Annotated in this window: 50 protein-coding genes (2 of these 50 cut by a window edge); 19 read left to right on the forward strand and 31 right to left on the reverse strand. The window is 72.0% G+C overall.

All coding sequences use genetic code 11. From position 1 onward, the window contains the following. Positions 1-854, forward strand: partial view of an FGGY family carbohydrate kinase gene (locus HG542_RS16825; RefSeq protein ID WP_171082216.1) — the 3' portion only. The gene continues 568 nt to the left of window position 1, outside the view; the window shows 854 of its 1,422 coding nt (coding positions 569-1,422); its start codon lies off the left edge, out of view; its stop codon occupies positions 852-854. 16 nt (positions 855-870) lie between these two features. On the opposite strand, the gene HG542_RS16830 is transcribed toward HG542_RS16825, so the two are convergent. The 5 genes from HG542_RS16830 to HG542_RS16850 all read right to left on the reverse strand — a co-directional run bounded on the left by HG542_RS16830 (position 871) and on the right by HG542_RS16850 (position 7,326). After that, a complete protein-coding gene (locus HG542_RS16830; RefSeq protein ID WP_171082217.1) occupies positions 871-1,968 on the reverse strand; it encodes an RNA polymerase sigma factor in 1,098 nt (365 codons plus the stop codon). A gap of 233 nt (positions 1,969-2,201) precedes the next feature. Continuing rightward, positions 2,202-4,103: a DNA primase gene (dnaG, locus tag HG542_RS16835; RefSeq protein WP_171082219.1), complete on the reverse strand. Its 1,902-nt coding sequence runs from the start codon at positions 4,101-4,103 to the stop codon at positions 2,202-2,204. A gap of 9 nt (positions 4,104-4,112) precedes the next feature. After that, entirely contained in the window at positions 4,113-4,577 is a 465-nt protein-coding gene (locus HG542_RS16840) for a GNAT family N-acetyltransferase (RefSeq protein ID WP_171082220.1), read from the reverse strand. Beyond that, on the reverse strand, positions 4,574-5,839 hold the full coding sequence (locus tag HG542_RS16845; protein WP_171082222.1) for an NAD(P)/FAD-dependent oxidoreductase: 1,266 nt from the start codon (positions 5,837-5,839) through the stop codon (positions 4,574-4,576). The genes HG542_RS16840 and HG542_RS16845 overlap by 4 nt, the downstream gene beginning before the upstream one ends. Before the next feature lie 149 nt (positions 5,840-5,988). After that, a complete protein-coding gene (locus tag HG542_RS16850; RefSeq protein WP_171082224.1) occupies positions 5,989-7,326 on the reverse strand; it encodes a deoxyguanosinetriphosphate triphosphohydrolase in 1,338 nt (445 codons plus the stop codon). Between the two features lie 134 nt (positions 7,327-7,460). Here HG542_RS16850 and HG542_RS16855 point away from each other — a divergent pair, with 134 nt between their 5' ends. Next, positions 7,461-8,075 (forward strand): SanA/YdcF family protein, encoded by a 615-nt coding sequence (locus HG542_RS16855; RefSeq protein WP_171082343.1) that lies wholly within the window; start codon positions 7,461-7,463, stop codon positions 8,073-8,075. A 278-nt stretch (positions 8,076-8,353) separates the two neighbouring features. On the opposite strand, the gene HG542_RS16860 is transcribed toward HG542_RS16855, so the two are convergent. Further along, entirely contained in the window at positions 8,354-9,307 is a 954-nt protein-coding gene (locus HG542_RS16860; RefSeq protein ID WP_176606630.1) for a trypsin-like serine peptidase, read from the reverse strand. Between the two features lie 283 nt (positions 9,308-9,590). Here HG542_RS16860 and HG542_RS16865 point away from each other — a divergent pair, with 283 nt between their 5' ends. Further along, on the forward strand, positions 9,591-10,508 hold the full coding sequence (locus HG542_RS16865) for an oxidoreductase (protein WP_171082226.1): 918 nt from the start codon (positions 9,591-9,593) through the stop codon (positions 10,506-10,508). Positions 10,509-10,546: 38 nt separating this feature from the next. On the opposite strand, the gene HG542_RS16870 is transcribed toward HG542_RS16865, so the two are convergent. After that, positions 10,547-11,113, reverse strand: coding sequence for a hypothetical protein (locus HG542_RS16870; RefSeq protein ID WP_227723533.1), 567 nt, complete (start codon positions 11,111-11,113; stop codon positions 10,547-10,549). 223 nt (positions 11,114-11,336) lie between these two features. Between HG542_RS16870 and HG542_RS16875 the strand changes: the two genes are divergently transcribed. Then, a complete protein-coding gene (locus HG542_RS16875; protein WP_171082228.1) occupies positions 11,337-13,169 on the forward strand; it encodes an APC family permease in 1,833 nt (610 codons plus the stop codon). Positions 13,170-13,381: 212 nt separating this feature from the next. Here the strand turns inward: HG542_RS16875 and HG542_RS16880 are convergent, their stop codons facing one another. The 5 genes from HG542_RS16880 to HG542_RS16900 all read right to left on the reverse strand — a co-directional run bounded on the left by HG542_RS16880 (position 13,382) and on the right by HG542_RS16900 (position 22,049). Next, a complete protein-coding gene (locus HG542_RS16880; RefSeq protein WP_171082230.1) occupies positions 13,382-15,322 on the reverse strand; it encodes a glycosyltransferase family 2 protein in 1,941 nt (646 codons plus the stop codon). Between the two features lie 81 nt (positions 15,323-15,403). Continuing rightward, positions 15,404-16,432: an ArsR/SmtB family transcription factor gene (locus HG542_RS16885; protein WP_171082231.1), complete on the reverse strand. Its 1,029-nt coding sequence runs from the start codon at positions 16,430-16,432 to the stop codon at positions 15,404-15,406. A 380-nt stretch (positions 16,433-16,812) separates the two neighbouring features. Next, the gene (ppdK, locus tag HG542_RS16890; RefSeq protein ID WP_373313187.1) at positions 16,813-19,626 is read right to left on the reverse strand and encodes a pyruvate, phosphate dikinase; all 2,814 of its coding nucleotides are present in this window, start codon (positions 19,624-19,626) and stop codon (positions 16,813-16,815) included. Between the two features lie 282 nt (positions 19,627-19,908). Next, the gene (gene dusB, locus HG542_RS16895; RefSeq protein ID WP_171082235.1) at positions 19,909-21,042 is read right to left on the reverse strand and encodes a tRNA dihydrouridine synthase DusB; all 1,134 of its coding nucleotides are present in this window, start codon (positions 21,040-21,042) and stop codon (positions 19,909-19,911) included. 95 nt (positions 21,043-21,137) lie between these two features. After that, positions 21,138-22,049, reverse strand: a complete 912-nt coding sequence (locus HG542_RS16900) for a helix-turn-helix transcriptional regulator (protein ID WP_171082237.1) — start codon at positions 22,047-22,049, stop codon at positions 21,138-21,140. Positions 22,050-22,145: 96 nt separating this feature from the next. Here HG542_RS16900 and HG542_RS16905 point away from each other — a divergent pair, with 96 nt between their 5' ends. From HG542_RS16905 to HG542_RS16915, 3 genes are all read left to right on the forward strand, one after another. Next, positions 22,146-23,618: an MFS transporter gene (locus HG542_RS16905; RefSeq protein ID WP_171082239.1), complete on the forward strand. Its 1,473-nt coding sequence runs from the start codon at positions 22,146-22,148 to the stop codon at positions 23,616-23,618. A 111-nt stretch (positions 23,619-23,729) separates the two neighbouring features. Then, positions 23,730-24,734: an aldo/keto reductase gene (locus HG542_RS16910; RefSeq protein ID WP_227723536.1), complete on the forward strand. Its 1,005-nt coding sequence runs from the start codon at positions 23,730-23,732 to the stop codon at positions 24,732-24,734. A gap of 88 nt (positions 24,735-24,822) precedes the next feature. Then, the gene (locus HG542_RS16915) at positions 24,823-25,407 is read left to right on the forward strand and encodes a TetR/AcrR family transcriptional regulator (protein WP_171082243.1); all 585 of its coding nucleotides are present in this window, start codon (positions 24,823-24,825) and stop codon (positions 25,405-25,407) included. A 22-nt stretch (positions 25,408-25,429) separates the two neighbouring features. On the opposite strand, the gene HG542_RS16920 is transcribed toward HG542_RS16915, so the two are convergent. Both HG542_RS16920 and HG542_RS16925 read right to left on the reverse strand, forming a co-directional pair. Next, on the reverse strand, positions 25,430-26,074 hold the full coding sequence (locus HG542_RS16920) for a response regulator transcription factor (protein ID WP_171082246.1): 645 nt from the start codon (positions 26,072-26,074) through the stop codon (positions 25,430-25,432). Beyond that, positions 26,062-27,288, reverse strand: a complete 1,227-nt coding sequence (locus HG542_RS16925) for a sensor histidine kinase (RefSeq protein ID WP_171082248.1) — start codon at positions 27,286-27,288, stop codon at positions 26,062-26,064. The genes HG542_RS16920 and HG542_RS16925 overlap by 13 nt, the downstream gene beginning before the upstream one ends. Before the next feature lie 160 nt (positions 27,289-27,448). Here HG542_RS16925 and HG542_RS16930 point away from each other — a divergent pair, with 160 nt between their 5' ends. Next, positions 27,449-28,057, forward strand: coding sequence for a Uma2 family endonuclease (locus tag HG542_RS16930; protein WP_229922823.1), 609 nt, complete (start codon positions 27,449-27,451; stop codon positions 28,055-28,057). A gap of 65 nt (positions 28,058-28,122) precedes the next feature. On the opposite strand, the gene HG542_RS16935 is transcribed toward HG542_RS16930, so the two are convergent. Then, positions 28,123-29,505 (reverse strand): glycine--tRNA ligase, encoded by a 1,383-nt coding sequence (locus tag HG542_RS16935; RefSeq protein ID WP_171082250.1) that lies wholly within the window; start codon positions 29,503-29,505, stop codon positions 28,123-28,125. 153 nt (positions 29,506-29,658) lie between these two features. On the opposite strand from HG542_RS16935, the gene HG542_RS16940 reads away from it, so the two are divergent. The 4 genes from HG542_RS16940 (at position 29,659) to HG542_RS16955 (ending at position 32,865) form a co-directional block, all read left to right on the forward strand. Then, the gene (locus HG542_RS16940) at positions 29,659-30,660 is read left to right on the forward strand and encodes a metal ABC transporter substrate-binding protein (protein ID WP_171082252.1); all 1,002 of its coding nucleotides are present in this window, start codon (positions 29,659-29,661) and stop codon (positions 30,658-30,660) included. A 32-nt stretch (positions 30,661-30,692) separates the two neighbouring features. After that, positions 30,693-31,460, forward strand: a complete 768-nt coding sequence (locus tag HG542_RS16945; protein ID WP_171082254.1) for a metal ABC transporter ATP-binding protein — start codon at positions 30,693-30,695, stop codon at positions 31,458-31,460. Further along, positions 31,460-32,332: a metal ABC transporter permease gene (locus HG542_RS16950; protein WP_171082255.1), complete on the forward strand. Its 873-nt coding sequence runs from the start codon at positions 31,460-31,462 to the stop codon at positions 32,330-32,332. The genes HG542_RS16945 and HG542_RS16950 overlap by 1 nt, the downstream gene beginning before the upstream one ends. Positions 32,333-32,454: 122 nt before the next feature. Continuing rightward, positions 32,455-32,865: a Fur family transcriptional regulator gene (locus HG542_RS16955; protein ID WP_171082257.1), complete on the forward strand. Its 411-nt coding sequence runs from the start codon at positions 32,455-32,457 to the stop codon at positions 32,863-32,865. Positions 32,866-32,902: 37 nt separating this feature from the next. Here the strand turns inward: HG542_RS16955 and HG542_RS16960 are convergent, their stop codons facing one another. From HG542_RS16960 to leuA, 5 genes are all read right to left on the reverse strand, one after another. Then, positions 32,903-33,721 carry an isoprenyl transferase gene (locus tag HG542_RS16960; protein WP_171082259.1) on the reverse strand — a complete coding sequence of 273 codons (819 nt, stop codon included), beginning with the start codon at positions 33,719-33,721 and terminating at the stop codon, positions 32,903-32,905. A gap of 26 nt (positions 33,722-33,747) precedes the next feature. Then, the gene (gene recO / locus HG542_RS16965) at positions 33,748-34,494 is read right to left on the reverse strand and encodes a DNA repair protein RecO (protein WP_171082262.1); all 747 of its coding nucleotides are present in this window, start codon (positions 34,492-34,494) and stop codon (positions 33,748-33,750) included. 57 nt (positions 34,495-34,551) lie between these two features. Next, a complete protein-coding gene (locus HG542_RS16970; RefSeq protein WP_171082263.1) occupies positions 34,552-34,893 on the reverse strand; it encodes a hypothetical protein in 342 nt (113 codons plus the stop codon). A gap of 72 nt (positions 34,894-34,965) precedes the next feature. Continuing rightward, positions 34,966-35,709 (reverse strand): tellurite resistance TerB family protein, encoded by a 744-nt coding sequence (locus tag HG542_RS16975; RefSeq protein WP_171082351.1) that lies wholly within the window; start codon positions 35,707-35,709, stop codon positions 34,966-34,968. Between the two features lie 180 nt (positions 35,710-35,889). Beyond that, positions 35,890-37,689 carry a 2-isopropylmalate synthase gene (gene leuA, locus HG542_RS16980; protein ID WP_171082265.1) on the reverse strand — a complete coding sequence of 600 codons (1,800 nt, stop codon included), beginning with the start codon at positions 37,687-37,689 and terminating at the stop codon, positions 35,890-35,892. 293 nt (positions 37,690-37,982) lie between these two features. Here leuA and HG542_RS16985 point away from each other — a divergent pair, with 293 nt between their 5' ends. After that, positions 37,983-39,038 (forward strand): M4 family metallopeptidase, encoded by a 1,056-nt coding sequence (locus tag HG542_RS16985; RefSeq protein WP_171082267.1) that lies wholly within the window; start codon positions 37,983-37,985, stop codon positions 39,036-39,038. 29 nt (positions 39,039-39,067) lie between these two features. Further along, a complete protein-coding gene (locus HG542_RS16990) occupies positions 39,068-39,337 on the forward strand; it encodes a protealysin inhibitor emfourin (RefSeq protein WP_171082270.1) in 270 nt (89 codons plus the stop codon). A gap of 12 nt (positions 39,338-39,349) precedes the next feature. Here HG542_RS16990 and era read toward each other — a convergent pair whose 3' ends face one another. From era to HG542_RS17020, 6 genes are all read right to left on the reverse strand, one after another. Continuing rightward, a complete protein-coding gene (era, locus tag HG542_RS16995; protein WP_171082272.1) occupies positions 39,350-40,291 on the reverse strand; it encodes a GTPase Era in 942 nt (313 codons plus the stop codon). A gap of 44 nt (positions 40,292-40,335) precedes the next feature. Continuing rightward, positions 40,336-40,683, reverse strand: a complete 348-nt coding sequence (locus HG542_RS17000) for a cytidine deaminase-like protein (RefSeq protein ID WP_171082274.1) — start codon at positions 40,681-40,683, stop codon at positions 40,336-40,338. Positions 40,684-40,901: 218 nt separating this feature from the next. Next, on the reverse strand, positions 40,902-42,194 hold the full coding sequence (locus tag HG542_RS17005) for a hemolysin family protein (protein WP_171082275.1): 1,293 nt from the start codon (positions 42,192-42,194) through the stop codon (positions 40,902-40,904). Next, positions 42,191-42,688: an rRNA maturation RNase YbeY gene (gene ybeY, locus HG542_RS17010; RefSeq protein ID WP_171082277.1), complete on the reverse strand. Its 498-nt coding sequence runs from the start codon at positions 42,686-42,688 to the stop codon at positions 42,191-42,193. The genes HG542_RS17005 and ybeY overlap by 4 nt, the downstream gene beginning before the upstream one ends. A gap of 14 nt (positions 42,689-42,702) precedes the next feature. After that, the gene (locus HG542_RS17015) at positions 42,703-43,704 is read right to left on the reverse strand and encodes a PhoH family protein (RefSeq protein WP_171082279.1); all 1,002 of its coding nucleotides are present in this window, start codon (positions 43,702-43,704) and stop codon (positions 42,703-42,705) included. A 108-nt stretch (positions 43,705-43,812) separates the two neighbouring features. Then, the gene (locus tag HG542_RS17020) at positions 43,813-44,937 is read right to left on the reverse strand and encodes a carbohydrate kinase family protein (RefSeq protein WP_171082281.1); all 1,125 of its coding nucleotides are present in this window, start codon (positions 44,935-44,937) and stop codon (positions 43,813-43,815) included. A gap of 78 nt (positions 44,938-45,015) precedes the next feature. On the opposite strand from HG542_RS17020, the gene HG542_RS17025 reads away from it, so the two are divergent. Next, positions 45,016-46,341 (forward strand): 6-phospho-beta-glucosidase, encoded by a 1,326-nt coding sequence (locus HG542_RS17025; RefSeq protein WP_171082283.1) that lies wholly within the window; start codon positions 45,016-45,018, stop codon positions 46,339-46,341. A gap of 12 nt (positions 46,342-46,353) precedes the next feature. Here the strand turns inward: HG542_RS17025 and HG542_RS17030 are convergent, their stop codons facing one another. After that, complete coding sequence (locus tag HG542_RS17030; protein ID WP_171082286.1) at positions 46,354-47,142, reverse strand: HAD family acid phosphatase; 789 nt, start codon at positions 47,140-47,142, stop codon at positions 46,354-46,356. Positions 47,143-47,321: 179 nt separating this feature from the next. On the opposite strand from HG542_RS17030, the gene HG542_RS17035 reads away from it, so the two are divergent. Next, complete coding sequence (locus HG542_RS17035; RefSeq protein WP_171082288.1) at positions 47,322-48,410, forward strand: S-(hydroxymethyl)mycothiol dehydrogenase; 1,089 nt, start codon at positions 47,322-47,324, stop codon at positions 48,408-48,410. Between the two features lie 61 nt (positions 48,411-48,471). Here HG542_RS17035 and HG542_RS17040 read toward each other — a convergent pair whose 3' ends face one another. From HG542_RS17040 to HG542_RS17050, 3 genes are all read right to left on the reverse strand, one after another. Continuing rightward, positions 48,472-49,380, reverse strand: a complete 909-nt coding sequence (locus HG542_RS17040) for a ribonuclease Z (protein ID WP_171082290.1) — start codon at positions 49,378-49,380, stop codon at positions 48,472-48,474. A 5-nt stretch (positions 49,381-49,385) separates the two neighbouring features. Continuing rightward, positions 49,386-49,745, reverse strand: coding sequence for a histidine triad nucleotide-binding protein (locus tag HG542_RS17045; RefSeq protein WP_171082293.1), 360 nt, complete (start codon positions 49,743-49,745; stop codon positions 49,386-49,388). Positions 49,746-49,839: 94 nt separating this feature from the next. After that, entirely contained in the window at positions 49,840-50,409 is a 570-nt protein-coding gene (locus HG542_RS17050) for a hypothetical protein (RefSeq protein WP_171082295.1), read from the reverse strand. Between the two features lie 166 nt (positions 50,410-50,575). Here HG542_RS17050 and HG542_RS17055 point away from each other — a divergent pair, with 166 nt between their 5' ends. The 3 genes from HG542_RS17055 to HG542_RS17065 are packed head-to-tail and all read left to right on the forward strand — an operon-like array spanning position 50,576 to position 55,862. Beyond that, positions 50,576-51,832: a glycosyltransferase gene (locus HG542_RS17055; protein WP_171082297.1), complete on the forward strand. Its 1,257-nt coding sequence runs from the start codon at positions 50,576-50,578 to the stop codon at positions 51,830-51,832. Continuing rightward, the gene (locus HG542_RS17060) at positions 51,829-53,442 is read left to right on the forward strand and encodes an ArnT family glycosyltransferase (RefSeq protein WP_171082299.1); all 1,614 of its coding nucleotides are present in this window, start codon (positions 51,829-51,831) and stop codon (positions 53,440-53,442) included. Before HG542_RS17055 ends, HG542_RS17060 begins: the two co-directional genes overlap by 4 nt. Beyond that, positions 53,433-55,862, forward strand: a complete 2,430-nt coding sequence (locus HG542_RS17065; RefSeq protein WP_171082301.1) for a galactose oxidase early set domain-containing protein — start codon at positions 53,433-53,435, stop codon at positions 55,860-55,862. The genes HG542_RS17060 and HG542_RS17065 overlap by 10 nt, the downstream gene beginning before the upstream one ends. Positions 55,863-56,014: 152 nt before the next feature. Here HG542_RS17065 and HG542_RS17070 read toward each other — a convergent pair whose 3' ends face one another. Further along, positions 56,015-56,702, reverse strand: the 3' portion of a protein-coding gene (locus HG542_RS17070; protein ID WP_171082303.1) for a VOC family protein. The gene runs 32 nt beyond the window's last position; the window shows 688 of its 720 coding nt (coding positions 33-720); its start codon lies off the right edge, out of view; the stop codon is at positions 56,015-56,017.

Genomic DNA, 56,702 nt, shown 5'->3' on the forward strand with positions numbered 1-56,702 from the left:
TGGCGCTGGGCCGGCAGGCCGCGCTGCCCGATGTGCTCGGTCCGGCCGAGCCGGCCGGGCACACCCCCGAGGGGCTGCTGATCTCGGCGGGCACCGGCGAGACGATGGCCGCCGCCTTCGGGCTGGGCGTCGGGCCCGGCGATGCGGTGATCTCCCTGGGCGCCTCCGGGTCGGTCTTCTCCGTGCACCACTCGGCGCTGGAGGACCCGTCCGGCACGATCATCTCGTTCGCCGACGCGACCGGCATGCACCTGCCCGTCGTCCACACGCTCAACGCCGTGCGGGTGCTGCGCGGCACCGCGGAGATGCTCGGCACGGACCTGCCGGGCCTGTCCGCGCTGGCGCTGCAGTCCTCGCCGGGCTCGTACGGGCTCGTCCTGCTGCCCTATCTGGAGGGCGAGCGCACCCCGCAGCTGCCGAACGCCTCGGGCACGCTGACCGGCCTGCGGCGCGAGAGCATGAAGCCGGAGCACCTGGCGCGGGCCGCCTTCGAGGGCATGCTGTGCGGGCTGACGGACGCGCTCGACGTGCTGCGGTCGCGCGGCGTCGAGGTGCGCCGCGTCTTCCTGCTGGGCGCGGCCGCCGAGCTGCCCGCCGTGCAGGCGATCGCGCCGTCGCTGTTCGGCGCACAGGTCGTCGTCCCGCAGCCGATGGACTACGCGGCGCTGGGCGCGGCGCGGCAGGCCGCCTGGTCGCTGGGCGTCCAGCACGGCACCCTGGCGCCGCACACGCCGCCGCAGTGGCCTTCCGTGACGGGCCAGGTCTTCGATCCCGGCGAGGACCTGGCGGCGGGGCAGGCGGTGCGGCAGCAGTACACGGCGGTGCGCGAGCAGACGCACCCGGGGGCGTTCTGAAAGACCTGCGCGGGCCTCAGTCCAGGTAGCCCCGCAGCTGGTCCGCGAAGGCGTGGTCCCGCAGCTTGTTGAGCGTCTTCGACTCGATCTGGCGGATGCGCTCGCGCGTGACGCCGAAGATCCGGCCGATCTCCTCCAGGGTCCGCGGGCGGCCGTCGGCGAGCCCGTAGCGCAGCTGGACGACCTTGCGTTCGCGCTCCCCGAGCGTGGAGAGCACGGCCTCCAGGTGCTCGCGCAGCAGCAGGAAGGCGGCCGACTCCACGGGCGAGGCGGCGTCGCCGTCCTCGATGAGGTCGCCGAGCGCGACGTCGTCCTCCTCGCCGACCGGCGCGTGCAGCGACACCGGTTCCTGGGCGAGGCGCAGGACTTCGCTGACCCGCTCCTCCGAGAGATCGAGCTGGGCGGCGACCTCCTCGGCGGTGGGTTCGTAGCCGCGCTCCTGGAGCATGCGGCGCTGCACCCGCACCACGCGATTGATCAACTCGACGACGTGCACGGGGACCCGGATCGTGCGGGCCTGGTCGGCGAGGGCGCGGGACATGGCCTGGCGGATCCACCAGGTCGCGTACGTCGAGAACTTGTAGCCACGGGCGTAGTCGAATTTCTCGACTGCCCTGATCAGCCCCAGGTTTCCCTCCTGTACGAGGTCGAGCATGGTGAGGCCGCGGCCGATGTAGCGCTTGGCGACGGAGACGACGAGCCGCAGATTGGCCTCGATCAGCCGGCGTTTGGCCATCCTGCCGAGGACGACGAGCTGATCGAGGTCGAGGGCGAGGCGGGTGTCGAGGTCCGGGGTGCACAGGAGCTTCTCCTCGGCGAACAGCCCGGCCTCGACGCGGCGGGCCAGTTCCACCTCCTCGACCGCCGTGAGCAGGGGAATCCTGCCGATCTCGCGCAGGTACTGGCGGAAGAGGTCGGACGAGGGGCCGCCGGTGTCGGCCCGCACCGGTTCCGGGGGTGCGTCCTCGGCGAAGGTCTCGGTCACGGGCGGTCCGTCCTGCCGCGGCACGGTCGGTGCCGGGGCGGCCGGGGCCGGGGGGAGGGTCGGGGTCCGGGTCTGCACGGGGGCGACCTCCAGGGTGATCGCTGCTATGGCGGCAGAACGGGGCGGCACGGATCAGGGCGCGGCGGCGGCCGAGCCGTCGCCCTTGCGGGGGATCGAGAGCGGCTTCGCGAAAGGGGCCGAGGCCAGTCGGCCGCTGCGCCTGCCGCGCTCCGAGGACTCAGGCACCGCCCAATAGTGTGGAGCACGACACACGCCCGCCACGAGGGGCGTGCGTCCACTTTCTGGGCCCGGACCGTGACCGGCCGGTTACAGGCGGCACTTGCCCGGCACCCGCCCGAGGCTCACAGCGCGGCGGCGCCGCGGTCCTTGAGGGATTTGCCGTACTGCTGAAGGACCCACAACTCGTTCTGCACGGCGGCCAGTTGAGCCGGGTCGGCCTGGGCGCCGAGGCGGATCATGCCCGCCTGGACCTCCTCGATGCGGCGCTCGACGGCCCGCAGCCGGACGTGCACCAGCTGGGTGCCCGCGTAGACCGCGTCCACCGTGCGGGCGTGGACGGCCTCGACGGCCAGCTCCGTGACCAGGGCGCGGACGGTGTCGTCGGGCGCGGCCTCGCGGACCTTGGCCAGATAGCCGGCGTCGGCCTGGGTGACGCCGCCCGCCTCCTCGATGGCCCGGCGCACGGCGGCGTAGGGCGGGGCGGTGAACTCGTCCTCCATGTAGGCGTCGAAGGCCGGGGCGACGAGCTCGGGGTGCTGGAGGGCCAGCTTGAGCAGCTCCCGCTCGGTGCGGTGGGCGGGGCTGCGCAGGTTCAGGGCGGGGCCGCGGACGGCCGGCTGCTGGGGTGCGGGCGCGGCGGGCGGCGCGCCGCGGTGCTGTGCGCGCCCCTGGTCGGGGCGCTGACCGCGCTCGCGGGCCCAGCGGGCGAGCTGGCCGACGCGGCGGACGACGAACTGCGTGTCCAGGATGCCGAGCATGCCGGCGAGCTGGACGGCGTACTCGTGCTGGATGGCGCTGTTCTTGATGTTCGCGACGATCGGCGCGGCCGCCTCCAGGGCGGCGGCGCGGCCCTCGGCGGTGTCGAGGTTGTGCCGGGCGACGACCTGGCGGATGGCGAAGGCGAACAGCGGGGTGCGGGACTCCACCAGGGACTGCACGGCCGCATCGCCCTCGGCCAGGCGCAGTTCGCAGGGGTCCATGCCGCCGGGGGTGATGGCGATGGAGGTCTCGGCGGCGAACTTCTGGTCGTCCTCGAAGGCGCGCAGGGCGGCCTTCTGGCCGGCGGCGTCGCCGTCGAAGGTGAAGACGACCTCGGAGCCGGAGTTGTCCATCAGCAGCCGGCGCAGGATCTTGATGTGGTCGCCGGCGAAGGCGGTGCCGCAGGTGGCGATGGCCGTGGTGACGCCGGCCAGGTGACAGGCCATGACGTCCGTGTAGCCCTCGACGACCACGGCGCGGTTGCTCTTGGCGATGTCCTTCTTGGCGAGGTCGATGCCGTAGAGGACGTGGGACTTCTTGTAGATCGGCGTCTCGGGGGTGTTGAGGTACTTCGGCCCGTTGTCGTCGTCGCGGAGCTTGCGGGCGCCGAAGCCGATGACCTCGCCGGTGATGTCGCGGATGGGCCACATCAGGCGGCCGCGGAAGCGGTCGATGGGGCGGCCGCCGCGGCTCTCCTGGGCGAGGCCGGAGACGATCAGCTCCTTGTCGGTGAAGCCCTTGCCGCGCAGGAAGCGGGTGAGGTGGTCCCAGCCGGCCGGGCTGTAGCCGACGCCGAAGTGCTGCGCGGCCTCCTGGTCGAAGCCGCGGCCGGCCAGGAAGCGGCGGCCGATCTCGGCCTCGGGGCTGCCGAGCTGGTCGACGTAGAACTGCGCCGCGGCCTTGTGCGCCTCGACCAGGCGGATGCGCTCGCCCTGCTGGCGGCCCGGGGTGTAGCCGCCCTCCTCGTACCGCAGGGTGATGCCGGCCTGGGCGGCGAGGCGCTCGATGGTCTCGGCGAAGGAGAGATGGTCGATCTTCATGACGAAGTCGACGGTGTCCCCGCCCTCCTGGCAGCCGAAGCAGTAGAACAGCCCCTTGGCGGGGCTGACCTGGAAGGACGGGGACTTCTCGTCGTGGAACGGGCAGAGGCCCTTGAGATTGCCGCCGCCCGCGTTGCGCAGCTGGAGGTACTCGGACACGACGGCGTCGATCGGGACCGCGTCCCGGACCGCCCTCACGTCGTCATCGTTGATCCTGCCTGCCACGCCTGAATTCTACGGCCGGGCGCCGACACCCCCGACCTTGATCAGGAAGACGAAGTGCGGGCCCACGCCCTCGACCATGAACTCCTCGCCCTGCACGGTGAAGCCGTGGTGCTCGTAGAAGCCGCGCGCCCCCGTGCGGCCGTTGCACCACACCAGCCCGGCGCCGCGGGCCGCGGCCTCGGCCAGGCCGGCCTCCAGCACGGCGACGCCGTACCCCCGGCCGCGGACGGCCGGGGCGCTGGCCATGCCGCGGAAGCGGTACGCCGCCTCGCCGGTGTCCGGCAGCGGCTCGGGGACGAATGTCACGCACGCCTGCACCTCCCCCTCCTCGTCGTACGCGGCGACGTGGAAGGCCTCCGGCCGGCCGTCCTCCGGGAAGACGGCCGACTCCGGGGGCAGGCCGGGGCGCAGCACGGCGTGCCGCAGGGCGAAGATCTCCGCGACGGGCACGAGCGCGGTGCGGATCCGGCTCATGCGGTGGGCACCGCCGCGAGCGGGACGGAGGGGTCGGCGAGGGCCTCGGGCGAGAGGCGGTCCCCGGAGCGGATGAGGCGCTGGATGTCCTCCGTGACGTCCCACACGTTGACGTTCATCCCGGCCAGCACCCGGCCCTCGCGCAGCCAGAAGGCGATGAACTCGCGCTTTCCGGCGTCCCCGCGGATGACCACCTGGTCGTACGAGCCGGGGGGCGCGTAGCCGGAGTACTCCAGGCCCACGTCGTACTGGTCGGAGAAGAAGTACGGGACGCGGTCGTAGGAGACCTCCTGGCCGAGCATGGCGCGGGCGGCGGCGGGGCCGCCGTTGAGGGCGTTGGCCCAGTGCTCGACGCGCAGGCGGGTGTGCAGCCAGGGGTGTTCGGCGGCGGCCACGTCGCCCGCGGCGTGGATGTCGGGGTCGGAGGTGCGCAGCGAGGCGTCGACGGCGATGCCGCCGCCGTCGGCGCGGTCGACGAGGGCGAGGCCGGCGGCCTCGGCGAGGGCGGTGCGGGGGGCGGCGCCGATCGCGGCGAGGACGGCGTGGGCGGGGTGCTCCTCGCCGTCGTCGGTGCGGGCGGCCAGGACCATGCCGTCCTGGCCGGTGATCTCGGTGAGCCGGGCGCCGAAGTGGAAGCGGACGCCCTTCTCGGCGTGCAGGTCGGTGAAGAGCTGGCCGAGCTCGGGGCCGAGGACCCGGTGCAGCGGGGTGGGGTCGGGCTCGACGATCGTCACCTCGGCGCCGTAGCCGCGGGCCGCGGCGGCGACCTCCAGGCCGATCCAGCCGGCTCCGGCGATGACGAGGTGGCCGTTGTCGCGCCCGAGGGAGGCGAGGACGCCGCGCAGCCGCTCGGCGTGCGCGAGGCGGCGCAGGTGGTGCACGCCGGCCAGCCCGGTGCCGGGGATGTCCAGGCGGCGCGGCTCGGCGCCGGTGGCCAGCAGCAGCTTGTCGTAGGCGACGACCGTGCCGTCGCCGAGGCGGACCGTCTTCGCCGCGCGGTCGAGGGCGACGGCGGGCTGGCCGAGGTGGAGCTCGATGTCGGCCTGGGCGTACCAGGCCGGTTCGTGGACGAAGACGGCCTCCCGGTCGGTCTTTCCGGTGAGGTACCCCTTGGAGAGCGGAGGCCGCTCGTAGGGGTGGTCGCGTTCGTCGCAGATGAGGATCACCCGGCCGGTGAAACCCTCCGACCGGAGGGTCTCCGCCGCCTTGGCACCGGCCAGGCCTCCTCCCACGATGACGAACGTCTGGTCTGCGTCCACCACTTGCTGCCTCCTCGCTGCCGCGCAGTGCGTCTGCGTACCGCCCCCATGGGTGTTCCGGCCGGGGGTCCGGCCCGGGCACAGCCCCTATTGGACGCTGTGGCCCCGGGAAAGCACAGCCCCGCCGGGTCAGTACCCGCAAGGGCCCCGGTTTATCGTGACCTTGCCCCCGTGAGCCTGGCGTGAAGAGTGCGCGCCGAGGCATCGGTGAGGGCGGCGATCTGGTCGACGACCGCGCGGAGTCGCCCCGCGTCGTCGGCGGCGGCGTCGAAGAGGCTGCGGAACTGCGGGTCGAGGCCGTCGGGCGCGCGGGCGACCAGGGCCTCGGCGAGCTCGGCGAGGACGACGCGCTGCTCGGCCCGGAGCTTCTCCTGGTCCTCGCGCTGTATGACGTAGCGGTCGGCGACGGCCTTGAGGACGGCGCACTCCAGCCGCGTGCCGCGGGGGACGACGAGCTCGGCCCGGTACCGCCCGAGCCGGCCCGGGCCCCACGCGGCGCGGGTGGCGGTCTCGGCGGCCAGGCAGAAGCGGCCGATGAGCTGGCTGGTGGCGTCCTTGAGCCGGGCCTGGGCGACGGCGCTGCCGTCGTAGCCGTGCGGCCACCACTCCTGGGCCAGCAGCCGGTCGAGCGCCTCGGCCAGCTCGTCCGGACCGGCGCCGGGGGCATAGCGGCGGGCGGCGACGGCGAACACCTCGCGGCGCTCGGGGCCGGAGTGCAGGACGCCGGGGTCGAGGTGGCCGGCGTGCAGGCCGTCCTCCACGTCGTGCACGGAGTAGGCGACGTCGTCGGCCCAGTCCATGACCTGGGCCTCGAAGCTGCGGAGGTGGGCGGGGGCGCCCTGCCGGAACCAGGTGAAGACCGGCAGGTCGTCCGCGTAGACCCCGAACTTGCGCGAGGCGGGGTCGGTGGGGTGGCCGCCGCGCGGCCAGGGGTACTTGGTGGCGGCGTCGAGCGCGGCGCGGGTGAGGTTGAGGCCGACGCTGACCGGCCGGCCGTCACCCGTCGGCGGGCCGGGCACGAAGCGCTTCGGCTCCAGCCGGGTGAGCAGGCGCAGCGACTGGGCGTTGCCCTCGAACCCGCCGCAGGACCGGGCCACTTCGTCGAGCGCCTGCTCGCCGTTGTGGCCGAACGGGGGGTGGCCCAGATCGTGCGCGAGGCAGGCGGCCTCGACCAGGTCGGGGTCGCAGCCGAGGGCCGCGCCCAGCTCCCGGCCGACCTGCGCGCACTCCAGCGAGTGCGTCAGGCGCGTGCGCGGTGTGGCGTCCCAGGCCTGGGCGTTGGCGCCCGGGGCGACGACCTGCGTCTTGCCGGCGAGGCGGCGCAGCGCAGCGGAGTGCAGCACGCGCGCCCGGTCGCGCTGGAAGGCCGTCCGCCCGGGCCGCTTGTCGGGCTCGGGCGCCCAGCGCTCCACGTCCGGCACGTCGTACCCGGCGATGCCGGGGGTTTCGCTGCCTGCGCCGTCACTCCGTGCTGTGCCTGTGCCGTTCATACCCCCGACGGTAGCCGCCGGGTGTGACAGACGGCAGCGGGAACCGGCCGGGGGCGATCGTGCGTGAACCGGGCGTGAACAGACGCTGGACAGACGTACGAAGGCGGCGGGCGCGGCGCGTGCTGTGGGCGGTGATGGCCGCGTGTGTGCTGGCCCTGCTGCCGTCCGCCTGGATCTACGCGACCGCCTCGCCCCGCCTGCGCGACGTGCGGGACGCACCCGCCGCCGAGGTGGCGGTGGTCTTCGGCGCGGGCCTGGACGCCGGGCGGCCGTCGCCGTACCTGGCTGCCCGGCTGGACGCGGCGGTCTCGCTGTACCGGGCGGGCAAGGTGCGGGTGGTCCTGGTGACGGGCGACAACGGGCGCGTGGAGTACGACGAGCCGGATGCGATGCGCCGCTATCTGACGGAGCGCGGGATTCCGGCAGGGCGGGTGGTCGCCGACTACGCGGGCTTCGACACATGGGACTCCTGTGCGCGGGCGCGGCGGGTGTTCGGCGTGAAGCGGGCGGTGCTGGTGAGTCAGGAGTTCCACATCCGGCGGGCGGTGGCGCTGTGCCGGGCGGCGGGGATCGACTCGTACGGGGTCGGGGTGTCGAACGCGCACGACGTGACCTGGTACGCGGGCGGGGCCCGGGAGGTCTTCGCGGCGGGCAAGGCCGTCGTCAACGCGGTGGTGCGGCCGGACCCGATGTTCCTGGGTCCGCACGAGGGGGGCGTGGACCGGGCTTTGGCGGCCGGCGCCCCGTAAGGGGGCGGCGCCCTGTCAGGGGCACTGGGGATACCCCCAGCGGTAGCTGGGGGAGGAACTGCGCGAGCAACCACGACGCGCCTGCAGGCGAAGTACCCGGGGCTTCGCCCCGGACCCCTGGGGTGGTGCGTCCGGCTGCAGGCCGGTGGGGGCTTGTCGCGCAGTTCCCCGCGCCCCTTCGGGGCGCATGGTCGCGCCCACGCGGCGGAGCCGCATATCGACACAGCCCCGCGCCCCTTACGGGGCGCCGCAGTTACCGCATAGCGCGAGGGCACCGGCTACCGCTTCGGTTCCCGGTCGTTGATCGCGTCGAGGTACAGCTTGAAGATCTCGTCGTCGTCGACCGGGCTGTACGACACCCGCGCACTGTCGTCCCCGTCAGGGCCGCCGCCGTTGAGGCCGCCCAGGACGCCCACCAGGTCGCCGGTCTTGGACTTCTCGTTGAAGTGGATGAGCCACGGGCTGCCGGACGTGCCGGAGTAGAAGCCGTCGCACCGCATGCGCAGCTGCTTGTGGCCGTCCAGGCGTTCGGTCATCGCCGTGCAGCGGATCGCCTGGTCCGCCGGGTCGTCGTCGACGTCGGGGTAGCCGATGACCGTCACCCGGTTGGTGTACCCGGGCGTCCGCACCAGCCGGTTCGCGCCCGTCACCCGCTCGATCTGCCTGCCGCGGGAGTCCGGCTTGAGCGTCGCGAACGCGAAGTCGAGGTCGGAGCCGTCCCCGTAGTCGTCGCGGCGCGGGTCGGTGAAGGTGCGGTCGACGGCCCAGACGCCGTACGGCTGCTGGCTCGCGCCCTGCTGGTAGTCGGGGACGAAGGCGGCCGCGTCGCCGAACGAGCAGTGGCCCGCGGTCACGATGAGGTTGCCCTTCGGGCTGTGCACCACGCTCGCCGTGCAGTGATGGTTCTTCATGTCCTCGCCGACGTAGAAGATGACGCCCACCGTCGGCACCCCGGCGAAGTGCCGTGCGCTGCCGGTGATCTTCTGTGCCTCGCTCTTGGCGTCGGGGTCGGCATCGGCGTTCTCGGGGTCCTGGGGGTCCGTGGAGGACGTCATCCGGGTCGGTCCCCAGAAGCGCCGGGCCTCCTCGCTGGACCAGCTGCCGTCCCGGCCGTGGCCGCCGGCCCCCTTGGGGACGACGGCGGCGAGGGTGACGACATAGAGCCCCGCGAGCACGGCCCGGACCCACCGGGCCCGGCTCCACCAGGAGAAACGCACGGGCACCCCCACCACGTCAGGAAGGTAGTCGACAGGCTAACCGCAACGGCCGGGATCCTGCGCACGCCAGGCTGTTTTCCGCACAGTCCGATGACACGCGTTCCGCTGCGGGACAGCCGGTGGACGCCTCGCGGACCCCGGCCGATGCGGCAGCACCGGATGCCGCCACATGGCTCACCGGCACCCTTCCCCGCCCCGTCGATGCCCAAGCGCACGCCCCCGGCGCGAAAGGCCTGCAGGGCGCCCCTCGGCCGTCTAGGCTGTCCGTTCCGGACGGATCCGCAGAGGAGCGCACCGCATGAACGGCTGGACCGCGAGCGACATCCCCGACCAGAGCGGGCGCACCGCGGTGGTGACCGGTGCCAACAGCGGTCTCGGTCTGGTGACCGCCCGCGAACTCGCCCGGCACGGCGCGCGCGTGGTACTGGCCTGCCGGGACGCGACGCGCGGCGAGGCCGCCTTGGAACTGCTCCGGTCCCAGGTGCCGGACGCCGATGTCGAGTTGGGCCGGCTGGACCTCGCGGACCTCTCCTCCGTACGGGCCTTCGCGGACGGACTGGCGGACGAGCGGATCGACCTGCTCGTCAACAACGCCGGTGTGATGGCCCTGCCGCAGTGCAAGACCGTCGACGGCTTCGAGATGCAGTTCGGCACCAACCACCTCGGCCACTTCGCCCTGACCTGCCTGCTGCTCCCCCGGCTCCGGGCCGCCGGGCCGGGGGCGCGGGTGGTGACCGTCTCCAGCGGGCTGCACTTCCTGGGCAACGTCGACCCCCGCGACCTGAACATGGAGCGGCGCTACCGCCGTTGGATCGCGTACGGCCGCTCCAAGAGCGCCAACCTGCTGTTCGTGCACGAGCTGGCGCGACGGCTCGCCGCCGAGGGCTCGCCGGTCGTCGCGGCCGCCGCGCACCCCGGCTACGCGGCCACCAACCTGCAGACGGCGGGGCCGCGCATGGAGGAACGGGCCTGGGCGGAACGCGCCGTCGAGTTCGCGAACCGGCTGGTCGCGCAGAGCGCGGAGGACGGGGCACTGCCGACGCTGTACGCGGCGACGGCGCCGGGTGTCCTGCCGGACGAGTTCATCGGACCGCGGGTGCAGCTCTGGCGGGGGGCGCCTGTGCGGTCGATACGGGCGCGCTGGACGCTGTCCGATGTTGCGGCGCGAGGTCTGTGGGAGGCCTCGGAGAAGCTGACGGGGGTCACGTACGGGTAGCGACCCGAAAGGGGCGCGAGGACCGCGAAGACACAGCCTCAGTCCAGCCCCGCCGACCTGAGCAGCGCCCGTGCGCCCTCGCCGTCCACGCGTTCCGCCACGTCCGTCAACGGAGTTGCCCCCCGCAACAACCCCCGCTCGCGCGCCCTGCGCGCCCCCGTGTCCAGGCGGTGCCACAGGAGCGGGTTCGCCGCGAGGATCCTCGGGTCCACCTCCACCCGGCCGCCGATCACGTCGCGTAACACCAGTCGCGGGGCGACCCCGTCCGCGCGGCGGACCTGCGTCAGCAGGTCGGTCCGTACGCGGTGTTCGCGCAGCAGCCCGCGGGCGGCCAGCCAGTCGTCGCCCGCGGTGATGCGCGCCGGGCGCAGGACGGCGACGAGGGTGCCGGCGAGCGCGGCCCAGCAGCAGCCGCGGGGCCAGTCCAGGCTGCCGCGGGCGAGGTCGGCGACGACGAGGACGGTGCCCAGGCCCAGCCCGAACCACCAGGCGGCGCGGGCCTCGCGGCGCCAGCCGCGGTCGTGGGCCGGCGCGGCGGCACCCGGCGACCGGTGGCCGTGGCCGTGACGCGCCTGCAGTCGCAGCAGCATTGCTCGCCGTCCCATGGCCGTGACCGTAGGGCCGAACGCCGCCCCCAGCGCCGGAGATTGACGGAAAACTTACGGTACGTCGCCGAATCCTGACGCTCCGCTTACGGCCGCACGGCGCCCGACGTCAAGATCACGTGAAGATCGCGCCGTCCCACGACAAGACCCCGCCAAGGCCGGGCGCGCCCCCCGGAACGCGGCCGCACGCTGGGCGTTCCACGTCACGGAGGTACGACAAGACATGTCCATGCTGGCCAAAACGGACGGACGCCCCGCCGAACCGCCGGATACCGGCGCGGGCGCCGCTGCCGAGGACCGGCACCGGCTCACCGCCACCCAGGGCCTCGCGGCCCTGTCCCTCGACGCCATGGCGTCGGTGGCCTACGGTCCCGAATCGATCGTCCTGGTGCTGGCCGCCGCCGGCGCGCACGGCCTCGGCTTCACCCTGCCGGTCACCCTCGCGATCGCCGCCCTGCTGACCGTGCTCGTCGCCTCCTACCGCCAGGTCATCGCCGCCTTCCCGGACGGCGGCGGCTCGTACGCGGTCGCCAAGCGGCATCTGGGCCGCCGCACCAGCCTGGTCACCGCGGCCTCCCTGATCCTGGACTACGTGCTCAACGTGGCCGTCTCCGTGACGGCCGGCGTCGCCGCCCTGACGTCCGCCTTCCCGTCCCTCTACGGCGACCGGGTGTGGCTCTGCCTCGGCGTGCTCGTCGTCGTCACGGCCGTCAACCTGCGCGGCATCGTGGAGTCGGCGAAGGCCTTCATCGTGCCGACCGCCGTCTTCGTCGGCTCGATCCTGCTGATGATCGTCATGGGCCTCCTCCGCAGCGCCCCCGCCAGCACCACGGCCGCGCACGGCCATGCGTCGGCGCTCGCCGGCAACGCCACCGCGGTCGGCGCCCTGCTGCTCCTGAAGGCGTTCGCCGCCGGCTGCTCCGCCCTCACCGGCGTCGAGGCCGTCGCCAACGCCGTCCCGTCCTTCCGCGCCCCGCGCGCCAGGCGCGCGCAGCGCACGGAGGTGGCGCTCGGCGCCCTGCTCGGCATCATGCTCATCGGCCTGTCGGTCCTCATCGGCCGCTTCCACCTGCAGCCGGTCGAGGGCGTCACCGTCCTGGCCCAGCTCGCGGACGCCTCGCTCGGCCACAACTGGGCGTTCTACGTGGTGCAGTTCGCGACGATGATCCTGCTCGCGCTCGCCGCGAACACCTCCTTCGGCGGGCTGCCGGTGCTGATGGCGCTGCTGGCCCGCGACAACTACCTGCCGCACGTCTTCGGCCTCAAGGCCGACCGCCAGGTCCACCGGCACGGCGTGCTCGCCCTGGCCGCCGTCTCCGCGGTGCTGCTGATCTTCTCCGGCGGCGACGTCAACACGCTCGTACCGCTCTTCTCGATCGGCGTGTTCGTCGGCTTCACCATCTGCCAGGTCGGCATGGTCCGCCACTGGCGGCAGGAACGTTCGGCCGGCTGGCTCGGCAAGGCGCTCCTCAACGGCTTCGGCGCCGTGCTCACCGGTGTGTCGGCGGTCGTCGTCACCGCGACCAAGTTCACCGAGGGCGCCTGGCTGATCGTGCTGGCGCTGCCGGTGCTGGTACTGGCCTTCGAGGCCGTGCACCGGGCGTACGGCCGGATCGGCGAGCGTCTGGAACTGGGCCGGGTGCCCGAACCGCCGCGCCGCTGCCACTCGGTGGTCGTCGTGCCGGTGTCGTCGCTCTCGCGCCTGACGAGCAAGGCGCTGACCGCCGCGGTCTCGCTCGGCGACGAGGTCGTGGCCGTGACGGTCGCGCACCCCGACGCGGAGTCGCTGCGGCGCGACTGGGAGCTGTGGAACCCCGGCGTGAGCCTGGTCGAACTGCCCGCCCAGGCGGGCTCGTTGGGCCGCCCGATCGTGCGGTATGTGCGCGACCTGTCGGAGCGGCACCCGGACAACCGGGTGACGGTCCTGATCCCGGAGGTCGAGCCGGCCCACGTCTGGCAGCGCCTGCTGCAGAACCAGCGGGGCACGGTGGTGGCGCACGCGGTGCGCCGGGACACGGATGCGGTGATCTGCCGCTTGCGGTTCCGGATCACCTGAGCGCCCCGAAGGGGCGCGCCCCGTAAGGGGCGCTGGGGGTACCCCCAGCGGTAGCTGGGGGAGGAACTGCGCGACCAGCCCCCACCGGCCCGCAGCCGACACACAACGCCCCAGGGGGTCCGGGGCACAGCCCCGAGAACGTCACCTGCGGGCGCGTCGTGGCTGGTCGCGCAGTTCCCCGCGCCCCTTCGGGGCGCCGGCCTCACGGGGCGCTAGCCCAACCGCCCCCGTAGCGCCTTCCACAAGTCCACCCGGCCGACCCGCAGGGTCAACGCCTCCCGCCCCGCAAGCGGTTTCGCGTACCACGGCAAGCCGCGCCGCCGCCAGCGCGCGGTACCGAGCCCCGGCTGCCGCGGTACGGGAATCGTCCACTCACCGTCCCCCGCGGCCAACCGCACGGTGACCCGCCACTCCCCCGCCCCCGCGAGCGGCAGCAGCGCCCTGTCCCCGTCCACCGGTACCGTGAGCTCCGCGCCGTCCGGGCCCTCGGCCCGGACGGTCAGCGCGCCGGCCGGCCAACCGGCCAGCGTACAGCGGACGTTCACGGCCAGGGTGGCCGGCCCGGCGGCGGCCGCCCAGGCAACTCCCGTCACCGCCAGGTGCGGTGGCACCCGGTGCCGCGTCTCCCCCACGTCCAGCGTGAGGTTCCCGTACGGCTTCGTCGTATAGAGGGCAACCGCCGTGCCCTGCGCGGTCACCACCGTCGTCGTCCTCGTCGTCACGGAATCCGCCCGCCGGCTGCCCAGGCGGGCCTCCTTGGTGATGCCGGCCGCGTTCACCGCCAGGACCGGGTCCCACAGGCCCGCCGGCAGGGACGCGCCGTCGACCGTGACATCGAAGGCGCCGTCCGTCCCGTGCACCGGGAAGCGGCGTTCGTCCCCGGTCCCGCGCCGGCGCAGGATCAGGACGGCCGTCGTCCCGGCGGCGGGTATGCGGTCGACGGAGGCGTGACCGGTCAGGCGCAGCCCGCCCAGTCCGAGGGCCGCGGACGTGACCTCGTGGCGGACGCGCAGTTCCGAGGTGATGTCGTAGCAGTCGTCGGGGATGTTCAGGGTGGAGTCGCGGAAGTAGGGGTAACGGGCGTACGCGTGCCCGTCCTCGACCAGGAGACCCTCTTCCGCCTCCCCTCCGTCCGCAGCGGCCACGGTCGTTATGCCGTAGCTCGCCGCCCCGCGGTCCAGCTCCCACCGGACCAGCGTCAACAGCTCGTCGAGCAGGCCCTGTCGGATCAGGTGGCAGCGCAGCCGCACCACCGCCGGCAGGCGGGCCGCCAGCCCTTCCCCGTAGTACGGCGCGATCAGTTCGCCCAGCTCGGCCAGCAGCTTCGCCTGGACGTCGCGGTGCGGCTCGCGGCACCACTGCAGTACGGCGTCGCGCAGCTCCACGGCGAAGTGCCGGTGCAGCAGCGTGTCCCGCCGGGGGCCCGGCTCCACGTGGTCCGCGACGAGCTCGGCCATCCGCCGGAAGAGATCCATCCGCATCCGGGTGCCGTGCGGCTGCGCCGTGATGTTGTTGCCGTCCTCGCGCGCGACCCAGTACAGGCAGTCGTGGTCGGCCACGACCGAGATCGCGGCGGCCTCCAGGTAGGCCGTGGCGGTGAACGGCTGGTCCTCGCCTATGGACAGGCCGGTGTCGAAGCGCAGCCCGAGCCGCTCGACCAGCTCGCGCCGGAAGAGCTTCATGGGGTTGAGCGTCCAGTACACCCGCGAGGCGAAGACGTCCGTCTTCGGCTGGTTCCGGCCGAACATCGAGCGCGGGGCGCGGCGGCCGCCCTCCCCGACGATCCGGCCCAGGACGACGTCCGAGCCGTTCTCGTCGGCGGCGGCGACCATGCGCTCCAGCGCCTCGGGGCCGAGGTGGTCGTCCGCGTCGAGGAAGAACACATAGCGGCCCGTGGCCCGCTCCAGGCCCAGGTTGCGCGGGCCGGCGGGGCCGCCCGAGTTCGGCTGGTGGACCACCTGCATGCCGGGCGCGCCGGCCGCCAGGCGGTCCAGCTCCTCGCCCGTGCCGTCCGTCGAGCCGTCGTCGACGGCGATCAGTTCGATGCGGTCGGCACCCAGGCTCTGCCGCAGGACGGACGTGACGCTGCGGGTCACGTACGGCATGGCGTTGTAGGCGGCGACGATGACCGTGACATCCGGGCCGGAAGACATGGCGGCGCGTGCTCCGTTCCTGCAGTTCAGACGCGGTCAGCGTATACGAGGCCTCGAACCTGCGTTCTGACCTTGCCCGGGCTACAGGGTGGCCTGGGTGGAACGTTCCGCCAGCGGCGTCCGCCCCCGCGAGGGCTGCGGCGGGCGGTGGCCGCCGCGCAGTAACGCAGCACCGAGCGGGGTCAGCGTGTGCAGCACGGCGCTCCCGTGCCGAAGGGTCAGCACGAGCCCGGCCTCGCGCAGCACCCCGGCGTGCTGGCTGGCCGAGGCCGCCGACACCCCCACCCTCCGGGCCAGTTCGCTCGTCGTGCAGCCGCCCCCGATCGACCCCAGGACCGCGGACCGGGTGTGGCCGACCAGCTTGCCCAGCGAGCGCGGCGGGGTCTGCACGCACGACGACGGCTCCGACATGTGCCGGGCGGGATAGACCAGAACGGGCGTGAGGTCCGGGTTCTGCAGGGCGACGGGGGTGCGCCGGCAGAAGAACGACGGGACCAGCAGCAGCCCGCGGCCGTTGAGGTACAGGTCGCGGTCGACCGGGTAGTCGGCCTCCAGGACCGGCGCCCGCCAGCGCATCGTGGGCGGCAGCGAGGAGAGCAGCGCATCCGCCCCGCCGTCCAGCAGCGCCCGGCCGCGCACGGCCCGGTCGGCCTCTATCCGGGCCTGGATGTGCGCCCAGTAGGGGGCGATGGCGGCCTCGTGATAGGTGTGCAGCGCGCCGATCAGCTTGCCGAACGCGCGGGCGTCGCCCTCGCCGAGCGATCGTATCCAAGCGGGCAGCGTGCGCACCGTGGACAGCCGGGACAGCTCCTCGTGGACCCGCTCGGCCGGGGTGGCCCGCAGGGCGGCGACGCCGGACTCCAGTCCGTCCAGTCCTTCTGGTGGTGTCAGGAAGTCCGGGAAATAACCCCGGGACGGAACCAGCGGGGCCAGGAGCCGCGTTTCACCATTCAACCGAGCGCGGGTTTCCGAGCGCCAATCGCCGTAGATCGATTCGCCTTGCTTGTCCCTGAGGCGGTGCAGGCTCAGAACGGTTTCCCAGAGTACGTCCGGGTCTCCGGCCAGGCGCAACCGGGCCAGATCGAGTCCAGTGAAATGGACACGCAGCACCAAACCCCCACATGAGACATCCGCAACCACCCCCCGCTCACTGAGTATGCACACCGATACGAGCTGTTACCACGCCCTTTTGGCCACAGTTGAAAGGACTCGCGGCGAACATCGCACAAGCGAAATGCTATTCACGCACTCGGGGCCGCCCCCGCTCGTTCCCGTGGGGGGTGGCGAGCGAATAAGCGGCCGCTGAGTATGCGAGTTGCCGCCCGAGCCGATGCGGGCGGCAACAACTCCCGGTGGGGGAGTAAAGAGGGGCGGCGCTCCCGCACGGGCGCCGCCCCTTCGCCATGCCGCCTCCGGCGCGGTGGGGGTTCCACCGTTTCGGTGCGGTTACGTGAGTGAGACCGCGCCCCTTACGGGGCGCACCGGCAGCGTCAGCGGCTGTCGCTCCCTCCCGAGGCCGCGGCGGCGCGACCGGCCTCCAGGCGGGCCACCGGGATGCGGAACGGGGAGCAGGACACGTAGTCCAGTCCCACCTCGTGGAAGAAGTGGACCGACTCCGGGTCGCCGCCGTGCTCACCGCACACGCCCAGCTTGAGGTCGGGCCGGGTCGCCCGGCCCGCCTCGGCGGCCGCGCGGACCAGCGAGCCCACCCCGTCCTTGTCGATGGTCTCGAACGGGCTGACCCCGAAGATCCCCTTCTCCAGGTACGCGGTGAAGAAGCTCGCCTCGACGTCGTCGCGCGAGAAGCCCCACACGGTCTGGGTGAGGTCGTTCGTGCCGAACGAGAAGAACTGGGCCGCCTCGGCGATCTGACCCGCCGTCAGCGCGGCGCGCGGCAGCTCGATCATCGTGCCGAGGGTGAGCCCGAGCCGCGTGCCGCTGGCCTGCTCCACCTCGGCGATGACCCGCTCGGCCTCCTCGCGGACGATCTCCAGCTCCTGGACGGTGCCCACCAGCGGGATCATGATCTCGGCGCGCGGGTCGCCCTTGGCGTTGCGCCGCTCGGCCGCGGCCTCGGCGATGGCCCGTACCTGCATGGCGAACAGGCCGGGGATGACCAGGCCGAGACGGACGCCGCGCAGGCCCAGCATCGGGTTCTGCTCGTGCAGCTTGTGCACGGCCTGCAGCAGGCGCAGGTCGTTCTCGTGCGGCTCGTGACGGGCCTCGGCGAGGGCGACGCGCACCGACAGGTCGGTGATGTCCGGCAGGAACTCGTGCAGCGGCGGGTCCAGCAGCCGCACGGTGACCGGAAGTCCGTCCATCGCCTCGAAGAGCTCGACGAAGTCGGCCTTCTGCAGCGGCAGCAGGGCCCCGAGGGCCTCCTCGCGCTCCTCGTCGTGGTCGGCCAGGATCAGCCGCTCGACCATCTCGCGGCGCTCGCCGAGGAACATGTGCTCGGTGCGGCACAGGCCGATGCCCTGGGCACCGAAGCGGCGGGCGCGCGCGGCGTCCTCGGCGTTGTCGGCGTTGGCGCGGACGCGCAGCCGGCGCATGCGGTCGGCGTAGGCCATGATCCGGTGCACGGCCTGGACGAGTTCGTCCGCGTCGTCGGCGCCGGCGTGCATGCGGCCCTCGAAGTACTCGACGACCGGGGACGGCACGACGGGGACCTCGCCGAGGTAGACCTTGCCGGAGGAGCCGTCGATGGAGACGACGTCGCCCTCCTCGATGACGATCCCGCCCGGAGCGGTCATCTTCCGCTGCTTGGTGTCGACTTCGAGCTCTTCGGCGCCGCAGACGCAGGTCTTGCCCATGCCGCGGGCGACGACGGCGGCGTGCGAGGTCTTGCCGCCGCGCGAGGTGAGGATGCCCTCGGCGGCGATCATGCCGTTGAGGTCGTCGGGGTTGGTCTCACGGCGGATGAGGATGACCTTCTCGCCCGAACGCGACCACTTCACGGCGGTGTACGAGTCGAAGACCGCCCGGCCGACCGCCGCACCCGGCGAGGCCGCGATGCCCCGGCCGAGCAGCTCCGTCTTCGCCTTCTCGTCGAAGCGCGGGAACATCAGCTGCGCCAGCTGGGCGCCGGTCACCCGCTGCAGCGCCTCGGCCTCGTCGATCAGGCCCTGGTCGACGAGCTGCGTGGCGATCCGGAAGGCCGCGCCCGCGGTGCGCTTGCCGACGCGGGTCTGCAGCATCCACAACTTGCCGCGCTCGATGGTGAACTCGATGTCGCACAGATCCTTGTAGTGCGTCTCGAGCGTCTCCATGATCTGCATCAGCTGGTCGTAGGAGGCCTTGTCGATGCGCTCCAGCTCGGCCAGCGGCATGGTGTTGCGGATGCCGGCGACGACGTCCTCGCCCTGGGCGTTCTGCAGGTAGTCGCCGTAGACGCCCTGGTGGCCGCTGGCGGGGTCGCGGGTGAAGGCGACGCCGGTGCCCGAGTCGGGGCCGAGGTTGCCGAAGACCATCGAGCAGATGTTGACGGCCGTTCCCAGGTCGCCGGGGATGCGCTCCTGGCGGCGGTAGAGCTTGGCCCGCTCACCGTTCCAGGAGTCGAAGACCGCCCTTATGGCCAGGTCCATCTGCTCGCGCGGGTCCTGCGGGAAGTCCCGGCCGGTCTCCTTGGCGACGATCTGCTTGAACTCCCCGACCAGCGTGCGGAGATCGGCCGCGTCGAGCTCCACGTCGGTGGCGACGCCCTTGGCCTGCTTGGCCTCCTCCAGCGCCTCCTCGAAGAGGTCGCCGTCGACGCCCAGCACGGTCTTGCCGAACATCTGGATGAGGCGGCGGTAGGAGTCCCACGCGAACCGCTCGTCGCCGGCCTGGTCCGCGAGCCCGCCCACGGACTCGTCGGAGAGGCCGATGTTCAGGACGGTGTCCATCATGCCGGGCATGGAGAACTTGGCGCCCGAACGGACGGAGACCAGCAGGGGGTTGTCGGCTTGGCCGAGCTTCTTGCCCATCCCGGCCTCGAGGGCCTCCAGGTGGGCGGTGACCTCGTCGCGCATCGCGGCGGGCTCCGTGCCGCTCTCCAGGTAGACCTTGCAGGCCTCGGTGGTGATGGTGAAGCCCGGGGGGACGGGCAGACCGAGGTTGGTCATCTCGGCGAGGTTGGCACCCTTTCCGCCGAGCAGGTCCTTGAGGTCCTTGTTGCCCTCGGTGAAGTCGTAGACGAACTTCTGGCGATCTTCGTTTACCGGCACGGGACTCGACTCCTCACTGGTGCCTCCCGGACGCAGGTGGGGAGGGCTGCCCTGACGGCGGGGAGCGTACCCAGATCGAAGGCATCTGAGGAGGTCCACTCGGACGAACCATGGGCGCATCAGCCCGTCTGCCAGCAGATCGAAAGTGACACTGCCGGATCCGGCGCCCACCCGCATCCTTCACATCTTGAAGGCAGAATGGCGCAAAGTATTCGAGGCACCACGCCACGTCGAGAATTCCTGCATGGGGTGGTCAAGAAGTGAAGACACAAGGGGTGGCACGCAGTGCCACCCCTTGGAAAGGTGCAGGCCCGTCTCAAACGCTCATCTGAGCGGGACCCTGATCAGAGGTGGCGAGAATCACGCCCTCGCCAACCCCCGTCATCCCCCGGAAGTGTCAAGTTCGGCGTCCGCTCCGACGACCGCGCACGCGTAGGGATCGTCCAGCCAGCCGTCCGGCAGCACCACGCGGTCGCGGCCCGAGGTACGGCCCCGGGGACCGTCCGCGCCGGCCGGCCACGGCTGGTCCAGGTCGAGCGCGCTCAGAAGAGCGTCCAGCTCGGCCAGCGAGGAGGCGACGGCCAGCTTCCTGCGCAGCTCCGAGCCGATCGAGAAGCCCTTGGTGTACCAGGCCACGTGCTTGCGGAAGTCGACGACGCCCCGCTCCTCGCTCTCCAGCCACTGGCCCAGCAGCTCGGCGTGGCGCAGCATCACCTTCGCCACCATCCGCAGGTCCGGCGCCGCCGGGGCGCCGGGGCCCGCGGGGTCGAAGGCGGCCACCAGGTCGCCGAAGAGCCAGGGCCGGCCCAGGCAGCCGCGGCCGACCACGACGCCGTCGCAGCCGGTCTCGCGCATCATCCGCACGGCGTCCTCCGCCGACCAGATGTCGCCATTTCCGAGCACCGGGATCTCGGGCACGGCCTCCTTCAGCCGGGCGATGGCCGACCAGTCGGCGGTGCCGCTGTAGTGCTGTGCGGCGGTGCGGCCGTGCAGGGCGATGGCGGTCACGCCCTCCTCGACGGCGATACGTCCGGCGTCGAGGTAGGTCATGTGCTCGTCGTCGATGCCCTTGCGCATCTTCATCGTCACCGGCAGCGCCCCGGCATTGCCCACGGCCTCGCGCAGGATCGAGCGCAGCAGATTGCGCTTGTACGGCAGCGCGGAGCCGCCGCCCTTGCGGGTGACCTTGGGGACCGGGCAGCCGAAGTTGAGGTCGATGTGGTCGGCCAGGTCCTCGTCCACGATCATGCGGACGGCCTTGCCGACCGTCACCGGGTCGACGCCGTAGAGCTGGATCGAACGGGGCTTCTCGGTCCCGTCGAAGTGGATCAGCCGCATGGTCTTGGCGTCCCGCTCGACCAGCGCCCGGGTGGTGATCATCTCGCTGACGAACAGCCCCTTGCCGCCGGAGAACTCACGGCACAGCGTGCGGAAGGGCGCGTTGGTGATGCCCGCCATCGGGGCCAGGACCACCGGCGGCTGCACGGAGTGCGGGCCGATCTGGAGCTGCGTCATGGAGAGGCTTCCTCGGTCGTGCGGAGACGTACGGATGTCGTGCGGAGTCGTACGGACGTCGTGCGGGGACTGGGGGGACGACCGTCCATTGTCCCTCATCCGGCGGAAGCGCCGGCCCGCTCCTCCTCCAGCACCAGCCGGTGCAGCCGCTCCATCCGCTCGCGCGTCTCCTCGTCGACCGGGGTGTAGCTGCTCAGCCGCGGGCCGGGGCCGGGGCCGAGCCACAGGCTGGTGTGCTTGACGCGCAGCAGGCCCACGCGGGGGTTCTGGAAGGCCTTCGTCCGCGGTGACTGGTCGGTGACCACCTCGTGCCGCGCCCAGATCTCCCGGAACTCCGGCGAGGCGTCGTGCAGCCGCTTGACCAGGCACTTCCAGGAGGGCTCCGCCACGTGCTCGGCCATGGCGGCGCGGAACCTGGCGGTCATCAGCCGCATCGTCTCGTCGCGGTCGACGAGCGCCTCCCGCCACTGGGGGTGGGTGTAGGAGAGCCACATGCAGTTGCGGTCGCGCGGCGGCATGGCGTCGAGGTCGCACAGCAGCCGGCCGTAGGTGCGGTTGTAGGCGAGGATGTCGTAGCGCGCGTTCTGCACGCAGGCGGGGAAGGGCTCCAGCTGCTCCAGCATCTGCAGCAGCGCCTCGGGCACGTCCGTGTACGCGGCCTCGGGCAGCGGGTCGGCGACGCCCGCCAGGGCGAAGAGGTGGGAGCGCTCGTCGCGGCCGAGCATCAGGGCCCGGGCGACGGAGTCCAGCACCTGTCCGGAGGCCTGGATGTCGCGGGCCTGCTCCATCCACGTGTACCAGGTGACCCCGACGGCGGCCAGGTGCGCGACCTCCTCGCGGCGCAGCCCGGGGGTGCGGCGGCGGACGCCGCGGGGCAGGCCGACCTGCTCCGGGGTGATGCGCTCGCGGCGGCTGCGCAGGAAGGCGGCGAGCTCCGCGCGCCGTACGTCGTCCGCGGTGGCCGCCTGTGTCTGTGCGGCGGTCTTCTCCAGCACCATCGTGGTCATGCCCTCCAGGGTGCGGCACGGTCGATCAGCGTGCCAGGTAGTCCGGGTACCAGGATAAAGACACTCTGGTACCAGGCTGGGCGGGGCGGCATTGTCATGTCCGTGAGCGAAACCCCGATAGCGACCCGTGTCCGGCCCCGAGTGGGCGCCCCTGCCTCCCCGTCCCCCTCTCCCGCCTCCTCCGCCGCGCCCGTGCTGAGCCCGCTGGGCCTGCTGACCGTCCTGCTCGGTGCGGCGCTGCCGATGGTGGACGCGTTCATCGTGAACGTGGCCCTGCCGACGATCGACCGTGACCTGCATGCCGGTCCGGCCCTGCTGGAGATGGTCGTCGGCGGCTACGGCGTGGCCTACGCGGTGCTGCTGGTGCTCGGCGGACGCCTCGGCGACATGTTCGGCCGCCGCCAGCTGTTCTTGTGGGGGATCGCGTCCTTCGGCGTCACCTCGATCGCGTGCGGCCTCGCGCCGAACGCCTGGACGCTGGTCGCCGCCCGGGTCGCGCAGGGCGCGGCCTCGGCACTGCTGCTGCCGCAGGTGCTCGCGAGCATCCAGGCCACGACGAGCGGCGCGGCCCGGGTCCGGGCGATGAGCTGGTACAGCTCGACGGCCGGCGTCACCAGCGCGGTCGGCCAGGTGCTGGGCGGCGTGCTGGTCTCGTTGGACATCGCAGGCACCGGCTGGCGGTCGATCTTCCTGGTCAACGCGCCCGTCGCGGCCGCCGCGCTGGTGCTGGCGCTGCGGTCGGTGCCGGAGACGCGCTCGGAGCACCCCACCCGGGTGGACGGGCCGGGCACCGCGCTGCTGTCGGTGACGCTGGTCTCACTGCTGCTGCCGCTGACCGAGGGCCGGGCCGCGGGCTGGCCGGTGTGGTCATGGGTGCTGCTGGCGGTGTTCCCGTTCGCGGCCTGGGCGTTCCTGGCGGTGGAGCTGCGCACCGAGCGGGCCGGGCGGACGCCGCTGGTGCCACCGTCGCTGCTGCGGATCCACTCGGTGCGCAGCGGGCTGGCCCTGGTCATGCCGTTCTGCCTGGGCTGGGGCGGCTTCATGTTCGCGATCGCGGTGGCGCTGCAGGAGGGCCTGCGGATGGGCCCGATGGCGGCGGGTCTGACGCTGGTGCCGCTGTGCCTGGCCTTCTTCGTCGCCTCGCTGGCGGGCCCGCGTCTCGCCGCGCGGCACGGGCGGCGGGTGGTGACGGCCGGTGCGCTGTTCCAGGCCGCCGGGCTGCTGATGCTGATCGCGACCTTCCACTGGGGCTGGCACGGGCTGACCGGCTGGGGCCTCGCCCCGGCGCTGGCCGTCCAGGGCTTCGGCCAGGGGCTGCTGTTCCCGCTGACGATGCGCACGATGCTCAGCGAGGTGCCGGTCGCCCAGGCGGGTGTCGGCGGCGGCGTGGTGACCACCACCCAGCAGGCGTTCCAGGCGCTGGGGGTGGCCGCGCTCGGGACGCTCTTCCTGTCGCTGGCGCCCTCGGCGGGGATGCGCGACGCCCTGACGGTCACGCTCGCCGTGCAGCTGGCGGCGGCAGCGGTCACGGTGGTGCTGAGCCTGCGGCTGCCGCGCTCCATGCGCTGAGCCGGGCGGTCGCGGGGTCGTTGCATGCCGCATGGAATGACAGATATTGAAATCTGTCATTCCATGCGGCATGCTGTGGTGTACCGCCCGCCGCCCTCCGAAGGAGTCCCCGTGCAGCACCGCCCCCTCGGCACCACCGGTCCCCGCGTCTCCGCCCTCGGCCTCGGCTGCATGGGCATGTCCGCCCTCTACGGCGAGGCCGACCGCGCCGAATCCCTCGCGACGGTCCACGCCGCCCTCGACGCCGGCATCACCCTGCTGGACACCGGCGACTTCTACGGCATGGGCCACAACGAGCTGCTCATCGGCGAGGCCCTGCGCACCGCGCCCGCCGCCGCCCGCGAAAGAGCGCTCACCAGCGTCAAGTTCGGCGCCCTGCGCGGCCCCGACGGCGCCTGGTTCGGCTACGACGGCCGCCCGGCCGCGGTCAAGAACTTCGCCGCCTACTCGCTGCAGCGCCTCGGCGTCGACCACATCGACGTCTACCGCATCGCCCGCGTCGACCCCGACGTGCCGATCGAGGAGACCGTCGGCGCCATCGCCGAGCTCGTCCAGGCCGGATACGTCCGCCACATCGGCCTCTCCGAGGCGGGCGCCGAGACCATCCGGCGGGCCGCCTCCGCCGCCCCGATCACCGACCTGCAGATCGAGTACTCGCTGCTCTCGCGCGGCATCGAGCGGCAGATCCTGCCCACCTGCCGCGAACTGGGCATCGGCATCACCGCCTACGGCGTCCTCTCCCGCGGCCTCATCGGCGGCCATATGAACCGCGACACGAAGTTCGCCGCGAACGACTTCCGGCAGCGGGGCCCGCGCTTCCAGGGCGAGAACCTCCAGCGCAACCTCGACCTGGCCGACGCGCTGCGCAAGGTCGCCGAGGAGCGGGGCGCGAGCGTCGCGCAGACCGCCATCGCCTGGGTGCTCTCGCGCGGCGAGGACATCGTCCCGCTGGTCGGCGCCCGCAGCCGCGGCCGTCTCGCCGAGGCGCTCGGCGCCCTGGAGATCACCCTGAGCCCGGCCGACGTCGCCGCCATCGAGGAGGCCGTGCCGGCCGGCGCCGCCGCGGGCGAGCGCTACCCGGCCGCGCAGATGGTCCACCTGGACAGCGAGCGGTGAGCCCTGCCGGGCGGCGTACGGGTCCGGAACGGCCCGTTACGCTCGTCCGGTCGGCGACCACTGCGACCGAAAGGACCGTTCCCCCGCCATGGCGCCCGAGACCCTCACCCCCGCCCGCATCCTGGAGGCCACCGAGGACGTGCTGCGCCGCTTCGGCCCGGCCAAGGCCACCGTGGTCGACGTGGCCCGGGCGCTCGGTGTCAGCCACGGCAGCGTCTACCGGCACTTCGGCAGCAAGGCGGCCCTGCGGGAGGCGGTGACCGACCGATGGCTCGGCCAGACGCACACGGAGCTGTCCGCCGTCGCGGAAGGGGACGCCCCTGCCGGGGAGCGGCTGCGCGCGTGGCTCGCCGGCCTGTTCGCCGCGAAGCGGCGCAAGGCGGGCGGTGATCCTGAGCTGTTCGCCACGTACATGGTGCTGGCCGAGGAGAACAGCGGCACCGTCGAGCGGCATATCGAGACGATGATCGGGCAGTTGGCCGGGATCGTCGAGGACGGGGTGCGGGACGGGGAGTTCGTCTCCGACGAACCCCGTGTCACGGCACGGGCGCTGTGGGACGCGACGGGTCGTTTCCACGACCCGTCGTACGCGGGGGAATGGGAACGCCCCGGCATCGACGGGGCGTTCGAGGCGGTTTGCACGCTACTCCTGCGGGGGCTTCGCGCCCCGTAAGGGGCGCGCCCCGTCAGGGGCGCTAGGCCACCCCCAAGAACCTCAGCACCGCCAGCACCCGCCGGTGATCCGCATCCGCCCTCGGCAGGTCCAGCTTCGCCAGGATGTTGTTGATGTGCTTCGCCACCGCACTCTCGCTCACCACCAGCCGCTCCGCGATCCCCGCGTTCGAGCGGCCCTCCGCCATCGCGGCCAGGACCTCGCGCTCGCGGGCCGTCAGGCGGTCCAGCGGGTCGGAGTGGCGGCGCACCAGGAGCTGCGAGACCACCTGCGGGTCCAGCGCCGTGCCGCCCGCCGCCACGCGCCGTACCGCCTCGATGAACTCCTCGACGTCCGCGACCCGTTGCTTGAGCAGATAGCCGAGGCCCGCCGTCTCGCCGGTCAGCAGGTCCGTCGCGTACCGCTCCTCCACGTACTGCGACAGCAGCAGCACGGCTGTCCGCGGCCACTGGGCGCGGACGGCCAGTGCGGCCCGTACGCCCTCGTCCTGGAAGCCCGGCGGCATGCGGACGTCGAGCACGGCCAGGTCCGGCCGGTGCTCGTCGACCGCCGCCAGCAGGGCCTCGGCGTCGCCGGTCTCCGCGACCACCTCGAATCCGGCCGTCTCCAGGACCCTCACAAGGCCCACCCGGAGCAGGACGGAATCCTCGGCAATCACAGCGCGCACGGCAGCTCCACAGTCACCACGGTCGGGCCCCCCACGGGGCTGTTGATCGAGAAGGTGCCGTCGACCGACGCGACGCGCTTCGCCAGACCCGTCAGTCCGGTGCCCCCGGAGGAGTCGGCTCCGCCCACGCCGTCGTCGGAGACGACGACGAGCAGTATCTCCCCGATCCGCTCCACGCTCACATCCGCCCTGCTCGCCCGCGCGTGCTTGACGACGTTGGCGAGTGCCTCGGACACCACGAAGTAGGCCACGGCCTCGATCGTGGGCGACGGCCGCTGCGGCAGGTCCACCGTCAACCGCACCGGCAGCGGGGCCCGTTCGGCGATGCCGGAGAGGGCGGCGTCCAGGCCGCGGTCCTCCAGGACGGCCGGGTGCAGGCCGCGGACGAGGTTGCTCAGCTCCTCGATGGCGTCCTTCGCCTCGCGGTGCGCCTCGTCGATGACCTTGCGGGCATCATCGGGCAGATCAGGCAAAGTGGCCTTTGCCAGGCCGAGATTGACCGCCAGCGACACCAGGCGCTGCTGGGCGCCGTCGTGCAGGTCCCGCTCGATGCGCCGCCGTTCGGCGTCCGTCGCGGCGACGACCTCGGCCCGCCGCTCGGTCAGGTCCGCCACCCGGCGCGCCAACTGCTCGGTGCGGCTGGGCCCGAGGCGGTTCGCGGCGGCGCGGGCGTCGAGCCGGGCGACGGCCGTGGCGAGCCGGGCCGCGGCGTACAGCGCGGCGAGGCCGGCGGCGGTGACGTAGCCGTCCTGGACGACGTCGGTGAGGGCGTAGCGGTGCTCGGGCGGAACCGCCCAGATCCAGACGTACGTGGTGGCGGCCACCCCCGCCGCCGTCCACAGCAGCAGCACGCACAGACCGGCCAGCGCCAGCAGTGGCCCCACCACGAGGTGGTAGCGCACCTGGCGCCAGGTGGCCTCCGACCGCAGCCACGGCTGTACACCCCCGGCCCTGGCCGGCGCGGGGACGTCCACCCCGAACCGGGTGCGCAGACGGGCCCGTTGCGCCGCGCTCAGCAGCGGTGTCGCGGCGACGAGAGCTGCGAGCGGTACGAGGACGGCCGCGAGGACGCTCAGCACCTGCGTCGGTCCGCCGGGCAGCCACGGCAGGGCGAGGACGAGCAGCGGCGGGAGCTGGGCGAGGGCACCCACGGCGAGCAGGGCGGCGGCGCGGCCGGCACCGCGGAACGGGCGCAGCAGGAAGGCGGATTGCATGACTCACACGGTAAGTGCGCAGGTCAGGGTGGACCATCACGCTGGTGCCCGTTCCGGGGTGCAACTGATGCCACCTGAACGGGTGAGCGACAGGCCCGGACTGTCAGTGGGGGTCCCTACGGTGAGTGTCGCAGCGCTCACTCAACGAAGGAGGAGCATCATGGCAGTCATGGTCGAGACACCACCGCCGCAGTCGATAGACGAGCTTCCGGAACCCCGAGGGGGGTTCAAGGAGTTGTGCAGGATTCTTGAGCAGGTCGATGCAGGTCTCCCGGATGGCTACCGCACGGAGATCATCGGGGGGAAGGTCGTCGTGTCACCGTGGTCCAAGCCCAGCTACAACCGCATCCTCGATGCTCTCATTGAGCAACTGGGTGCACACGCGCCCGAGGGGCATCGAGCGTGGGGCTACCCCAACCTGTACCGGTTCGAGGGTCAGTCAAAGGCCTACGGTCCGGACCTGCACATTGCGGATGAGGAGGCTGTACAAGTCGACAGCATCTTCCTCCCGGGCGAGGCGCTGTCTCTCGTCGGCGAACTGACCTCGCCCTCGACAGCAGAAGCCGATCGCGGAGAAAAGGCCGAGGTGTACGGCAAGGCAGGCGTACCCGTCTACGTACTCGTCGACGTCCTCCAAGGGATCGTCGTCGTATACTCGAACCCCTCCGAGCACGGCTATCGCGCCGCGACTCGGATCGAGTTCGGCGGCACCGTTCACGTCCCCGCCCCATTCGACTGCAAGCTGGACACCGCAGACTGGAAGGCCTGACGGTACAACCCGAGGGCCCCGCCCCCGCCGCAGCGGGAAACGGGGCCCTCAGGTGTTGCGGAACGTCAGCAGCCGAGCAGGCGAGCGGCCAGGTAGCCCTCGATCTGGTCGAGGGAGACGCGCTCCTGCTTCATCGTGTCGCGCTCGCGCACGGTCACCGCGTTGTCGTCGAGGGTGTCGAAGTCGACGGTGACGCAGAACGGCGTGCCGATCTCGTCCTGGCGGCGGTAGCGACGGCCGATGGCGCCCGCGTCGTCGAACTCGATGTTCCAGTTCTTGCGCAGGTCCGCCGCGAGGCCCTTGGCCTTCGGGGACAGCTGCGGGTTGCGGGACAGCGGCAGGACGGCGACCTTGACCGGGGCCAGGCGCGGGTCGAGGCGCATCACGGTGCGCTTCTCCATGACGCCCTTGGCGTTGGGGGCCTCGTCCTCGTTGTACGCGTCGAGCATGAACGCGAGCATGGCGCGGTTCAGACCGGCCGCGGGCTCGATGACGTACGGGAAGTAGCGCTCGCCGGCCTCCTGGTCGAAGTACGACAGGTCCTGGCCGGAGCCCTTGGCGTGGGCCTGGAGGTCGAAGTCCGTGCGGTTGGCGATGCCCTCGAGCTCGGAGAACTCCGTGCCGCCGAAGTTGAAGCGGTACTCGATGTCAGTGGTGCGCTTGGAGTAGTGCGAGAGCTTCTCGGCGGCGTGCTCGTACCACCGCATGTTCTCCTCGCGCATGCCGAGGCCGGTGTACCAGCTCCAGCGCTGCTCCATCCAGTACTCGTGCCACTTCTCGTCCTCGCCCGGCTTGACGAAGAACTCCATCTCCATCTGCTCGAACTCGCGGGTGCGGAAGATGAAGTTGCCCGGCGTGATCTCGTTGCGGAAGGACTTGCCGGTCTGGGCGATGCCGAACGGCGGCTTCTTGCGCGAGGTCTGCTGGACCTGGGCGAAGTTGGTGAAGATGCCCTGCGCGGTCTCGGGACGCAGGTACGTCACGGAGCCGGTGTCCTGGGTGGGGCCCAGGTGGGTGGAGAGCAGACCGGAGAACTGCTTGGGCTCGGTGAACTGGCCCTTGTTGCCGCAGTTGGGGCAGTTGATGTCGGCGAGGCCGTTCTCGGGGAGCTTGTTGTGCTTGGCCTCGTACGCCTCCTCCAGGTGGTCCGCGCGGTAGCGCTTGTGGCAGGAGGTGCACTCGGTCAGCGGGTCGGAGAAGGTGGCGACGTGACCGGACGCCTCCCACACCTCGCGGGCGAGGATGACCGACGAGTCGAGGCCGACCACGTCGTCGCGCGAGGTGACCATGGAGCGCCACCACTGACGCTTGATGTTCTCCTTGAGCTCCACGCCGAGCGGCCCGTAATCCCAGGCGGCACGCTGTCCGCCGTAGATCTCGGAGCAGGGATAGACGAAGCCACGGCGCTTGCTCAGGCTGACGATGGTGTCGATCTTGTCGGCGGCCACGGTGCTCTCTTCATTGCGACGACGAACAGCGAATGATTCAGGTTACCGGCGCGGCACCCCCTCTCATCAAATCGGCTATGGCCTTGGCTTGACCCTGCCCTCGGACGGAACCGCTGTTGACAATCGTTTCCAGTTTTGTTGAAAATGAGTGTCATGAACGTACGTCCGATACGCCCCGTACGACCGTCCCGGTCCCGCCGCCGAATATCCGCGACCGCCGCCGTCGCCGGGACGGCCGCACTGGGCCTGCTGACCCTCTCCGCCTGCTCCCCCGACAGCGGCAAGGGCACCACCGCGGATGGAAAACTGCAGGTCGTGGCGTCGTTCTACCCAATGCAGTACCTGGCCGAGGAGATCGGCGGCGAGCACGTCAAGGTCACCAACCTGACCAAACCGGGCGTCGAGCCGCACGACCTGGAGCTCACCCCCAAACAGACCGGCTCGCTCTCCGAGGCGGGCGCCGTCGTCTACCTCAAGGGCATCCAGCCCGCCGTGGACGAGGCCGTCAAGCAGTCCGGAAACAAGCACGTCGCCGACGCCGCCTCCTTCACGGACATGGAGCAGCACGGCACCGAGGTGGACGGCCACCACCACACCACCGGCGACAACCACTCGCACTCCGAGTCCGAGGGCGGCAACGACCCCCACATCTGGCTGGACCCGGTGAAGTACGCCGAGGTCGCCAAGGGCGTCTGCAGGACCCTCGCCGAGGCCGACCCGGACCACAAGGCCGACTACGCGAAGAACACCGACGCGCTGGTGAAGAAGCTCGGCGAGCTGGACACCGCGTACCGCGACGGCCTGAAGAACCGCGCCTCGGACACCTTCATCACCACCCATGCGGCCTTCGGCTACCTGGCCGAGCGCTACGGGCTGACCGAGGAGGCCATCAGCGGCCTCGACCCCGAGTCCGAGCCCAGCGCCGCCCGGATGAAGGAACTGCACAAGCTCGCCGCGGACCACCACGTGAGCACGGTCTTCTTCGAGACCATCGCCAACCCCGGCACGGCGAAGACGCTGGCCGGCGACCTCAAGGTGAAGACGGACGTCCTGGACCCCCTGGAGGGCATCACGGACAAGTCCCGCGGCCACGACTACATCGAGGTCATGAAGTCCAACCTGGCCGCCCTGCAGAAGGCTCTCGGCACCAAGTGACCCGTTCACCCCACGAGACGGAGGCAGCAGCCATGGAGCAGCCCGTCATATCCCTGCGGGGCGCCACCGCCTCGCTCGGCTCCCGCCCGGTCCTGCGCGGCGTCGACCTGGCCGTGCAGCGCGGCGAGGTCGTCGCCCTGCTCGGCGCCAACGGCTCCGGCAAGTCCACGGCCGTCCGGGCCGTCGTCGGCCAGGTGCCGCTCACCGGCGGCGAGCTGGAGCTGTTCGGCACCCCGCAGCGCCGCTTCCGCGACTGGGCGCGCGTCGGCTATGTGCCGCAGCGCACCACCGCGGCGAGCGGCGTGCCCGCCACCGTGCGCGAGGTCGTCGCCGCCGGGCGGCTGGCCCGTACCAAGCTGGGCCCGACGCGCAAGGCGGACCGCGAGGCCGTCGTGCGGGCGCTGGAGCTCGTCGGCATGGCGGACAGGCTCAAGGACTCCGTCAACGCGCTCTCCGGCGGCCAGCACCAGCGTGTGCTCATCGCCCGCGCGCTCGCCGGGGAACCCGAACTGCTGATCATGGACGAGCCGATGGCCGGCGTGGACCTCGCCAACCAGGCCGTCCTCGCCGAGGCCCTGCGCACCCAGGTCGCCCGCGGCGCCACCGTGCTGCTCGTCCTGCACGAACTCGGTCCGCTGGAGCCGCTCATCGACCGCGCCGTCGTCCTGCGCGACGGCTGCGTGGTGCACGACGGCGCCCCGCCCCAGGCCGTGGGCCAGCACGCGCTGCCCGGCCACGACCATGTCCACCCGCACGCCGACCCGGCCGCGGAACCGATCCGGACGGGACTCCTGAGCTGATGGAAATCCTCGATCTCCCCTTCATGCAACGGGCGTTGCTGGCCGCCTTCCTGGTCGGCATCACGGCCCCCGCGATCGGCATCTACCTCGTCCAGCGCCGCCAGGCGCTGATGGGCGACGGCATCGGCCATGTCGCCCTCACCGGCGTCGGCCTGGGCTTCCTGCTCAACACCAGCCCGGTGTGGGTGGCCACGGCCGTCTGCGTGCTGGGCGCGGTGGTGATGGAGCTGATCCGCTCGTACGGCAAGGCGCGCGGCGATATCGCCCTCGCCATGCTCTTCTACGGCGGCATGGCCGGCGGCGTGATGCTCATGAGCCTCTCCTCCACCGGCTCCAGCGCCAATCTCACGACGTACCTGTTCGGTTCGATCACCACCGTCTCGCAGCAGGACATCGTCGCCATCTGCATCCTGGCCGCCTTCGTGGTCCTCACCACGATCGGGCTGCGCCGGCAGCTGTTCGCCATCTGCCAGGACGAGGAGTTCGCCCGCGTCACCGGGCTGCCGGTGCGGCTGCTGAACCTGCTGGTCGCGGTCACCGCCGCGGTGACCGTCACCGTCGCCATGCGCGTCGTCGGCCTGCTGCTGGTCAGCGCGCTGATGGTGATCCCGGTGGCCGCCTCGCAGCAGATCGCCCGCAGCTTCGCGACGACCTTCGCCATGGCGGTGGCCGTGGGCGTGCTGGTCACCCTGTCGGGCACCGTCACCTCGTACTACGTGGACGTGCCGTCCGGCGCGACCATCGTGCTGATGGCGATCGGCGTGTTCATCGCCCTCACCGCCGTCGCCACCCCGCTGGCGAGACGGCGGGCGGACCGCACCGCCGAGGCCGAACGCTGCACCCTGCGGCCGGAGGCCGACGTCCAGGTCTGACGATCATGGGGCTGTACGGACCGATCCCGATGATCGACCCGTACAGCCCCGTTCGCGGGGCCTGGCACAATTGGCGTGGCAGCACGTGCAGTGCGTGTTCACGCGAGCTTGAGGAGGCAACTGTGGCGACCGCCGGTCCCCCGGTACGCGGACGGGCCACCAAGCAGCGGGCCGCGGTGGCGGCCGCGCTCGACGAGGTGGACGAGTTCCGCAGCGCGCAGGAACTCCACGACATGCTCAAGCACCGCGGCGCCTCGGTCGGCCTGACCACGGTCTACCGCACGCTGCAGTCCCTCGCCGACGCGGGCGAGGTGGACGTGCTGCGCACCAGCGAGGGCGAGGCCGTCTACCGCCGCTGCTCCAGCGGCCACCACCATCACCTGGTCTGCCGCGTCTGCGGCAAGGCCGTCGAGGTCGAGGGCCCGGCCGTGGAGAAGTGGGCGGACTCCATCGCCGAGGAGCACGGGTTCGTGGACGTCGCCCACACCATCGAGATCTTCGGGACGTGCGGGGAGTGCGCCGCGAAGGGGTGACGGCAGCCTGGGGGCTGCGCCCCCAGACCCCCGTCCACTAGGCCTGCTTCTGCTCCTCGTTCGGGATCGCCCCGCCGAACCGCCGGTCCCGCTGGGCGAATTCCAGGCAGGCGCGCCACAGGTCGCGGCGGTCGAAGTCCGGCCACAGGACGTCCTGGAAGACCATCTCGGCGTAAGCGCTCTGCCAGATCAGGTAGTTGGACGTGCGCTGCTCACCGGACGGGCGCAGGAACAGGTCCACGTCCGGCATGTCCGGGTAGTACAGGTACTTCGCGAGAGTCTTCTCCGAGACCTTCGACGGGTCGAGCCGGCCGGCCTTCACGTCCTCCGCCAGTGCCTGCGCCGCGTCCGCGATCTCCGCGCGGCCGCCGTAGTTCATGCAGAAGTACAGCGTGAGCCTGTCGTTGCCCTTGGTCTGCTCCTGGGCGATCTGCAACTCCTTGGCCACCGACCGCCACAGTTTCGGCATCCGGCCCACCCAGCGCACGCGGATGCCGAGTTCGTCGAGCTGGTCGCGCGTCTTGCGGATGAAGTCGCGGTTGAAGTTCATCAGGAAGCGCACCTCGTCGGGCGAGCGCTTCCAGTTCTCGGTCGAGAAGGCGTAGAGGGAGATGTTGCCCACGCCCATCTCGATCGCGCCCTGGAGCACGTCCAGCACGCGCTCCGCGCCGACCTTGTGGCCCTCGGTGCGCGGCAGGCCGCGCTCCTTGGCCCAGCGGCCGTTGCCGTCCATGACGATCGCCACGTGCTCGGGCACCAGCTCGCCCGGGATCTTCGGCGGCCGCGCGCCCGAGGGGTGCGGCTCGGGGGTGCGGTAATCGCGTCGTGGGCGGCCCAGAATCCCGCGTCGTGCCATGACTGCCACTTCTCCTCGTACGTCCTTCACTGCTCCACGTAGCGCAGGGACCTCAGTCCCCGCTCCAGATGCCAGCTGAGATAGGCGGCCACCAGACCGCTCCCCTCCCTGACGTGCCGCGCCTCGCACGCGTCCGCGGTCGCCCAGTCCCCCGTCAGCAGCGCGCCGAGGAGTCCGAGCGACTCCGAGGAGGGTACGACGCTTCCGGGCACCCGGCAGTCCCCGCATGTGACTCCGCCGGCCGCGGCCGAGAAGAAGCGGTTGGGGCCGGGCATGCCGCACTTGGCGCAGTCGCCGAAGCTGGGGGCGTAGCCGTTGACCGCGAGGGAGCGCAGCAGGAACGCGTCGAGCACCAGGTGCGGGGCGTGTTCGCCCGCGGCGAGCGTGCGGAGGCCGCCGACCAGCAGCAGGTACTGCTGGACGGCGGGCTCGCCCTCGTGGTCGGTGAACCGCTCGGCGGTCTCCAGCATCGCGGTGCCGGCCGTGTAGCGGGCGTAGTCGGTGACGATCGCGCCACCGTAGGCGGCGATGGTCTCACTCTGCGTGCACAGTGGGAGACCGCGCCCGACGAGCTCGCTGCCGCGCGCGAAGAACTGCACGTCGACGTGCGAGAAGGGTTCCAGCCGGGCCCCGAACTTGGACTTGGTGCGCCGCACCCCGCGCGCGACGGCGCGGACGCGGCCGTGGCCGCGGGTCAGGAGGGTGATGATCCTGTCCGCTTCACCCAGCTTCTGGGTACGCAGGACGATGCCGTCGTCGCGGAACAGACTCATGCAGTCATTGTCCCGTACCGGCGGGGCGGCCCGGACCGCCGGTACGGGACGGCGGGGTCAGTGCCGGAAGTCGCCGTGGACGGCCAGGTAGTGGGCGACGGCCTTGCACTTGTCGCGGGCCTCGAAGTAGAGGAAGGACTGCCGCTGGGTGATCTCCCCGCAGCTGTGGACCTTCTGCAGGGCGGGCGTCATGAAGGGGGTGGTGCGCTCCACCTCCTGCTTCATGTACGGGAATTCGGGGCCGGGTGAGCCGCATTCGAGCGTGAGCTTCGACGGGGTGCGGGACGAGCGGTAGGTGGAGCAGTCGGCGGTGTCGGCGGCGGACGCGGGGGTAGGCGCGGGGGGCGCGAGGACGACGAGGGCGGCCGCAACGACACCCAGGAGGCGGAATGTGGTCATGCGCCCGAGAATGTCGGGGTCCGGCCGTCCAGTTCAAGATCATTCGACGGCGTCACGACCGTCACGACCGTCCTACGACGGCATCCGCGCCGCCGCCAGCAGCCGGTCCGTGTCCTCGGGACAGATCAGCAGCGCCCGCCCCACCGTGGCCAGCACCTCCCGCTCCGCGGGCCGGTACGGACCGTCGGCCAGGGCGATGCGCGCACCCTGCAGCAGGATCGATTCGCGGCCCGCGGGGGCCAGATGCGGGGCCAGCGGCTCCAGCGCCTCGTGCAGCTCGATGGCCAGGGCCGTGCCGCACGGGTCGAAGCCGTCCCGGCCGGCGGAGCCGGAGGGGCCGGAGACCGTGCCGTTCCCCCCGTACCGGCCGGGCAGCCGGCCCGTGTCGGCGGCCAGCGCCTCGATCAGGGTGACCAGCTGCTCCTCGCTGCAGTCGGCGAAGCCCGCCGCGCGCACCGCACCCACCGCGGCCCGGCGCACCGTGCGGGCCTCCGTGCCGCCCGCGGCCAGCACCGCGAGGGCCACGGTGTGCACGGCGTCGCGCAGCATCGCCGAGAACCGGGTGGTCGTGGGGTGGTCGAGGACGTCCGGCGCGAAGCGGCCGCGGCAGGCCGTGCATTCGACGACCGGGCCCACCGGCCCGCGCGGCAGCAGCGGCACCCCGAACGCGACCAGACGGCGGCGGCCCGTACGCCGGTGGTAGTTGCGGTCCCCGCCGCAGCCCGGGCAGAAGAACTCGCCGTCGCCGACGGTGCGCCATACGGTGCGTACGCCCACCACACACCGGTCCGGGCTGTGTCGGCCTTGCGCGTGCATCACGGCGCACCTCCATAACGCCACGGCCTCGTCGCCGCGTTGACGTGATGTTAGCCACATCGGTGATGCTGCGTCAGTACCCCGCCACGCGGAGTTCCGGCAGCGGGTGGCCGAAACCGCCACCGTCCCCACCGGATGCGGTGGTTTCCGGTGGCGGCCTGTTGACCGCCGGGCGGCGCCTCAGCCCCGGTACGCGCGGTTGACCGCCGAGACGACGGCCTTGATCGACGCACGCGTGGTGTTGGCGTCGACGCCGATGCCCCACAGCACCGCTCCGTCGATCACGCACTCGATGTACGAGGCGGCCTGGGCGCCCGCGCCCTCGCTCATGGTGTGCTCGGTGTAGTCGAGCACCCGGGCGTCCACGCCGATCGCGGCGAGGGCGTCGACGAAGGCGGAGATCGGGCCGTTGCCCGTACCGGTCAGCACCGTCTCCACGCCGTCCACGACGGCCTCGACGGTGAGCGCGTCCGTGCCCTCCCCGCCGGAGGTGGTGGTCTGCGCGGAGCGCAGGGCGATACGGCCCCAGGGGTTGCCGGGGGTCGGCAGGTACTCGTCCTGGAAGACCGACCAGATCTCCTGCGGGGTGACCTCGCCGCCCTCGGCGTCCGTCTTGCTCTGGATGATCTTCGAGAACTCGATCTGCATCCGGCGCGGCAGGTCCAGCTTGTGGTCGTTCTTCAGCACGTAGGCGATACCGCCCTTGCCGGACTGCGAGTTGACGCGGATGACGGCCTCGTAGGAGCGGCCGACGTCCTTGGGGTCGATCGGCAGGTACGGGACCGCCCACTCGATGTCGTCCATGGTCTTCCCGGCCGCGGCGGCGCTCGCCTCCATGGCCTCGAAGCCCTTCTTGATGGCGTCCTGATGGGAGCCGGAGAAGGCGGTGTAGACCAGGTCGCCCGCGTAGGGGTGGCGCGGGTGGACCTCCATCTGGTTGCAGTACTCGGCGGTGCGGCGGATCTCGTCGATCTGCGAGAAGTCGATCTGCGGGTCGACGCCCTGGGAGAACAGGTTCATGCCCAGCGTCACCAGGTCGACGTTGCCGGTGCGCTCGCCCTGACCGAACAGGCAGCCCTCGATCCGGTCCGCCCCGGCCATGACGGCCAGCTCGGCGGCGGCCACCGCGGTGCCCCGGTCGTTGTGCGGGTGGACCGACAGGCAGATGTGCTCGCGGCGCGACAGGTGCCGCGACATCCACTCGAAGCGGTCGGCGTGGGTGGAGGGCGTGGAGCGCTCGACGGTCGCGGGCAGGTTCAGGATGATCTCGCGGCCGGCCTCGGGCTGCCAGACGTCCATCACGCCCTCGCAGACCTCCAGCGCGAAGTCCAGCTCGGTGTCGGTGAAGATCTCCGGGCTGTACTGGTAGCCGAACACCGTCCCGTCGCCCAGGATCTTGTCCGCGTACTCCACCACCAGCCGGGTGCCGTCCACCGCGATCTGCTTCACCTGCTCGCGCGAGCCGCGGAAGACCACGCGGCGGAAGACCGGCGCCGTCGCGTTGTAGAGGTGGACGGTGGCCCGGCGGGCACCGCGCAGGGACTCGACCGTGCGCTCGATCAGCTCCTCGCGCGCCTGGGTCAGGACGGAGATCGTCACGTCCTCCGGGATCGCGTCCTCTTCGATGATCGACCGGACGAACTCGAAGTCGGTGGCCCCGGAGGAGGGGAAGCCCACCTCGATCTCCTTGTAGCCCATGCGCACCAGCAGGTCGAACATCTCCCGCTTGCGGGCGGGCGACATCGGGTCGATCAGCGCCTGGTTGCCGTCGCGCAGGTCGGTGGAGAGCCAGCGGGGGGCCTTGGTGATGCGCCGGTCCGGCCAGGTGCGATCGGGGATCTCCACGGCCTCGTACGGCCGGTACTTGTGGACCGGCATCCCGGACGGGCGCTGCATCACCGTCGCCGCGGTGAGCGGGGTGGGGCGGCCGACGGAGTGCTCGGGGGACTGCGCGTTCGACTGCTCGGGCTGCTGCGACATCTGCGGAGGGCTCCTCGTGGTGTCCGCGAAGGGATCGGCCGACGGGGCGGTGAACCGCAGCACCGGACTCCGCGGGGAGGGGGTCGGCCTACGACTACAGGCCCTCGCCGCGGCAGCTAAGAAGAAGCAGCCCGAAACGCATGGTGCACAGCACATTAGCCGAGGCGGCACGGGTGTGAAGGGGGGTTCCACCATGCGGGACGCAGGCCAAGGCCCGGAACCCCGCCACTCGTTTGCAGGAATCGCCGTCCGGAAGAGTGACAAGCCCCCCGGCCGGTGCGAAATTGCCGCTCATGGACACCGTGAAGAGCGTTTTCTGCACCATCGTTCCACCGCACATCCTGGACGCACTCGCCCAGGCCGAGGACCCCCGGCACCACGAGCCCGCCCGCCGCACCCTGGAGCACGACGGTGCCCTGCGCACCCGGCGCCGGGTCACCCCGCCGGCCCTCATCCACGCCGACCCTGCGGGCACGCTCTCCGACAAGCCGCAGCGCACCATCTACGACGAGCAGCATCAGACGACGCTCCCCGGTACCAAGGTGCACGGCGAGGGCGACCACCCCAGCAAGGACGCCACGGTCAACCGGGCGAACGCCGCGCTCGGGGCCACGTTCGACTTCTACCTCAAGGTCTACGGCCGGCACTCCATCGACGGCGCGGGCATGCCGCTGAACGCCTCCGTGCACTACGGCGAGAAATACGACAACGCCTTCTGGGACGGCAGCCAGATGGTGTTCGGCGACGGGGACGGCGAACTCTTCGGAGACTTCACGGTCTCCGTGGACGTCATCGGCCACGAACTCACCCACGGAGTCACCCAGCACACCGCCAACCTGGAGTACTACGGCCAGTCCGGTGCGCTGAACGAATCGCTCTCCGACGTCTTCGGCTCGCTGATCAAGCAGTACGCGCTGGGCCAGACCGCCGACCAGGCCGACTGGCTGATCGGCCAGGGCCTGCTGGGGCCCACCATCCACGGCGTGGCCCTGCGCTCCATGAAGGCCCCGGGCACCGCCTACGACGACCCCCACCTGGGCAAGGACCCGCAGCCGGCCACGATGGACGACTTCGTCCGCACCTCGCGCGACAACGGCGGCGTCCACATCAACTCCGGCATCCCCAACCACGCCTTCTACCTGCTGGCCACGGCGCTGGGCGGGCACGCGTGGGAGCGGGCCGGGCGGATCTGGTACGCCACGCTGACCGGCGGCGAGCTGGCCGCCGACGCGGGGTTCGCGGACTTCGCCCGGCAGACCGCGGCGACGGCACGGGCGCTGTACGGCGAGGGCGACGCGGTGCAGGCCGTGCTGAAGGCGTGGTCCCGGGTGGGGGTCGCCACCTCGTAACGCGGGCCGCCGGGGGCCAGAATGGCGGCATGCGGATCGTCATCACCCGGACCGGCGGATTCGCCGGCATCGAACGCCGGGCCGAGCTGGACACGGACGGCCGGCCCGACGCGACGCACCTGGAGGCGCTGGCGCACCGCGCGCTGGCGCCGGGGCGGGAGCCGGGGCCGGTGCGGGGTGTACCGGACGGCTTCCACTACGAGATCGACGTGGACGGCCGGTCCGTCCACCTCGCGGACCCGCACCTCACGCACGAGCAGCGGGAGCTGATCCAAACGGTGCTCAAAGAGGGAGCGTAGCCCCCGTGCCCCCTAGAACCCCAGCCTGCGCAGCTGCTTCGGGTCGCGCTGCCAGTCCTTGGCGACCTTCACATGCAGGTCGAGGTAGACGGGGGTGCCGAGGAGCGCCTCGATGTGCTTGCGGGACTTCATGCCCACCTCCTTGAGGCGGGCACCCTTCGGGCCGATGATGATGCCCTTCTGGCTCGGGCGCTCGATGTAGACGTTCGCGTGGATGTCCAGCAGCGGCTTGTCCTTGGGCCGGTCCTCGCGCGGCAGCATCTCCTCGACCACGACGGCGATCGAGTGCGGCAGCTCGTCGCGCACGCCCTCCAGGGCCGCCTCGCGGATCAGCTCCGCGACCATGACCTGCTCCGGCTCGTCCGTGAGGTCGCCCTCCGGGTACAGCGGCGGGCTCTCCGGGAGCAGCGGCACCAGCAGGTCGGCCAGCAGGGAGACCTGCTGGTCGCCCACCGCCGAGACGGGGATGATCTCGGCCCATTCGATGCCGAGCTCGGCGCCCAGCTTCTGGATGGCGAGCAGCTGCCCGGCCAGGGTCTTGGAGTCCACCAGGTCGGTCTTGGTGACGATGGCGACCTTGGGCGTCTTCTTGATGCCGGCCAGCTCGCCCGCGATGAAGCGGTCGCCGGGGCCGAGCTTCTGGTCGGCCGGGAGGCAGAAGCCGATCACGTCGACCTCGGCCCAGGTGGTCCGGACGACGTCGTTGAGCCGCTCGCCCAGCAGGGTGCGCGGCTTGTGCAGACCGGGGGTGTCGACCAGGACGAGCTGGGCGTCCGGGCGGTGCACGATGCCGCGCACCGTGTGCCGGGTGGTCTGCGGGCGGTTGGAGGTGATCGCGACCTTCGTCCCCACCAGTGCGTTGGTCAGGGTCGACTTGCCCGCGTTGGGGCGGCCGACGAAGCACGCGAAGCCCGCGCGGTGAGGGGCCTGGGAGGGGGAGGAGGGCTTGTCCATGCCACACATTCTCCCCGATCCCCCGCCGTGCGCGGACCAGCGGCTCAGCCCGCCGTGATCGTCGCGCCCGGGGTGCCGTCCGGCCCGGCCAGCAGCACCGGGGTGGCGGGGCCGCCCAGGTCCCGCACGGCGGCCCGGTCCGTGTCCGGCACCGCCACGGCCTCGGAGACCACCGCGGCGGCCTCCAGGGACGTCGCGCCGCTGGCCACCGCCATGGCGACGGCCGTCTGCAGGGCGCTGAGCCGCAGCGAGTCGAGGGCGACGGTTCCGGCGACGTAGGTGCGGCCCGTCTCGTCGCGCACGGCGGCGCCCTCGGCAACGCCGTTGCGGGCCCGTGTGGCCCGGGCCAGCGTGATGAGCTTGCGGTCTTCGGGGTGCAGGGTGTCCGTCATACCGGGAGCATAGGGGCGGCGCCGCCGGCGCCCCTCGCCCGGGTGGTGCCCCGCCCCGTAAGGGGCGCGAGGAACTGCGCGACCAGCCCCCACCGGCCCGCAGCCGACGCACCACCCCATAGGTCCGGGGCGCAGCCCCGGGCACCTCGCCTGCGGGCGCATCGTGGCTGCTCGCGCAGTTCCCCGCGCCCCTGACGGGGCGCCGTGGTGACGGCCCCCTACGGGGCACCCCCGCCGGAGGCAACCGGTTCGACGAGCACCGTCACGATCCGGTTCCGCCGCCCCGCAGGGGCCTCGGCGGTGAGCCGCAGAGCGGCAAGCCCCTTGTCCTCGACCGGAACCTCGGCCACCGCGCCGGCGATCGGCACCCGGCCCAGCGACTTGGCCAGCAGGCCACCCACCGTCTCGACGTCCTCGTCGTCCAGTTCCAGGCCGTACAGCTCGCCCAGGTCGCCGATGTCGAGCCGGGCCGTGACCCGGTAGTGCCCGTCCCCGAGCTCCTCCACGGGCGGCAGTTCGCGGTCGTACTCGTCGGTGATCTCGCCGACGATCTCCTCGAGGATGTCCTCGATCGTCACGATGCCCGCCGTGCCGCCGTACTCGTCGATCACGACGGCACAGTGGTTGCGCTGCTGCTGCATCTCGCGCAGCAGGTCCCCCGCGTTCTTGGTGTCCGGCACGAAGACCGCCGGCCGCATGGCGGTCGAGACGAGCTCGCTCTCCGCGTCCCGGCTGATGTGGGTCCTGCGCACCAGGTCCTTGAGGTAGACGACGCCCACGATGTCGTCCTCGTTCTCCCCCGTCACCGGGATCCGGGAGAAGCCGGAGCGCAGGGCGAGGGTGAGGGCCTGGCGGATGGTCTTGCCGCGTTCTATGACGATCAGGTCGGTGCGCGGCACCATCACCTCGCGCACGAGGGTGTCGCCGAGTTCGAAGACGGAGTGCACCATGCGGCGCTCCTCGTCCTCGATGAGCGACTCCTTCTCCGCGAGGTCGACCATGGCCCGCAGCTCCGCCTCGGAGGCGAACGGGCCGCGCCGGAAGCCCTTTCCGGGGGTGAAGGCGTTGCCGAGGAGGATGAGCAGCTGCGGGATCGGTCCCATCACCCGTGCCAGCGGCAGCAGCACATACGCCGCCGCGGTCGCGGTGTTCAGCGGGTGCTGTCGGCCGATGGTGCGCGGCGAGACGCCGACGGCCACGTACGAGACGAGGACCATCACCACGACGGCGACGGTCAGCGCCTTCCAGGTGGCGTCGAACTCCCGCAGGCAGACGTAGGTGACGAAGACGCCCGCCGCCATCTCGCAGGCGATGCGCACCAGCAGCGCCACGTTGAGATAGCGGGTGGGGTCGGCCGCCACGGCCATCAGCTTGGCGCTGCCGCGCCGGCCCGAGCGGACGGCCTCCTCGGCCCGGAACCGGGTGGTCCGGGCCAGGCCGGCCTCGGCGCAGGCGGCGAGCCAGGCGACGACCAGCAGCAGGACGGCAGCGGTGATCAGTCGACCGGTCACGTGAACGTGGGGGCCGGGGAGGGCCCTTCGATGCCGTGCTCGGCACGCCAGCCGTCGATGATCGCGGCCTGGAGGCCGAACATCTCGGCCTTCTCGTCGGGCTCCTCGTGGTCGTAGCCGAGGAGGTGGAGGACGCCGTGGACGGTGAGCAGCTGGAGTTCCTCGTCCATGGAGTGCTTCGTCGGCGCCTCCTCGCCCTGCTTCTTCGCGACCTCCGGGCACAGCACGATGTCGCCGAGCAGCCCCTGCGGGGGCTCCTCCTCGTCCTTGGCCGGGGGCCGCAGCTCGTCCATGGGGAAGGACATCACGTCGGTGGGTCCGGGGAGGTCCATCCACTGGATGTGGAGCTGCTCCATGGCGTCGGCGTCGACGACGATGACCGAGAGTTCGGAGAGCGGGTGGATACGCATCCGGGCGAGGGCGTAGCGGGCGACGTCGAGGATCGCCTTCTCGTCGACCTCGGTGCCGGATTCGTTGTTGACGTCGATTGCCATGGGGTTACCGGGAGTTACTTTCCGTTGCCGTTGCTGCGGGTGTCGTACTTCTCGTACGCGTCGACGATACGGCCGACCAGCTTGTGCCGGACGACGTCCCTGCTGGTGAGGTACGAGAAGTGGACGTCCTGCACGTCCTCCAGGATCTCCTGCACCTGGCGCAGACCGCTCCTGGTGCCGCCGGGCAGGTCGATCTGGGTGACGTCGCCCGTGATCACGATCTTGGAGTCGAAGCCGAGCCGGGTGAGGAACATCTTCATCTGCTCGGGGTTCGTGTTCTGCGCCTCGTCGAGGATGATGAACGCGTCGTTGAGCGTCCGGCCGCGCATATACGCCAGCGGCGCCACCTCGATCGTCCCGGCGGCCATCAGGCGCGGGATCGAGTCGGGGTCGAGCATGTCGTGCAGCGCGTCGTAGAGCGGGCGCAGGTAGGGGTCGATCTTCTCGTAGAGCGTGCCCGGCAGGAAGCCGAGCCGCTCGCCCGCCTCGACCGCGGGGCGGGTCAGGATGATCCGGTTGACCTGCTTGGACTGCAGGGCCTGGACCGCCTTGGCCATCGCCAGATAGGTCTTGCCGGTGCCCGCGGGGCCGATGCCGAAGACGACCGTGTGCTTGTCGATCGCGTCGACATAGCGCTTCTGGTTGAGCGTCTTGGGACGGATGGTGCGCCCGCGGCTGGAGAGGATGTTCTGCGTGAGGACTTCGGCGGGAGTCTCCTCGGCCCCCTCCTGGTCCCGCAGCATGGCGATCGAGCGCTCCACCGCATCCTCCGTCATCGGCGCACCCGTGCGGAGCACCAGCATCATCTCGTCGAACAACCGCTGGACGAGGGCCACTTCCGGCTCGTCGCCCGTCGCACTGACCTCATTGCCCCGCACATGGATGTCCGTGGACGGGAACGCCTTCTCTATGACCCGCAGCAGCGAATCCCCGGAGCCCAGGACCGTCACCATCGGGTGCTTGGCCGGGACCGTGAACCGGGCTGTCGCCTGCGGTCGTGTGGGTGTCTGAGTCATGGGCCGGCACTCTGGCCTGCTCATCCCTCTTTCTCATGTCCGGCAACGTTGATATCTCAAGGGTACGACGGTGCGCCGGGCGGGCGGAGGGGATTTACGGGCCGGTGGTCACGGCTGGCGGAAGCCCAGGGTGGGCACCGCCCTGCGCAGCGGCCAGGGCCGGGACGCCGCGGGCAGGACTCCGTCGAGGAAGGCGTAGCGGCGCAGTGTGGCCGGGGACTGGTCGTCGAAGGACCGCACGTGCTGCCACCAGGCGGCGATCTCCACCCAGCCCGGCGCGGACAGCGACCCGCCGAACTCCTGGACGGACAGCGCCGCGGTCAGCCCCGCGAAGGCCAGCCGGTCCGCCAGCGGCCAGCCCGCGAGGGTGCCGGTGACGAAGCCCGCCACGAAGACGTCCCCCGCGCCGGTGGGGTCCAGCGCCTCCACCGCGATGGCCGGGACCTCGGCGCTCTCGCCCGTGCTGCTGTCCACGGCGTACGCGCCCTGCTCCCCCATCGTCACCACGGCCAGCGGCACCTTCTCGGCCAGGGCGCGGGCCGCGGCGCGCGGGCAGTCGGTGCGGGTGTAGCGCATCGCCTCCTCGGCGTTGGGCAGGAACCCCTCGCAGTACTGCAGGTCGGCCAGATCGGCCGGATCCCAGCGGCCGGTCTCGTCCCACCCCACGTCGGCGAAGATCCGGCTGCCCCGCCCGGCCGCGACGGCGATCCACTCCTCCTGCCGCCCCGGCACCAGCAGGGACACACAGGCGCGCGCCGGCGGCGGGCACTCGGGCGGCTCTTCGGGCGGCGGGGCCTCGTGGCCGTGGGAGACCATGGTCCGCTCGCCCTCGTAGGCCATCGACACGGTGACCGGGGAGTGCCAGCCGCGCACGGTGCGCGACAGCGACAGGTCGATGCCCTCGCCGCGGGAGAGCGACTCCCAGCAGTACTCCCCGTACATGTCGTCGCCGAAGGCCGCGGCGAGCGAGGTGCGCAGGCCCAGCCGGGCCAGGGCGGTGGCCATGTTGGCGATGCCGCCCGGGCTCGACCCCATGCCGCGCGCCCAGGTCTCGGTGCCGCGCACCGGGGCCGAGTCCAGGCCGGTGAAGATGATGTCGAGGAAGACGGGGCCCGTGAGGTAGACGTCCGTGGCCGGATCCTGCTCGGAACGGACCTCGGCGAGCGGGTCCAGCACGGGGGCCGCGCCCTCGAAACGCTCTGCGTGGCACGGCTGCGGGGAAGGGATCGTCATGCTCGCTTGCTACTCCTCTCGGGGATGCAAGAGTGCGGGTCCGGACAGTGTGCCCGATGCCGGTGTACCTTCCGGACTATGAGGCTGGCGATTCTCGGCGGTGGCGGATTCCGGGTGCCTCTGGTGCACCGGACCCTGGTGGACGATGCCCGGCGCGGCGTGCCCGGACGCTGTGACGAACTGGTGCTGTACGACACGGATCCGGGCCGTCTGAGAGTGATTTCGGCGATTCTGGACGAACAGGCGGCCGCCGTACCGGATGCCCCCGTCGTGCGGATCGCGTCGGACCTCGACGACGCCGTGCGCGGCGCGGACTTCGTCTTCTCCGCGATCCGCGTGGGCGGCACCGCGGGCCGGGTGCGCGACGAGCGGATCCCGCTCGGCGAGGGCGTGCTGGGCCAGGAGACGGTGGGCGCGGGCGGAGTGCTCTACGGGCTGCGGACGATCCCGGTGGCGGTGCACATCGCGGAGCGGGTGGCGGCGCTGGCACCGGAGGCGTGGGTCATCAACTTCACCAATCCCGCGGGGATGGTGACGGAGGCGATGTCCGCGGTGCTGGGCGACCGCGTGATCGGCATCTGCGACTCGCCGGTCGGCCTGGTGCGCCGGGCGGCGCTGGCGGTGGGCGCCGATCCGGACGAGGTCGAGTACGACTACGTGGGCCTCAACCACCTCGGCTGGCTGCGGTCGTTGACGCTCGACGGGCGTGAACTGCTGCCCGGGCTGCTGGCGGACGAGCAGGCGCTGGGCACCCTGGAGGAGGGCCGGCTGTTCGGCGCCTGGTGGCTGCGGACGCTGGGCGCGCTGCCCAACGAGTACTTGCACTACTACTACTTCCGCCGTGAGACGCTGGCCGCGACGCGGGCCGCGGCCGAGACGCGCGGCGAGTTCCTCGCCCAGCAGCAGGGCAGGTTCTTCGAGGAGGCGGCCGGCGCCCCGCCGGGGCGGGTGCGCGAGCTCTGGGAGCGCGCGCGGCTGCACCGCGAGGAGACGTACCTGGCCGACGGCCGTGCGGCGAGCGGGGGTTGGGAGCGGGACACCTGCGACCTGGAGGGCGGCGGTTACGACCAGGTCGCCCTCGCCCTGATGCGGGCGGTGTCCGGGGACGCGGGGGTCCGGCTGATCCTCAACGTCCGCAACGGCGGCACGGTGCCGGCGCTGGACGCCGATGCCGTCATCGAGACGGTGTGCGAGGTCAGCGCCAAGGGCGCGGCTCCCCTGTCGTGCGCCCCCGTCCGGCCGGACCAACTGGGGCTGATGCTGCAGCTGAAGGCCGTGGAGCGCGGCACCATCGATGCCGCGCTCCATGGGAACCGCTCCGCCGCGGTACGGGCCCTGGCCCTGCACCCGCTGGTGGACTCGCCGGCGGTGGCACGGCGGATCCTGGAGCAGGCGGGGTACTGACCCGGGGTCGCCCTACGGCAGGAAGTACATCGGGTTCGGGAGCTTGTACGTGTGCTCCGCGTAGCCGCCGGCGAGGTCGCTGTACTGGTCGCCGAAGTTGCCGATGATCCGGTAGCCCTCGGACTCGATGTGCTTGCGCGTGCCCGACTTGTACTCGACCGTCGTGCAGTTGGCGCCGCAGGACAGGTAGGCCGGCGGGGTCTTCTTGTTCTTCAGGAAGAAGTGCGCGGTGTCGGCGGCCGGCTTGTAGCCCGCGTTCTTCAGGTTGCGCACGCTCCAGTCGCGCTGGTGCTCGTCGCGGCCGGTGACGTAGAAGACCGTGATGCCCTTCGACTGCGCCCAGTTGACCAGCTGCGGCATGCCGAAGACCGGGGCCATGTCGGTCGACTTCAGGTACGCGTCCTGCGAGGCGGGCGTGAAGGCGAAGCCCTGCTGGAGCTCGTAGTTGTAGGTCAGCAGCGTGGTGTCGTCCACGTCCAGGACGATCGCCGGCCTGCCCTTGCCGCTCTTGTTCTTGAGCGTGTGCTCCAGCTGGGCCTTGGCCTTCTTCTGGATCCCGGCCAGCTGCTTGGCGTAGTTGCTGTCCGCCGAGGCGTAGTGCTGGCCGTTCTTGTCGACCGTGTCGCCGTAGTAGGCCTTGATCTGGTCCTCGACCTTGGCGAGGTTCGGGATCTCCTTGTCCGTGCGCGGCGCCTTGTGGTCGGCGGTGGCGGCACCCGCCGCGTACAGGCCGGTGCCGGCGACGACGGCGGCGGTGACGGCGGCGATGCGGACGCGCAGGGACGTGCGGGAGGACGGCAAGGGGGGCTCCTGGGGAGGGCGAGGACGGTGCAGCGCGAAGTTAAGGCCTTGATGCGGGCTGGTCAAGAGATGTCTACGCGCGCAGAGCAAAGTGTGTCGGGCCCCTCACGGGCGGAGGCCGCTCCGCCGCGTACCGTGGTGACCGACCAGTGACGAGGACGAGAAGGGCGGGGCCGTTCATGGCGCAGGAAGTACGCGGGGTCGTCGCACCCGGGAAGAACGAGCCGGTGCGGGTGGAGACCGTGGTCGTGCCGGACCCGGGGCCCGGCGAGGCCGTGGTGAAGATCCAGGCGTGCGGCGTGTGCCACACGGACCTGCACTACAAGCAGGGCGGGATCACCGACGACTTCCCCTTCCTGCTGGGCCACGAGGCGGCCGGCGTGGTCGAGGCGGTCGGCGCGGGTGTGACCGAGGTGGCGCCCGGTGACTTCGTGATCCTCAACTGGCGTGCGGTGTGCGGCCAGTGCCGCGCCTGCCTGCGCGGGCGCCCGCAGTACTGCTTCGCCACGCACAACGCGCGGCAGAAGATGACGCTGACCGACGGAACGGAGCTCACGCCCGCCCTCGGCATCGGCGCCTTCGCCGAGAAGACGCTGGTCGCGGCCGGCCAGTGCACCAAGGTCGACCCGGAGGTCTCCCCGGCCGTGGCCGGCCTGCTGGGCTGCGGCGTGATGGCCGGCATCGGTGCCGCGATCAACACCGGGCAGGTGGGCCGCGGCGACTCCGTCGCCGTGATCGGCTGCGGCGGCGTGGGCGACGCGGCGATCGTCGGCGCGCGGCTGGCCGGGGCGGCACGGATCATCGCCGTCGACATCGACGAGCGCAAGCTGGAGACGGCGCGCGGCATGGGCGCCACGCACACGGTCGACTCCCGCACCACCGACCCCGTCGAGGCCGTCCGCGAACTCACGGGCGGCTTCGGCGCGGACGTCGTCATCGACGCGGTCGGCCGCCCGGAGACGTACCGGCAGGCGTTCTACGCCCGCGACCTGGCCGGCACGGTCGTCCTGGTCGGCGTCCCCACCCCCGAGATGAAGCTGGAACTCCCCCTCCTGGACGTCTTCGGCCGGGGCGGCGCGCTCAAGTCCTCCTGGTACGGGGACTGCCTGCCGTCGCGGGACTTCCCGATGCTGATCGATCTGCACCGGCAGGGGCGTATCGACCTCGGTGCGTTCGTCACGGAGACGATCGAACTCGACGAGGTGGAGAAGGCGTTCGAGCGGATGCACGGCGGGGATGTGCTGCGCTCGGTGGTGCGGTTCCCCTGACGGGGGGGCCGCGCCCGGTTGTCCTGCGCCCCGTTTTCCTGCGCCCCGTCAGGGGCGCAGGTCACCGCCGCTTCGGCACCGGCACCCGCATCAGGTCCTTGGCCACCGTCAGTTCGCCCTCGAAGCCTGCGGCACGCGCCTGGTGTTCGAAGGCCGTCGGGTCGTCGTACCGCTGCGAGAAGTGCGTGAGCACCAGATGCCGGACGCCGGACTCCGCGGCCACGCGGGCCGCCTGGCCCGCGGTCAGGTGGCCGTGTTCGACGGCCAGCGCCGCGTCCTCGTCCAGGAACGTGGACTCGATGACGAGCATGTCGCAGCCCTCCGCGAGGGCGTAGACGCCCTCGCAGAGCCTCGTGTCCATGACGAACGCGAAGCGCTGGCCGCGCCGGACCTCGCTCACCTCGTCGAGCGTGACGCCGCGGACCTCGCCCTCGCGCTGCAGCAGGCCCACATCGGGGCCGGAGATGCCGCGTTCGGCCAGCAGGCCGGGCAGCATACGGCGGCCGTCCGGCTCGACGAGGCGGTAGCCGTAGGACTCGACGGGGTGCGACAGGCGCCGCGCCTCCAGGAGGTAGGACGGGCCGTCCGCCAGGACGGCGCCCTTGCCGGAGACGGGCTGCTGGTCCAGCTGCACCGTCTCGCGGTAGGCCGTGGCGTAGCGCAGGCGGTCGAAGAAGCGCCGGCCGCTCGCCGGGTAGTGCGCGGTGACCGGGTGCGGGACGCGGTCGAGGTTGATGCGCTGGATCACCCCGGCCAGGCCCAGCGAGTGGTCGCCGTGGAAGTGCGTGACGCACAGCCGGTTGAGGTCGTGCGCGGCGACCCCGGCGCGCACCATCTGGCGCTGGGTGCCCTCGCCGGGGTCGAAGAGCAGGCCCTCGCCGTCCCAGAGCAGGACGTAGCCGTTGTGGTTGCGGTGCCGGGTGGGCACCTGGCTGGCGGTGCCGAGGACGACGAGTTCGCGTACGGACACGAGGACTACCCGGGCGGCCAGTTGAGGCCGCGGCCGCCGAGCACGTGCAGGTGCGCGTGGAAGACGGTCTGCCCGGCGCCGGCGCCGGTGTTGAAGACGACCCGGTAGCCCGTGCCGTCCACCTTCTCGTCGGCCGCGACCCGGCCGGACTCGCACAGTATGTCGGCCATGACCTGCGGCTCGGCGGCGGCGAGGGAGGCGGCGTCCGGGTAGTGGACCTTGGGGATCACCAGGACGTGCGTGGGGGCCTGGGGGTTGATGTCGCGGAAGGCCACGGTCGTCTCCGTCTCACGGACGACGGTCGCCGGCACCTCCCCCGCGACGATCTTGCAGAACAGGCACTCGGCCTGCGGTTCTCCCGCCACCGGTGGGCTCCTCCCGGGTCGTCGGCTCGTACGGACCGGATGTTACCGGGCCGCCTGCACGAGGCCGTGATCACGGGGAGCCGCAGGCCGTCGCTCACTTGCCGTGGAAGGTGCTGCTGCAGCTCGGGGAGGGACGGGCCGGCCGGGCCGGCGGACAGCTGCAGGACTGTTCGTCCGACGGGGGCGGCGGGGTCCACGGCGTCCACGAGCCCGGCGTGGCCGGGGCGGTGGTGCTCGCCTTGGAGCAGTCGCCCAGCACCGTCACCGTGAACTTGGTCTTCCCGTCCACCTTGCCCGTCAGATTGCCCCGCACGCACGCCTCGCCGCTGATGCCGGTGACCGTGCCGTAGACGAGGATCTTCTTGCCGCCGGAGGTCTTTCCCTCGCAGTCCACGCCGACGGCGGTGACGGCCGCGGGCGAACCGCTGCCGCTCGCCGGGGCGCTGCTCGTCGCCTTCCCCTGGCACGTCAGATACGCCACGCGCACGCCGCTGCGCTCCAGTTGGTCGGTGGCCTGTTTGCCCGTGACGACCGAGACCGTCACCGAGTCGAGCCCGCCGGCCGGATCACAGCCGACGAGTGCCGCGGCGGCCGCACCCGTGAGGGCGGCGGCGACGGCCGCATACCGCGCCCGTGGGACGCGTAAGCCCCTCAACGCACCCATACAGGGCAGTTTTCCACCCCGGCGGGCCGGGCGGAAGACGGCCTCCGGCCCCAACTCCCGGTTTGTGCACAGGATTACACAGGATTACCGGATTCCCCGCCTGGGCTTCACCTTCTCCCCTTACTCTCTCCCCAGCGACAACCAGGGGGATTCTCGGGGGGATTCTTTGGTCACTTCCTTGCTGGTCTGCGCGGTCTCGCTCGCGCTGTTCTGGCTGGCCGCGTTCACGCTCTGGTGGCAGATGCACGCCTGGCGCACGCCGGAGACGCTCGCGGCCACCCGCTTCGAGCGCCCCAGCGGCGAGGGCGCCCTGTCCTTCTCGCTCCTGGTGCCGGCCCGGCACGAGCAGGCCGTCCTGGAGCACACCGTCACCCGTCTGCTGCAGTCCACGCACGGCCGCTTCGAGATCCTGGTGATCGTCGGCCACGACGACCCGGAGACGGCCGAGGTGGCCCGGAAGGCGGAGGCCGCGGCCCCGGACCGGGTGCGGGTCGTCGTCGACACGCACGAGAAGAAGAACAAGCCCAAGGCCCTCAACACCGCGCTCCCGCACTGCCGGGGCGAGGTCGTCGGGGTCTTCGACGCCGAGGACCAGGTCCACCCGGAGCTGCTCGCCCACGTCGACCACGCCTTCCGCGCGACGGGGGCGGACGTGGTGCAGGGCGGGGTGCAGCTGATCAACTTCCACTCCAGCTGGTACAGCCTGCGCAACTGCCTGGAGTACTTCTTCTGGTTCCGCAGCCGCCTGCACCTGCACGCCGCGAAGGGCTTCATCCCGCTCGGCGGCAACACCGTCTTCGTCCGCACCGACGTGCTGCGCGAGGCGGCCGGCTGGGACCCGGAGTGCCTGGCCGAGGACTGCGACCTGGGCGTGCGGCTGTCCAGCACGGGCAAACGGGTGGTGGTGGCGTACGACTCCGAGATGGTCACCCGCGAGGAGACGCCCGGCAGCCTGGTGAGCCTGCTCAAGCAGCGCACCCGCTGGAACCAGGGATTCCTCCAGGTCTACCGCAAGAAGGACTGGCGCCGGCTGCCCACGTTCGGGCAGCGGATGCTCGCCCGGCACACCCTGATGACACCGTTCTTCCAGGCCTTCACGGGTGTCGTCATCCCGCTCAACGTCCTCGTCGCGCTGCTCGCCGACGTCCCGGCCGGGGTCGCCGTGGTGACGTATCTGCCGCTCGTGACCGCGCTGGTGACCTTCGTCTTCGAGGTCGTCGGGCTGCACGACTTCGGGGTGCAGTACGGCCTGCGCGTACGGCTGGTGCACTACGCCAAGCTCGTCGCCGGCGGGCCCTGCTACCAGCTGCTGCTGGCCGGGGCCGCCGTGCGGGCCGTCTGGCGGGAGCAACGGGGGCGCAGCGACTGGGAGTTGACGCGGCACGTCGGGGCCCATCTCACCGCAGAGGACGTGGTGTCGTGACCGCGACCGCCGCCGCGGCACCGCCGCAGCCCGTTCCCGTGCCCGTCGCGGCCCGGCCCGTCGCCGTGCGCCTCCGCCGGGCCCGGCCCGGTCTGCTGGTGTGCGGCGGAGTGCTGACCGTCGTCCTGCTCGTCCAGGGCTGGAACACGGCCGGCTTCCCGGCGCTGGGCGACGACGAGGGCACGTACCTCGCCCAGGCCTGGGCCGTCCAGCACGGCAAGGGCCTGGCCCACTACACCTACTGGTACGACCACCCTCCGCTCGGCTGGATCCAGCTCGCCCTGGTCACCTGGATACCGTCGCTCGTCTCGCCCGGTGCCCTGTCGGTGGCGCCGATGCGGTACGCGATGCTGCCGGCGGCGGGCGCGAGTGCGGTGCTGCTGTACGTGCTGGCGCGGCGGCTGGGGCTGCGGCGGTGGGCGGCGGGGCTGGCGATGGCGCTGTTCGGACTGTCGCCGCTGGCCGTCGTCCTGCAGCGGGAGATCTTCCTCGACAACATCGCCGTGCTGTGGATCCTGCTGGCGTTCTGCCTGGCGGCCTCGCCGCGGCGGCACCTGTGGCACCACTTCGGGGCGGGACTGGCCGCGGCGGCCGCGGTGCTGTCGAAGGAGACCATGCTGGTCGTCCTGCCGGCCCTGCTCGTCACGATGTGGCAGCACAGCCACCGCGACACCCGGAAGTTCGCCGTGACGGGCGCGGTGACGGCCTGCACTCTGGCAGGGCTCGCGTATCCGCTGTTCGCGCTGCTCAACGACGAGCTGCTGCCCGGCCCCGGCCACGTCTCGCTCGTGGACGGCATCACGTACCAGATGAGCCGCCCGGGTTCGGGCTTCCTGCTGGACCCGGGGTCCGGTGCGCATGCGGTGCTGCACTCCTGGCTCTACTACGACCGGCTGCTGCCGCTCGGCGGCCTGGCGGCGGCCGTCGCGCTGGTGGCCGCCGCCCGCTGGTCGCGTACCGGCAGGGCCCTGCTGGGCCCCGCGCTGACCGTGGTGATCCTCGCGCTGGTGGCGCTGCGTCCGTCCGGTTATCTGCCGGCGATGTACGTCATCCAGCTGCTGCCGTTCCTGGCGCTGGCCCTGGCCGGGGCCGCGGCGTCGGTGGCGGGGGCGCTGCTGCGGGGCCGGAAGCGGCCCGCGGTGGGCCGGGCGGCGGTCGGGCTGCTCGCGGCCGCGGCCGCGGTGCTGGTCGTGCCGCGCTGGTGGGACGGCAACCGCCCGGCGCTGACCGCCGACGCCAACTCCGGCTACCGCGCCGCCGTCCACTGGCTGCGGGACTCCGGCCACGTCCCCGACCCGGCCCGTACGCGCGTCCTGGCGGACGACGCCGTCTGGCTGGACCTCGTGCACGCCGGGTACCGGCCGGGCACGGGCGCGATCTGGTTCTACAAGGCGGATCTCGACCCGGCCGTGGCCAGGACCCTCCCGCACGGCTGGCGCGATGTCGACTACGTCGTCGCCTCGCCGACGGTGCGTCGGGACGCGGCGACACTGCCGGTGGTGAGGGCCGCGCTGGAGCATTCGCGGGCGGTGGCCTCCTTCGGGGAGGGCGAGGACCGGATCGAGATCCGCCGGATCGGACCGACGGAAAAGGAGAGTCGATGGCACTGAACGTCACGCCCCCGCGGCGCCGGCCGTCCCGCGGGAGACACGCCGCAGCGGCCTTGTTACTGGCGTCGGCCGGCTCCTTCGGCCTGCTGCTGGCCGCCCCGGGCCCGGCGGCGGCCGGATCCAACCTCGTCGTCAACCCGGGCTTCGAGTCGGCGGGTTCGGACGGCATGCCCACGTGCTGGGAGAAGTCCGGCTGGGGCAACAACGATTCCACCGTCACCACGACCGATGCCTCGGAGGCGCACAGCGGCGGCCGGGCCCTGTCCGTCACCGTCACGCGCCGGGTGGACGGCGACCGCAAGGCGATGATGGCCGAGGACACCTCCTGTGCCCCGGACGTCGCGCCGTCCCACCAGTACGACCTCTCCCTCTGGTACAAGTCCACCACCCCGGACGCGTCCGTCACGGTCTTCCGGCACGACGTCAAGGCGGGCTGGCAGTACTGGACGGACCTCAAGTCCCTTCCGTTGAGCGCCGGTTACACGCAGGCCACGGTCCGTACGCCCGTGGTGCCGCCCGGCACCGACCAGATCACCTGGGGCGTCTCCGTCTACGGCACGGGCACGGTCACCACCGACGACTACGACATGGAGGACGCCACCCTGCCGGCCGCGGGCTCGCTGTGCACGGCCGGGGACGCCTGCACCAAGGGCCGCTGGGAGGTCATGCCGTTCAGGAACCCGGTGCGCAGCATGCATTCCGTCGTGCTGCACAACGGGAAGGTGCTACTGGTCGCGGGGTCGGGCAACGACCCGTCGATGTTCAAGGCGGGCACGTTCACGTCGGCGGTCTACGACCCGAAGACGGGCGCGATGAAGACGATCCCCACGCCCGTGGACATGTTCTGCGGCGGCCACGTCCAGCTCTCGGACGGCCGCGTCCTCATCATGAGCGGCAACAAGTCCTATCCGGCGGCGGACGGCAGCCATGGCTACGAGGGCCTGAAGGACAGCTACCTCTTCGACCCGGCCACCGAGTCGTACCAGAAGGTCAACGACCTCAACGAGGGCCACTGGTACCCGTCGGCGACGGAGCTGGGCAACGGCGACGTCATCACCTTCGGCGGGCTGAAGGAGGACTCGACGGGCAGCGTGACGGCCGAGAAGTTCTCCCAGGCGCAGCAGAAGTGGCTGCCGCGCACCGAGGTCAACCAGACCTGGTCGTACTGGGGCCTGTACCCGTCGATGATCCTCATGCAGGACGGCCGGCTCTTCTACTCCGGCAGCCACGTCTTCGGCAACGGCACACCGGGCGGCGGGGCGGCCGTCTACGACTACGGCGCCAACAGGATCACCGATGTGCCGGGTCTGCAGGACAAGGACCACCGCGACCAGTCGATGAGCGTGCTGCTGCCGCCCGCCCAGGACCAGCGGGTGCTGACGATGGGCGGCGGCAACGTCAACTCCAACCCGGAGGCGAGCCGCCTGACGGACCTGATCGACCTGAAACAGCCCAACCCCCTTTACGTTCCCGGCCCGTTGCTGCCCCAGGGCACGGTCGACCAGGGCCAGGGGCCGAAGCCGGAGACGGGTGCGCAGGGCAAGATGTACGTCTCCGCCGTGCTGATGCCCGACGGCAAGGTGCTGGAGACCGGCGGCGGCCTGCACGACCGGGCGGACCCGGTGTACGAGGCGTCGTTCTACGACCCGGCGGGCAACGCGTTCCAGCCCGGCCTGGCGACGGACCCGATCCCGCGCACGTACCACTCCTCCGCCTTCCTGCTGCCGGACGGCCGGGTGATGGCGGTCGGGGACAACCCCGGCAACGGCACCTTCGACGACCACGTCTCGGTCTACACGCCGCCGTACCTGTTCAAGGGCGCCCGGCCGCAGATCACGTCGGTGGCGAACGCGGACAAATGGCAGTACGCGAGCACCCAGCGGGTGACGGTGGACCGCCCGGTGGTGAAGGCGGAACTGATCCGCCCGGCGGCGGTGACGCACTCGTCCGACCCGAACCAGCGCTTCGTCGACCTCCCGATGACGGTGGGCGCCGACGGCACGACGCTCGACCTGAACGTCACCAGCAACCCGAACCTGGCGCCGCCCGGCTGGTACATGCTCTTCGCCGTGGACGCGGCCGGGGTCCCTTCGGTGGCGTCATGGGTCCACCTGGGCGGCCCGGACGCGATGGCGGCACCGATGGTGCACGGCTTCGCGGGCCACATGTCGGCGAAGCCGACGGGCCCGGAACGGCCGCACGCCGCGCACCCGGTCTCCCCGGAGATCGCGGGCTGCGACCGCCACTACGGCTCGGCGGACGTGTGCGTGCCGACGGTGTTCCCGTCGGAGGTGGCGAGGACGACGGCTGCACGGTGCGGCTGGCTGCGTGCGCACGGGTACGGCTCCCTGCGGCTGAACGGCCGGGACGACCCGCTGCGGCTGGACCCGCGGGGGACGGGACGGGCCTGCGGACGGTGACGTGGCCGGCGAACCCCCGTTCCCGGGTAGGCGGGAACGGGGGCCGGTCTGCCGGGAACGCCCTATCGATCCCCCCGTGCTCGGTACGGCGCGGCTTCCCGTTGCCCATCAGCCTGCCGGACGGCCCGCCTCCGCACGATAGGAAGAAGTTCCTACGCATCCGCCCTTGCGTTCACCGCGAACCATGCCCCGAAGGGGTCCCGCAGCGTGGCCTGCCGGCCGATGCCGCGCTGGGACTCCGGCGGATGGACGACGTGGCCGCCGTTCTCGATGGCCGCGGTCACCGCCGCATCGCAGTTCGCGACCGCGAAGTAGGGCAGCCAGCCCACAGGGGTCGCGTCGAGCGGCCGCATGATGCCGCCGTGCGCGTTCTCCATCCCGCCGCCCTGCGGGGTCACCACCGTGTAGACGGCGCCGCGTTCGAGGACGAGGTCGTGGGTGTCCCAGGCGAAGACCGCGCGGTAGAAGTCCTTGGCCGCCTGCACGTCGGGCGTGTAGAGCTGCGTCCACCACAGCGAGCCCGGGGCGTCGACCGTCTCCAGGCCCGGCCCCTCGCCGGGCTCCCGGACGGCGAACCGGGCCCCCGCGGGGTCGGCGAGCCCGCCGGGTCCGGCGTACCCGCCCGCGCGCTCCACGGCCGCGGCCGTCGCCGCCGCGTCCGCCGTGCGGAAGGACACGGTCCACGTGCCCCGCCCGGTACGGGAGTCGGCCAGGGCCCCCGCCACCGTCCGCCCCGCGAGCCGGAAGTGGCCGCCGGGGGTCAGCTCCCAGGCCAGCAGGGCCCCGTAGAAGGCGGCGGAGGCCGCGGGGTCGGGGGTGCTCAACGCGATCCAGTTCGGG

The organism is Streptomyces morookaense (genome assembly GCF_013030945.1).
GTDB classification, from domain to species: Bacteria; Actinomycetota; Actinomycetes; order Streptomycetales; family Streptomycetaceae; genus Streptomyces; species Streptomyces morookaensis.

Excerpts from the sequence above, each read along its gene's own strand:
- HG542_RS17015 (WP_171082279.1), bottom strand. The coding sequence starts at position 43,704 with ATGACTCAGACACCCACACGACCGCAGGCGACAGCCCGGTTCACGGTC.
- HG542_RS16970 (WP_171082263.1), bottom strand. The coding sequence starts at position 34,893 with ATGACCACATTCCGCCTCCTGGGTGTCGTTGCGGCCGCCCTCGTCGTC.
- HG542_RS16960 (WP_171082259.1), bottom strand. The coding sequence starts at position 33,721 with ATGGCACGACGCGGGATTCTGGGCCGCCCACGACGCGATTACCGCACC.
- HG542_RS16925 (WP_171082248.1), bottom strand. The coding sequence starts at position 27,288 with ATGCAATCCGCCTTCCTGCTGCGCCCGTTCCGCGGTGCCGGCCGCGCC.
- HG542_RS17065 (WP_171082301.1), top strand. The coding sequence starts at position 53,433 with ATGGCACTGAACGTCACGCCCCCGCGGCGCCGGCCGTCCCGCGGGAGA.
- HG542_RS16985 (WP_171082267.1), top strand. The coding sequence starts at position 37,983 with ATGGACACCGTGAAGAGCGTTTTCTGCACCATCGTTCCACCGCACATC.
- HG542_RS16950 (WP_171082255.1), top strand. The coding sequence starts at position 31,460 with ATGGAAATCCTCGATCTCCCCTTCATGCAACGGGCGTTGCTGGCCGCC.
- HG542_RS17020 (WP_171082281.1), bottom strand. The coding sequence starts at position 44,937 with ATGACGATCCCTTCCCCGCAGCCGTGCCACGCAGAGCGTTTCGAGGGC.
- HG542_RS16940 (WP_171082252.1), top strand. The coding sequence starts at position 29,659 with ATGAACGTACGTCCGATACGCCCCGTACGACCGTCCCGGTCCCGCCGC.
- HG542_RS16990 (WP_171082270.1), top strand. The coding sequence starts at position 39,068 with ATGCGGATCGTCATCACCCGGACCGGCGGATTCGCCGGCATCGAACGC.
- HG542_RS16900 (WP_171082237.1), bottom strand. The coding sequence starts at position 22,049 with ATGACCACGATGGTGCTGGAGAAGACCGCCGCACAGACACAGGCGGCC.
- HG542_RS16855 (WP_171082343.1), top strand. The coding sequence starts at position 7,461 with ATGGCCGCGTGTGTGCTGGCCCTGCTGCCGTCCGCCTGGATCTACGCG.
- HG542_RS17025 (WP_171082283.1), top strand. The coding sequence starts at position 45,016 with ATGAGGCTGGCGATTCTCGGCGGTGGCGGATTCCGGGTGCCTCTGGTG.
- era (WP_171082272.1), bottom strand. The coding sequence starts at position 40,291 with ATGGACAAGCCCTCCTCCCCCTCCCAGGCCCCTCACCGCGCGGGCTTC.
- leuA (WP_171082265.1), bottom strand. The coding sequence starts at position 37,689 with ATGTCGCAGCAGCCCGAGCAGTCGAACGCGCAGTCCCCCGAGCACTCC.
- HG542_RS17035 (WP_171082288.1), top strand. The coding sequence starts at position 47,322 with ATGGCGCAGGAAGTACGCGGGGTCGTCGCACCCGGGAAGAACGAGCCG.
- HG542_RS16915 (WP_171082243.1), top strand. The coding sequence starts at position 24,823 with ATGGCGCCCGAGACCCTCACCCCCGCCCGCATCCTGGAGGCCACCGAG.
- dusB (WP_171082235.1), bottom strand. The coding sequence starts at position 21,042 with ATGACGCAGCTCCAGATCGGCCCGCACTCCGTGCAGCCGCCGGTGGTC.
- HG542_RS16905 (WP_171082239.1), top strand. The coding sequence starts at position 22,146 with ATGTCCGTGAGCGAAACCCCGATAGCGACCCGTGTCCGGCCCCGAGTG.
- HG542_RS16850 (WP_171082224.1), bottom strand. The coding sequence starts at position 7,326 with ATGAACGGCACAGGCACAGCACGGAGTGACGGCGCAGGCAGCGAAACC.
- HG542_RS17050 (WP_171082295.1), bottom strand. The coding sequence starts at position 50,409 with ATGGGTGCGTTGAGGGGCTTACGCGTCCCACGGGCGCGGTATGCGGCC.
- HG542_RS16840 (WP_171082220.1), bottom strand. The coding sequence starts at position 4,577 with ATGAGCCGGATCCGCACCGCGCTCGTGCCCGTCGCGGAGATCTTCGCC.
- HG542_RS16945 (WP_171082254.1), top strand. The coding sequence starts at position 30,693 with ATGGAGCAGCCCGTCATATCCCTGCGGGGCGCCACCGCCTCGCTCGGC.
- ybeY (WP_171082277.1), bottom strand. The coding sequence starts at position 42,688 with ATGGCAATCGACGTCAACAACGAATCCGGCACCGAGGTCGACGAGAAG.
- HG542_RS16870 (WP_227723533.1), bottom strand. The coding sequence starts at position 11,113 with ATGGGACGGCGAGCAATGCTGCTGCGACTGCAGGCGCGTCACGGCCAC.
- recO (WP_171082262.1), bottom strand. The coding sequence starts at position 34,494 with ATGAGTCTGTTCCGCGACGACGGCATCGTCCTGCGTACCCAGAAGCTG.
- HG542_RS16865 (WP_171082226.1), top strand. The coding sequence starts at position 9,591 with ATGAACGGCTGGACCGCGAGCGACATCCCCGACCAGAGCGGGCGCACC.
- HG542_RS16875 (WP_171082228.1), top strand. The coding sequence starts at position 11,337 with ATGTCCATGCTGGCCAAAACGGACGGACGCCCCGCCGAACCGCCGGAT.
- HG542_RS16930 (WP_229922823.1), top strand. The coding sequence starts at position 27,449 with ATGGCAGTCATGGTCGAGACACCACCGCCGCAGTCGATAGACGAGCTT.
- HG542_RS16975 (WP_171082351.1), bottom strand. The coding sequence starts at position 35,709 with ATGCACGCGCAAGGCCGACACAGCCCGGACCGGTGTGTGGTGGGCGTA.
- HG542_RS16880 (WP_171082230.1), bottom strand. The coding sequence starts at position 15,322 with ATGTCTTCCGGCCCGGATGTCACGGTCATCGTCGCCGCCTACAACGCC.
- HG542_RS17000 (WP_171082274.1), bottom strand. The coding sequence starts at position 40,683 with ATGACGGACACCCTGCACCCCGAAGACCGCAAGCTCATCACGCTGGCC.